This is a genomic window from Kribbella sp. NPDC058693 (assembly GCF_042715335.1).
In the GTDB taxonomy this organism is placed as follows: domain Bacteria; phylum Actinomycetota; class Actinomycetes; order Propionibacteriales; family Kribbellaceae; genus Kribbella; species Kribbella jiaozuonensis.
The window spans coordinates 1-55,954 of record NZ_JBHXSQ010000006.1 but is presented as its reverse complement, the minus strand read 5'-3'; the positions used below and the strand labels follow the sequence as shown (position 1 = coordinate 55,954).

Here is a 55,954-nt window from a genome sequence, read left to right as displayed (position 1 = left end):
TTGGCGGACCGCGCCTCCTCGACCTTCGCGGCGCGTTCGGCCTTGCGGCGTTCACGCTGCTGTGCGACGAGCGGGGTGAGCGCATCGAGCCGGGCGCGCAGGCCGTCGAGGTCGCCGACCGCCTGGGCCTCCTCGATCGAGCCGGTGACCTTCTTCACCGCGGCCCGGGCGTCGTCCGGTGACACTGTGCCCGCCTGGACCCGCTGCTCCAGCAGTTCGACCTCGAACGCGAGCGCGTCGTACCGGCGGGTGTAGAAAGCGAGCGCTTCCTCAGGGTTGGCGTCCGGCCACTGGCCGACTGCCCGTTCACCGTCCTTCGTCCGTACGAAGACCGTTCCGTCCTCGGCTACCCGGCCCCAGTTCTCTCCGGCCACAACTCGCCCCTTCCGGCGGTATGCACTGCGCTCGTGCCCATTCTGGTCGGCGCCTGGTCCAACCGCGCGAACAGGGCCCCGCCTGGGCGCGTCGAGCTGCCTTCTCGACGCTTATCCCTGAACAATCACAAACTCCCAGCTCAGGCGCAACGGTGTTGCGTCACAATCCGGTTCGTTCTCACCCGATCCGCACCGGTAGCCTTAGGTGTTCCCGAATCCGTTCCAGGAAGGTTTGTCGTGCTCATCGCCGGGTTCCCCGCGGGTGCGTGGGGTACGAACTGCTACGTCGTCGCCACCGGCCAGGGCGCGGAATGCATCGTTGTCGACCCGGGGATGGACGCGACCGAGGGCGTCGAGCAGGTCGTCAAAGAGAACGGCCTCAAACCTGTCGCGGTCCTGCTCACACACGGTCACATCGACCACATGTTCTCCGTACTCCCGGTCTGCGGGACGTACGACGCGACCGCCTGGATCCACCCGGACGACCGGCACCTGCTCGCCGACCCGATGGCCGGGATCAGCCCGGAGTCGGCCCGGATGCTGCTCGGCGGGAACCACGAGTTCGCCGAGCCGGACGACGTCGCCGAGCTCAAGGACGGTCTGAGCCTGGAGCTGGCCGGCCTCACCTTCACCGTCGACCACACCCCGGGCCACACCCGCGGGTCGGTCACGTTCACCACGCCGTACGACGGGCCGGAAGAGGTGCCCGCGGTGCTGTTCTCCGGTGACGTGTTGTTCGCCGGGTCGATCGGCCGGACGGATCTGCCTGGCGGCGACCATCCGACCATGCTGCATACGTTGGCCACCAAGATCCTGCCGATGCGCGACGAGATCGTCGTCCTGCCGGGTCATGGTGGCCAGACCACGATCGGCCGGGAGAAGGCGACCAACCCCTACTTGCAGGACCTGGAGATGCCGAAATCATGAGCAAGGTGACCCCACTCAGCGGGTTCCCCGAATTCCTACCGTCAGACCGAATTGTCGAGCTGCAGTTCCTCGACACCATCCGGGAGACGTTCGAGCTGCACGGTTTCGCGTCGATCGAGACCCGTGCGGTCGAGCCGGTCGAGCGCCTGTCCAACCAGGGCGAGGACGCCGACAAGGAGATCTACGGCGTACGACGGCTTGCCGCCGGCGCCGACGAGGACGCGGCCCTCGGGCTGCACTTCGACCTGACCGTCCCGTTCGCCCGGTACGTGCTGGAGAACAGCGGCAAGCTGACCTTCCCGTTCAGGCGCTACCAGATCCAGAAGGTGTGGCGCGGTGAACGTCCGCAGGAGGGCCGGTACCGCGAGTTCACCCAGGCGGACATCGACATCATCGACAGCGGAGAGCTGCCGTTCCACTACGAGGTCGAGCTGCCGCTGGTGATCGCGGACGCGTTCCGCAAGCTGCCGATCCCGGCGTTCCGGATCCAGGTGAACACCCGCCAGATCCCCGAGGGTTTCTACCGCGGGCTGGGCATCGAGGACATCACCGGCGCGCTGCGCATCGTCGACAAGCTGGACAAGATCGGCCCGGACAAGGTGACCGACCTGCTGACAACCGCGGGCCTGTCCGCGGAGACCGCCAAGCAGGTGTTGCGGCTGGCGGAGATCTCGAGCACGGATGCGTCATTCGCGGATCAGGTGCGCGCGCTCGGCGTACAGCACGAGATCCTCGACGAAGGGCTCGAGCGGCTGTCGCAGATCATGACGGCGGCCAACGAGCACGCGCCCGGTCTGCTGGTCGCCGACCTGAAGATCGCCCGCGGGCTGGACTACTACACCGGCACGGTCTACGAGACGCAGTTGATCGGCGACGAGGGATACGGATCGATCTGCTCCGGCGGGCGGTACGACTCGCTCGCCTCGGACGGCAAGACGACGTACCCGGGCGTGGGGATCTCGATCGGGGTGTCGCGGTTGGTGCACCGGCTGATCAGCAAGGGTTTGCTGAAGGCGAGCCGGAGTACGCCGACGGCCGTGCTGATCGCGCTGAACTCCGAAGAGGACCGGGCCGAGGCGATGCGTACGGCGATCCAGCTGCGCGGGCGCGGGATCCCGGTTGAAGTTGCGCCTGCCGCGGCGAAGTTCGGGAAGCAGATCCGGTTCGCGGACCGGCGGGGGATCCCGTTCGTGCTGTTCAGCACCGAGAACGGCCCAGAGATGAAGGACATCCGAAGTGGTGAGCAGGTGCCGGTCGACCCGGCGACGTGGGCGCCGCCGGCGGCCGACCTGAAACCTCAGATCGAAGAGCAAGAGGAGAACTCGTGATCCGTAACCGTTCCGCAGGTTCGCTGCGCGCATCCGACGCCGGCGAGACCGTGATCCTGGCGGGCTGGGTGGCGCGGCGGCGCGATCACGGCGGCGTGGCGTTCATCGACCTGCGCGACTCGTCCGGCACCGTCCAGGTCGTCATCCGGGACGAGGACGCCGCGCACGGCCTGCGTTCGGAGTACTGCCTGAAGATCGTCGGCGAGGTCTCGCCGCGCCCCGAGGGCAACACGAACCCGAACCTCCCGACCGGCGAGATCGAGATCATCGCCACCGAGGTCGAGGTGCTCAACGAGGCCGCTCCGCTGCCGTTCCCGGTCGAGGAGCACCACGCGACCCCGGTGAACGAGGAGATCCGCCTGAAGTACCGCTACCTCGACCTGCGCCGCCAGGGTCCCGGTGCGGCGATCCGCCTGCGTAGCAAGGTGAACCAGGCTGCCCGTGCGGTGCTGGCCGATCATGACTTCGTCGAGATCGAGACGCCGACGCTGACGAAGTCGACGCCGGAAGGCGCCCGCGACTTCCTGGTGCCGGCCCGCCTGCAGCCGGGCAGCTGGTACGCGCTGCCGCAGTCGCCGCAGCTGTTCAAGCAGCTGCTGATGGTGGCCGGTATGGAGCGGTACTTCCAGATCGCCCGCTGCTACCGCGACGAGGACTTCCGCGCCGACCGGCAGCCGGAGTTCACCCAGCTGGACATCGAGATGAGCTTCGTCGACCAGGACGACATCATCGCGCTGTCCGAGGAGATCCTGACCGCGCTCTGGAAGCTCGTCGGGTACGACGTGCAGACGCCGATCCCGCGGATGACGTACGGCGAGGCGATGGCCCGCTTCGGCTCCGACAAGCCGGATCTGCGGATGGGTCTCGAGCTCGTCGAGTGCACGGAGTACTTCAAGAACACGCCGTTCCGGGTCTTCCAGGCGCCGTACGTCGGTGCCGTCGTGATGCCCGGTGGCGCCGACCAGCCGCGGAAGCAGCTGGACGCGTGGCAGGAATGGGCGAAGCAGCGTGGCGCCCGCGGTCTGGCCTATGTACTCGTCGGCCAGGACGGTGAGCTCGGCGGACCGGTCGCGAAGAACCTGTCCGAGGAGGAGCGCGCGGGTATCGCCGATCACGTCGGCGCGAAGCCGGGCGACTGCATCTTCTTCGCTGCGGGTCCGATCAAGTCGTCCCGGGCGCTGCTCGGTGCGGCCCGGCTGGAGATCGGCCGTCGTGGCGGGCTGATCGACGAGTCCGCGTGGTCGTTCGTGTGGGTCGTCGACGCGCCGCTGTTCGAGCCGGCCGACGACGCGACGGCCGCTGGTGATGTCGCGGTCGGGTCGGGCGCGTGGACCGCCGTACACCACGCCTTCACGTCGCCGAAGCCGGACTCGATGGAGACGTTCGACACCGATCCGGGGTCGGCGCTGGCGTACGCGTACGACATCGTCTGCAACGGCAACGAGATCGGTGGTGGCTCGATCCGTATCCACCGCGAGGACGTGCAGAAACGCGTGTTCAAGGTGATGGGGCTGAGCGACGAGGAGGCGTCGGAGAAGTTCGGCTTCCTCCTGGATGCGTTCAAGTTCGGCGCGCCGCCGCACGGCGGGATCGCGTTCGGCTGGGACCGGATCACCGCGCTGCTGGCCGGTACGGAATCGATCCGCGACGTGATCGCGTTCCCGAAGTCCGGCGGCGGATTCGACCCGCTGACCGCCGCGCCGGCGCCGATCACTCCGGAGCAGCGCAAGGAAGCCGGCGTCGACGCCAAACCTGAGAAGGGTTGAGCTCGACCGGGTTTGGGAGGAAACTGGCGGTGCCGTGAAGATGCATAGTTAGGTTTTCACGGCATCCGCCCCCTCCTACCGCCCCGGGAGTTGCTCATGCGTCGTCTCCTCATTGCCCTTGTCGCCGGCTTGGGCCTCGCGTTCGCCGCGGTGGTCCCGGCGTACGCGACCGTCTTCCAGACCTACGGCAGCGGCGTGAACGTCCGCGCCGACGCCTATCTCTCGTCCGCTGTCGTCGGCACCCTGAGCGGACCGACGTCGATCGACGTCGACTGCCAGAAGCAGGGCGACCTGGTCAGCAACTCCGACGGGACCAGTTCGTGGTGGGCTCATGTGCCCGCGCTCGGCGGTTATGTGACCGTCGTGTACGTCGCGATCCCGCAGGACCAGTTGCCCGGCGTACCGATCTGCGGTGACGGTCCGCCGCCTGAGACCGGTGACATCACGCTGGCCGACGTACAGGCGATGTTCGGCAGCCGGATCGTGAACCCGTCGATCGTGCAGACCGGTCTCCCGTCGCTCAACCAGGCGATGCGGGACGCGAACATCAACACCCCGTACCGCAAGGCCGCCTTCCTCGCGACGCTGGTGCACGAGTCGCGGCTGGAGTACAACATCCGCGAGAGATCGGCGACACCAGGTTGTACGGCGGCCGCGGGTACATCCAGCTGACCGGCGACTTCAACTACGGCCCGGCCGGTCAGTACCTGGGCATCGATCTGCTCGGCAACCCGGATCTCGCGCTGTCGCTGCAGTGGAGCGCACCGATCGCCCGCTGGTACTGGACCGTTGCCCGTAACATCAATCCGTACGCCGACAACCTCGACATGGGCCGCGTCAACGCCGCCATCGGCTACCCGGCCGGCGCCGAGGACCAGCGCCGCTGCGACTCCTTCAAGAGCGCCCTGCAGTACCTGACCGGCTCGATCCCGGCCGGCGTCATCTGCACCCGCCCGGCGAAGCTCAAGGGTGACACCAGTCAGCTGACCCGCCCCCAGTTCGACGCCTTGGCGAAGAACGGAGGCGGCCTGGGCTGACGGCTATCAGCCGACGGTCTTCTCGAACAGCACCTTGCCGGTCGCGTCGAGCCCACGGATGTCCACCTGTGCCCAGCCGTGCTGTGCTCGCGCGTCCGGCAGGACTGCTGTCACGTACCCGCCCCGGTCGGCGACCGACACCACGGACCAGGGTGAGGCCCCTTCGGTGTCTCGGATCCGCAGCTCGACCTTGGTCACGATCGCCAGCGACCGGAACGAGAACGTTGCCCTGAGCATGCTTGGCGAGCCGACATTGGCCCAGGACCAGGACCCGACGACATCGTCGGCCGCGCCGTCGCCGACACCCTGGTACGACTGCGGCTGCCCGTCGACGCACAGGAACCAGACCGAGTTCGCGGTCATGAACGACTGCACCAGCTCCCGCGCGCGTCCGGGTGTCCCGAGCCCCTTGATCCACCGGGCGGACTTGAGCTGGATGGTGGCCGGATCCAGCGACCCTTCGGGGTACTCATTCGGCTTCGCGGCAGCGGCCTCCTTGGCCAGGCAGGCCACGGCCGCCACGCTCGCTTCGTTAGCCGACGCCGGACCGAGGTCGAGCGACTGCGTCGGTGATTTGCCGGCCGGCACCTGGACGATGGACGGCCGGTCGGCGGGGGACAGCAGGTTGTCCTTGCGCGTGATGAGGAGACCGCCGGCGATGATGATCGCGATGCCGCAGGCGGCTGCGAGGACTGGAGTCCACGCGGGGACGCGGTGCTGCTTGCGGGCTCGGCGTACGAGGTCGTGTTGTAGGTCGGTGGCGTAGTCCGGCGCGAGGGACTCGACCGGAGGGGGCGTGGTGAGGTTCATCGGTGCTCCTCCAGCAGGGCCGGTAGCCGGCGGCGGGCGCGGGACAGGCGGGCTTTGACGGTGCCTTCGGCGACGCCCAGTACGACGGCGGCGTCGGCGATCGACAGCTCGGCCCAGTAGACGAGCTCGACGGTTTCGCGCTCGTGCGCGGGCAGGGCGGACAGCGCCGCCCGTACGGCCTGGATGTGTTTCTCCGAGTCGACGCGCGCGGCGACCGTCTCGGCATGATCAGGATGCGAGAGCGGCGCCGGTTGACGGAGCAGGAACTGCGTCAGCCGTCGGCGTGCTCTCGCCGTGTTGCGCAGCTCGTTGCGGGCGATCGCGAGCAGCCAGGGGAGGGCAGTGTCGTACTTGAGCGGGCCAGGATCCGAGCGACCGAAGTGCCTCCAGGCGGTCATGAAGGCCGCCTGGACCGCGTCGTCGGCGTACGCGTAGGAGCCGGTGTGGCGTACGGCGTACGCATGCACGGCGGCGGCGTACCGGCTGAAGAGCTCGCCGAGCGCTTCCGGATCCTGGCGGCGCAATGCGTCCCACAGGTCCCCGTCGCGCGCGGTCGGAGGCTTCTCCGGCCGGCTCGAAGTCATGGTCATACCCTGCAGGGTCCGCAGGGCCGTGCGAGGTTGCCGCGCGTCAGACCGGTCGGGCGCGGACCCAGGTCAGATCCGGGGTGAGGTAGTCGGTGCGTTTGAGGCCGACCTGCGCCAGCTGGGTCGCGAGGTCGTCCTCGGAGAGGTTCTGGGTGAGGATGCGCTGCGACCACGACTTACCGTCGACGGTATAGGTCAGCGTCGCGGCCTGCCGGTTGCCGGGGAGCTCCTCGACGTCGGAGATCTCCATCCGGCGCTGCTCGTTCACCATCACGGCCGGACCGCGCAGCATGCCCGGAGTCTGCTGCTGGAGGATCACCGAGCCGCCGGGGCGGACGTGATGCGCGCAGGTTTGCAGCAGGCGCAGGCGTTCCGCGTCGTCGGCGACATTGATCAGGAACGACATCATCAGGACGAGGTCGAACTGCCTGTCCAGCCGCAGATCGCCGATCGTCGAGCAGATCGTCTCGGTCTCGGTGATCCTGGCGATCATGTCCGGCGACTCGTCGACGGCGACCACCTGATACCCGCGCGCGAGCAGCGGCCGGGTGACGCGGCCGGTGCCGCAACCGAGCTCGAGGATGCTGCTGCCCGGATCGATCGCCGCGTCGATCAACTCGTCCTCGCCGTGTACCTGCGTGTTCTCGTAGAGCTCGACCGCACTGCCGTCCGGCGTGAGCGGCCCCGGTCCGTTACCACCTTGTCCGACTCTCATGAGACCGAGCTTCACCCGCCCCGCCGGCGGTTGCGAAACCTTCGGCCCAGACCGAAAGACCGGTCCGGACACCCCGTTCGTATACGATGCACCGGGTGACTACGACCCCGATTATGGTCGGCGACGGCCATCGACCGCTGCGCGACGTGGTCGCGGCTGAGCTGCGGCGCCTCATTCTGGCCGGTTCACTGCCGCCCGGCGAGCGTCTGGTCGAGGACCGGCTCGCCCAGCAGTTGGGGGTGTCCCGCAACCCGATCCGGGAGGCGATGCGGGTCCTCGAGGCCGAGGGATTCCTCGACGTGACCGCGCGGCGCGGCGCCTTCGTGGCCAAGCTGTCGGCCCAGCAGGCCGAGGATCTGTTCCAGGTCCGGCTCGCCCTCGAGCCGCTCGGCGCCCGGCTGGCGGCGTCGGTCGAGAATCCCGAAACCGCCTTGATTACAAGGGCTTGGGCGATTCTCGAACTGGTCGGTGAGTCCGGCCCGGATCAGGACCTCGATGCGCTGTCGACCCTGCACACCGAGCTGCACTCGCTCATCTTCGAACTGACCAGGAACGACTACCTGATCGCCCTGGCGATCCCGATGGTGAAGCGTGGTCAGTGGTTGCTGCGGCAAAGCGCCCCGCTGCAGAACCCCGCCGCCTGGGCCGAGCACCACGGCCTGATCGCGGCGATCGCCGCGGGTGATCCCGACCTGGCCGAGGCGGCCGCCCGGCACCATGTGCTCAGCGTCCGCAACGCGCTCCGTCCCCAACTGGAGCCGGTCCGCCCGCACGACGCCACTGCGTGAGCTGACGGTTCTGTATACGAACCGGCACTTTTGAAACCGTCACGTCCTCCCTTGGAAACATGCGCGTAGCAGAAGCCGTATACAACATACGGGATAGCACCCCTCCTGCCTGCCCAAGGAGTACGTCGCATGAACCTCACGCTTCCAGGCCAGTTCTCCCGCCGCAGGCTGCTCGGCCTCGGCGGCGGGCTGGCCGCCGGGATCGGCCTCGCCCCGATGCTCACCGCCTGCGGCGACAGCACCTCGTCCGCGGCCACGTCCGCCGGCGGCGGCACGTTGACGATGGGGATCAACGCCACCCCCGACACCCTCGACCCCGGCGCCACCGGACTCGCGCTCACGCTGCTGATCTCATTCGCGCTGTTCGACCCGCTGGTCTACTGGCTGCCGGACGGGAAGGGCGGCAGTGCCTTCCATCCGGGCCTGGCGGAGTCGTGGACGATCTCGCCCGACGCCTCGGTCTACACCTTCAAGCTGCGCAAGGGCGTGACGTTCCACGACGGGACGCCGTTCGACGCGAAGGCGGTCAAGGCGACGTACGACCACGTGGTCGACCCGAAGACCAAGTCCAAGAGCGGTCTCGGTGCGCTCGGGCCGTACAAAGAGACCAGGATCCTCGACGACTACACCGTGCAGATCGTCTTCACGGCCCCGAACGCGTCGTTCCTGCACCAGCAGGCGGCCGGTAACTTCGGCATCTCGTCGCCGGCCGCGCTGGCGAAGTACGGGCCGACGGCGTACGGGAACAATCCGGTCGGGACCGGGCCGTTCACGTTCCAGAGCTACCAGGCCGGTAGCCAGCTGACGCTGCTGAAGAATCCGAAGTACACCTGGGGTCCGAAGGCGCTCGGCGACGGTCCGGCCAAGCTGGACAAGCTGGTGTTCCGGATCGTCACCGACGACAGCGGCCGCTACAACGCCTTGCAGAGCGGGCAGTTGCAGATCGCGATGAACCTGCCGCCCAACAACATCTCCGCCGCGCAGAAGTCCGGCAAGTTCCAGCAGCTGCTGGTGCCCTCCATCGGTACGCCGCTGGGGATGCCGATCAACGTGACCAAACCGCCGACCGACGACCCGCTGGTGCGGCAGGCGATCATGTACGCCGTCGACCAGGACGCGCTCGTGAAGGACGTCCTGTACGACGTCTACAAGCCCGCGCACAACGTGCTCACCCCGATCACGCCGGGGTACAGCTCGGCGGCGAGCAAGACCTATTCCTACGATCCGGACAAGGCCGGCCGGCTGCTCGACCAGGCCGGCTGGACGGTCGGCGACGGCGGGATCCGGACCAAGAACGGCAAGAAGCTCAGCCTCGAGATCATCCTGTTCAGCGGCGGCGGGCTGGAGTTGCCGACGCAGTTCGTCGTCTCGGAGCTGCAGAAGGCCGGGTTCAGCGCGAACACCGCCGTACAGCCGTTCGCGACGGCGCAAGCGAGCTTCAACTCCGGCGCGCACAACCTCGGTTCCTTCGGCTACTACGGCGCCGACCCCTACCTGCTGAACATCTGGGTCAACTCCAACGCGATCCAGTCCGGCTTCAACTGGTCGCACTACGCCAACCCCGCGGTGGACAAGCTGATCGCCAAGGCGAACGCGACCGCCGCCGACGCCACGCGCAACGGGCTGTACGAACAGGTCGGCGCGAAGCTCATGCAGGACTCGATGTACCTGCCGCTGTGGGACGTGGCCGGCGCGTTCACGTTGTCGCCGAAGGTGCAGAACCTGCACCAGACCCTGAACGGCTACCTGGCGTTCCACAGCGCCACGGTCGGCTGATGCTGCTGTTCGTGGTGCGACGGCTGGGCGCGGCGATCCCGGTCGTCATCGGCATCACCCTGATCGCCTTCGTCCTGGTACACGTCGTACCGGGCGACCCGGCCAAAGTGATCCTGTACGGCGCGAACGCGTCACCGGAGCAGATCGCGACGCTGCGGCAGCAACTCGGACTCGACGATCCGTTGTGGCGCCAGTACGCCGATTTCGCTGTCAACCTCGTGCACGGCAACCTCGGTACGTCGTTCCTGACCCAGACCCCGGTCAGCCACGAGTTGTTGTCCAGGGCACCGAGCACGCTGATCCTGACCGCCGCCTCGATGCTGGTGGCCGTGCTGGTCGGCGTACCGCTGGGACTGGTCGCGGGCATGCGGCCGGGTTCGGTCCTGGACACCGCGGCGCGGTGGATCTCGTTCGCGGGTGTCGCGGTGCCGTACTTCTTCCTGGCCCTGCTGCTCGTGCTGGTGTTCAGTGTCAAGCTGCACCTGCTGTCCGCGATCGACGACGGTACGGCCAAGAGCCTCCTGCTGCCGGCGGTCTCGCTGGGCTGGGGCTACGCGGCGATCCTGACCCGACTCGTCCGCGGCCGCGTGATCGACGAAATGCGCAGCGACTACGTGAAGTCCGCCCGGGCGCGCGGCAGCGGTGAGCTGCGGGTGCTGCTGCGGCAGGTACTGCGGAACTCCTCGGTTCCGGCGGTCACCACGATCGGCCTGCAGTTCGGCAATATCCTGACCGGCGCCGCGATCACCGAGGTGATCTTCGGCCGCGCCGGGCTGGGGAGCTTCCTGGCAACGTCGATCACCAGCAAGAACATCCCAGTCGTGCAGGGCGCCGTGGTCGTGATCGGGATCGCGTACGTCGTGATCAATCTCGGCGTGGACCTGATCGTCGGCGCGATCGACCCACGCACCAGACAGGAGGCTGCCGCATGAGCCGGCTCAAGTGGATGGCCCTGAGCCTCGCAGCACTCCTGGTGCTGCTACTGCTGCTCGCACCCGGCGTGCTGGCTCACGTCGACCCGGTAGCGACGAGTGACGCGCACCTGGAGGGGCCGAGCGGCAGCCATCTGTTCGGTACGGACCTGCTCGGCCGGGATGTCTACAGCCGCACCGTGTACGGCGCGCGCCCGGTCCTCGTCGCGACCTTCCTGGGGGTGCTTCTCGCCAGCGTTGCGGGTGTCGCGATCGGCGTACTGGGCGGTGTGGCGCCGCGGTGGCTCAACGCCGTGGTGATGCGCCTGGTGGACGTGTTCCTCGCCCTGCCGGTGCTGCTGATTGCGTTGATCCTGATCGCCACCGCCGGGTCGGGTGTCCGCAGCATCGTGCTGGCGATCGGGATCGCGTTCACCCCGGGCTTCGCGCGGGTGGTCGAGTCCTCGGTCCGCCGGCTCCGCAAGGCCGAGTACGTCGAGGCCGCCCGGGTGTTCGGCTCCACCACGCTGCGCACCTCGTGGCGGCACCTGCTGCCCAACCTGCTGACCGAGGTGGTCGTGCTCGGCAGCAGCGCCATCGGCTGGGGCATCCTGACCGCCACCACCCTGAGCTTCCTGGGTCTGGGCGTCCGGCTGCCGGCGCCGGACTGGGGGAGTGACCTGGCCGCCGGTGCGACCAATCTGGCCGACGCCTGGTGGCTGTCGACCTTTCCCGGACTCGCGATCATGGCGACCATCCTGCTCGCGAACTTCTCCGGCGATCACCTGATGCGGGTGCTGGATCCACGGGCCGGGATCAGGTTCGGCCGAAGCTACCGCCGGCTGGCGATCCGGCTGTCCCGTCACGGAGGTGACATCGCACATGAGTCTGCTTGAGGTGACCGGGCTGCGGACCGAGATCGACACCGCACAAGGCCGGATCCGTCCTGTTGACGGGGTGAGCTTCGCCGTCCGGGCCGGGGAAACCCTTGGTGTGGTGGGGGAATCCGGGTCCGGCAAGACGATGACCGGGATGTCGATCATGCGGCTGCTGCCGCCCGGTGGATCCATCACCGGCGGCTCGATCCGGCTGGACGGCCGCGAGCTGACCGAGCTCGACGAATCGGCCATGCGTACGGTGCGCGGCAGCGAACTGGCGATGATCTTCCAGGACCCGATGACCTCGCTGAACCCGGTCCGGACGATCGGCAGTCAGTTGCGGGAGGCGTACCGGATCCACGTCGACAGCAGCCGCGCCACGGCGACGGCCCGGGCGACCGAGGTGCTCGGACTGGTCGGGATGCCGCGACCGCGCGAGCGGCTCGACGACTACCCGCACCAGCTGTCCGGCGGGATGCGGCAACGGGTGATGATCGCGCTCGGCCTGATGTGCGATCCGAAGCTGCTGATCGCCGACGAGCCGACGACCGCGTTGGACGTCTCGATCCAGGCGCAGATCCTGACCCTGATCGACGACCTGAAGTCGCAGCTGTCCATGGGCGTGCTGCTGATCACCCACGACATGGGCGTGATCGCCGAGTACGCCGACCGGGTCGCCGTCATGTACGGCGGACAGGTGGTCGAGCAGAGCGGCGTACAGGAATTGTTCGAGCGGCCGCGGCATCGGTACACCCAGGCGTTGCTCGCCGCGATGCCGACACTGGAACTCGACCGGAACGCAGAGTTGGCCACGATTCCTGGCAGTCCGCCGAAGTTGCTCGATCTGGCACCGGGGTGCCGGTTCGCTCCACGGTGTGCGTTCGCGCAGGACGACTGCCGTAGCGCTGATCCGTCGCTGATCGGTGGGGATCACCTGCACGCCTGCTTCCATCCGGCCGATGGGCGCACCCAGGCCGCGGCCGCGGTTGCCGGCGTCCGGGAGGCGGCCGAGCCGCGCGGATCCGACTCGCTGGTGCAGCTTTTCGACGTACACAAGCGGTTCGGCGTGCGGTCGAAGCGGCCCTTCGCCCCGTCGCGGGCGGTGCAAGCGGTGTCGGGAGTGACGCTGACCATCGCGGCCGGGGAGACGCTGGGGATCGTCGGGGAGTCGGGCTGCGGTAAGACCACGCTCGGGCGAATGCTGGTCGGGCTGGAGCGGCCGACCAGCGGATCGGTCAGCTTCGACGGCCGGGACCTGTCGGCGCAGAGCCGGACCGGATTCCGGAGGCGCCGACGCGATCTGCAGATGATGTTCCAGGATTCGGCTGCCGCGCTCGATCCGCGGATGACGGTTGCCGCGCTGATCGCGGAACCGCTGGTGGCGCAGGGAATCGGGACCCGGCGCGAACGACGCCGTACCGTAGCTGAGCTGCTGGAGGCAGTCGGGTTGCCGCCCGAGGCGGCGGAGCGGTACCCGCACGAGTTCTCGGGTGGCCAGCGGCAGCGGATCGCGATGGCCCGCGCGCTGGCGCTCCGGCCCAAGGTGATCGTCGCGGACGAGCCGGTGTCCGCGCTCGATGTCTCGGTCCAGGCCCAGATCCTCAACCTGATGCGGTCCCTGCAGGACAGGTACGGCCAGACGTACGTCGTGATCTCGCACGACCTGTCGCTGCTGAAGTACCTGGCCGACCGGATCGGCGTGATGTACCTCGGCCGGCTCGTCGAGCTCGGAGCCGGTGAGGACGTCTACAGCGCACCGCGCCACCCGTACACGGCCGGGCTGATCAAGGCGATCCCGGTGCCGGAGTCGGCGAAGAACCGGGAGGCCGCGGCCCGGTCGACCGGTCTCGGCGGCGAGTTGCCGTCGGCCATCGATCCACCGAGCGGCTGCCACTTCCGCACCCGGTGCCCGCTCGCGACCGAGCGCTGTGCCACAGAGGTCCCGATACTGAAACCGTCCGACGGCCTGCACGCAGTCGCGTGCCACCATCCCCTGACGACCCACGTCCTGACGCCCGTGAGGTAGATGATGATCCACAAGCTGGACGCAACCCCCGAGACCACCGTCGACGTGTTCAGCGCCGAGCAGCCTCCGGTGCTGACGATCGATCCGGGCGACACGCTCACGGTCCATTCGCTGGATGCCTCGGGCTACCTGTCACCCCAGACCACACCCGGTGAGCAGCAGCCGAGGATGTTCGACCAGGCGCGCGGCCACTGCCTGACCGGGCCGATCGCCGTCCGCGGCGCACAGCCGGGTGATGTGCTCGCGATCCGGTTGGTGTCCCTCACCCCTGACCCTTGGGGCTGGACCGTCGCAGGCGCGCTGAAGTCCCCGATCACCGAGCGACTGGGCGTCACCGATCAACCCGCCTGGCTGCTCTGGGACCTCGATCCCGACGGTGGAACCGGTCGCTGCAACGGTGGCTTCACGCGTGACCTCGCACCGTTCCTCGGCGTGATCGGTGTGGCACCCGAGAGCAGCGGCGAGCACTCCACGATCCCGCCCCGAGCCGTCGGTGGCGGCAACATCGACTGCAAGTCGCTGGTCGCGGGGTCGACGCTCTATCTGCCGGTCGCGGTCGCGGACGCGATGCTGTGCCTCGGCGATGGCCACGCCGCCCAGGGCGACGGCGAAGTGGGCGGTACGGCGATCGAGTGCCCGATGACCACGACACTGACCGTCGACCTGGTCCGCGATCCGCGACCGATCGAGACGATCCACGCGGAGACCCCGGACGGCCGGATCACCTTCGGGTTCGACGCCGATCTGAATGTCGCGACCGGCGACGCGCTGGACGCGATGGTGCGCTGGATGCAGGCGCTCCTCGACGTGGGCAAGAGCACCGCCCTGGCACTTGCCAGCACCGCCGTCGATCTCCGCGTCACCCAGGTCGCGAACCAGACCTGGGGCGTCCACGCCCTGCTCCCGGCAGGTGTGCTCGCGTGATGACCGGCAGCTTCGAACTCGGCGACCTGAAGCTCGAGAACGGCGGCGTCATCCGGAACGCCAAGCTCTCCTGGAAGTCCTACGGCACGCTGTCGCCGGCGCGCGACAACGTGATCGTCTACCCGTGCAGCTACGGCGCGACGCACGAGACGCAGGAGTGGCTGATCGGGCGTGACGGCGTACTGGATCCCGAGCGGTGGTTCATCGTCATCCCGGATATGTTCAGCAACGGGCTCTCGTCGAGCGCGTCGACGGATCCGGAGTTTCCGTCGCTGGTCACGATGGCGGACAACGTGCATGCGCAGTACCGGCTGATCACCGAGCAGTTCGCGGTCGATCGGCTCGCCGCGGCGTACGGGTTCTCCATGGGCGCCGGCCAGGCGTACCACTGGGCAGCGCTCTATCCCGGCTTCGTCGAGCGCGCGATCGTCGTCTGTGGGAGCGCGCGGACCTCGCTCCACAACCGGGTCTTCCTGTTGGGCCTGTTGCGGATCCTCGAGGCAGCTCCCGAGTACGCCGGCAACGGGCAGTTCACGGCTGAACCGGTTGCCGCCAAGCGTGCGTTTGCGCACGTGTACGCCGGGTGGGGGCTGAGCCAGGACTTCTACCGGGCGCGGTTGTTCGAGTCCGTACTGGGAGCGCCGGATCTCGACTCGTTCCTGCAGACCGACTGGGTGGATCGCTTCGCCGAAGGCGCCGCGGCCGACCAGTACGCACAGGCGCTCACGTGGCTGGCCGCCGACATCAGCACGTCGTACGACGGCAACCTGGCCGCAGCGCTCGGAGCGATCACCGCCCGCGTGCTGTTGATGCCGTCGGCCACCGACCTCTACTTCCGGACCGCGGACAACGAGCTGGAGCTGACCTCGCTGCGGAACGCGGAACTGGTGGAGATCCCCAGCATCTGGGGGCATCGGGCGGGCTCACCTCGCGACATCCCCGCGGACCTCGACTTCCTCCGCCGGCAGGTACGCGACTGGCTGGATGTCTGAGTTCCTCCGCGAGGGCTAGGCTCGAAGCGTGTCGATCGTCGTGCCGGTGGAGTTGCTGCCGCATCTGCGGCGGGCTCGGGATGTTGCCGATCGCAACTATTCCGAGCCGCTCGATCTCGCTGCACTGGCGACCGCGGCGGGGGTCTCGAAGTACCACTTCCTGCGGTGTTTCGCGGCGGAGTACGGCGAGACGCCGATGCAGTACGTGACCCGGCGGCGGATCGAGCGGGCGACCGATCTGCTCCGGGCGACGAACCTGACGGTGACCGAGGTGTGCGGGCTGGTCGGGTACAGCAGTCTGGGGTCGTTCTCGCAGCGGTTCACCGAGTTGGTGGGGATGACACCGACGGCGTACCAGCGGACGCAGACCGGCGCGCGGATCCCGGGGTGCTTCGTGTTCATGCTCGGACTGAACTCCGCAATTCCGGAGAAGCCGGTGGGGGAGTCCGGGGCTTAGCGTCGTACACATGACCTTTGAGGAGGAACTGTGATCACGAACGTGAGCCTGGTGACGGTCTACGTCGACGACATCGACGCGGCGAAGGCGTTCTACACCGAGAAGCTCGGGTTCGAGCTCGGTGAGGACATCACGCTGAGCGAGGACTTTCGCTGGTGCACGGTGCATCAGGTCGACCACCCGGAGCTCGAGCTGGCCCTGATGCTGCCCGGGCCGCCCCTCGACGAGGAGTCCGCGGGCTGGATCCGGCGGATCATGGCGAAGGGGTCGATGCACGGGGTCGGGCTGGCGACTGACGACTGCCGGAAGACTTTCGCCGAGCTGACGGCTCGCGGCGTCGAGTACATCCAGGAGCCGGCGGACCGCCCGTACGGCGTGGAGGCGGTACTGCGGGACAACTCGGGCAACTGGCTCGTCCTGGTCGAGCAGAAGGCGTACACGGCGGCCGACTTCGCGTGACCCTCGGTTGACTTACGGTCTTTGTATCAATACATTTGATACAAAGATCTCGAGGGAGCGTGGTTCGCGGTGGACGTGCTGTGGCTGGTGGCCATGATGGTGGCGGTGTCGGTCGTCCTGTGGGTGCAGCGTCGGAAGGCGGCGCAGCGGGAGGTCGACCGGCGGGTCGTGCGAGGTGGGCTGCCGGGGGACCGTGACCTCGTCGAGGTGGCGCTTGAGTGGTACCGGCGGCGTCAGGAGATCCTGATCCTCGGCGTACTGGCCGGTGTGCTCGTCGCCGGGGCGGCCGTCGTACTGGTGCATCTGGGGATCGATCTCGGGTTCGTTCCGGGGACGGCGCTGGACGCCCGGCTGCTGACCTGGTTGCTGGCGGCAACGGCTGCTTTCGGCGGGTTTGCGACGTTGATCAACGGCTACCGGACCGTTCGGGCCTCTCGTGCGGACGGGCCTCGGCTGGCGGCGCTGCGGCCGCGGAAGCTGAGCGATTACCTGAGTCCGGTCGAGATCGCGATCTACGACGGGTGCGTCGTACTGCCGCTGGCCGGGGCCGCGCTGGGCGTGGTGGTACTTGGTACGAACGACCATCCGGCGCGGGGGTGGATCCTGATCGGGAGCGGTCTGGCGGCGGTAGTGGTGTGGGCGATCGGGCTGCTGCTGATGCGTACGGCGTTGCGGGTGAACCAGCCGTCCGGGCGCGAGGCCGAGCTGCGGTGGCAGGAGGCGTTCCGGGCGACGACGCTGCGGGACATCGGCTCGGCGGTGCTGACGGTGGCGTGGCTGCTCGGCGCGGCGATGCCGATGTCGTTCGAGTGGCCTTCCGACGTACCGGGCTATGTCTCGCCGCTCGCTACCGTGCTGTTCCTGGTGTCGGTGGCGATGTGGTGTACGGCGCTGATGGTCGCCGCCAGCCGCCGCGGGTTGCAGCGGGTGCAGCGGGTCGCCGGATGATCATCTCGGTTGATCCGGCGGGGGCGAAACCGCCGTACGAGCAGGTGAAGGACCAGATCGACGGTCTGATCCGGACCGGAGAGCTGGCGCAGGGGACTCGGCTGCCGACTGTTCGGCAGTTGGCGGGGGATCTGGGGTTGGCGGTGAACACGGTTGCTCGCGCCTACAAGGAGCTGGAGGCGGAGCGGCTGGTCGAGACGCGCGGGCGGAACGGGACGTTCGTCCTCGCGTCCCGCAGCCGGGTCGACGACGAGGAAACCCGAGCCGCAGCAACCGTCTTCGCCCGAGCCGCCCACCGCGCCAACCTCTCCCTCCCCGAAGCCACCGAACTCCTCCACCGCGCCTGGTAAACCAGCTTGTAAGCCCCCGCGCGCTCCGCAGCCGTCTCTCGTCGCTCCGCTCCTCGGCACGGCTGCTCCGCCCGCACCTGCCCGCCCCCCAGGGCATGTGCTGGCTGGCCGGCTGCGGGGTCGGCTGCTTGCGGGCTGTCACCTGGGCTGTCGCGCGGGCGAATCCCCGGCGCTCAGGGCTTGTTGTGCAAGCGCAGCAGTTCCGCGCGAGTGTGGATCACCCCGGGTGACTCCTCGCCGTTGGCTCGGGCGATCTCTTGGGCCAGGTCGCTTGCGGCCTCTAGGCGGTGGTTGGCTTTGCGGCGGCTGTGGAGGTGTTTGCGGTACTTCTTGCGGTCTTTGCGTAGGCCGCTGACGGCGTCCAGGAGGGGTGGGTCGATGGCGCCGGTGGCTAGTTCGGGGGTGAGGAGTTCGCGGATCCAGGTGCGTTCGTGTTTGGCGGCGTGGCGGAGTACGTAGAAGAGGGCTGTCAGTTCTACGGCTGCGATCAGGAACGGGAGGATGCCGGCCCAGGCGCCGCCGTTGCTGAGGCCTCCCATGTCGTCCCAGGCGAAGTGGAAGAACATTGCCATCAGCATGGTGAGGACGCCGCGTACGACGTTGCGCTCGCCGCGGGTGCGGCCCAGGACCCACATCAGGCCGGCGCAGAAGATCGCGCTGAACAGGGCGTGCGAGACGATCCCGGCGGCGCCACGGACGATGAAGACGCGGAGGGACGAGCCGAGCTGGTCGACGCCGTACTGCTGGGTGGCGCCGTTGTACACGTAAAGGATGTCCTCGAAGACCTGGAAACCCAGGCCGATGAACGCGCCGATGATGAAGCCGTCGTACGCGCTGCGGATGAGCCGCGGCGCCAGGCCGATCAACAGCACGAGCCCGATGCCCTTGGCGAACTCCTCGTTGATCGGTGCGGTCAGCCCGGCGCCCCAGTCCTGCGCGAAGTCCGTACCGCCGACCTTGGCCCAGATCCCCAGCAGCGCAGCGTTGGCAGGCAGCGCGATCCAGAACGTCGCCGCCACGCCACCCCAGACGAACCCGGTCGCCAGCAACCCAGCGGGTTGTGCGGTGAAGCGGTTGTGGTGCCGCAGGAGGAGCAGCCAGGGGATGAGGTAGAGGCCGAACAGTACGACGCCTCCCGCGAGTGCCGGTGTGTAGAACTGAGCTCCAGGCCCGAACACCCGCAGCATGGTCAGCGCACCGGCGCCGACGCCCAGCACATAGACCCAGAACGCGACGTTGTGCGGCTGCAGGAACCGGTACGGCTGACCCCAGCCGGACTCCTCGATCGCGTCGAGCTGCGCGGCCTTCTCCTGCGGTACGGCGGTCATCGCGCCGCTCCCGGGGTGATGCTGCGCAACATCGTGCCAACCTGTTCCTGATAGCGCTCGAACTGCCCGGACGCCGTACGCACCCGGACCAGCAGCGCCGGCGCATTGTCGACGGCGTCACCCGTACCCATCTTGAACGCCACATCGACACCATCGCCGCTCGGACCGCTCCCGCTCTCGACCACCCCGACCAGCCCCGAGTCGGTGGTCAGCGTGCCGCGCGCCGAGGTAACGCCCGGCGGACTGCCTTGCGACCGATGCACCTGGTCGAGGAACGCGTCCGCGCTGCCGTCGAACGCCGTACCGATCAACTCGATCGTCGCGCCGCCCTGTGCCAGCAGCACCTGCAGACTGGTCGCACTCGCCCCCGCACCGCCGACGAGCGTCCCTTGCTCGAGCTGCCACCCGACCGGCGGCACCGCCGTCGCACCATCGCCCAGGTCGAGCACCTGCCCGGCCCGGATCTCGTTGTGCCACGGAATCGCCGCGTTCAGCCCCTGCCAGCCGTAGATCAGCAGAAGAGCGATCCCGAGCGCCGAGAACCCAGCCTTGAACGTCCGCCGATCCAGCCCGAACCACCGATGCTCAACCGGCACCCATTCCCGCGTACTCACGACCATCACGCCCTCCTAAGCCGTAGCAGTCACTGTAAGACGCGGACTCCCGAAGATGCCGGACCCGAGGTCCCCTGACGGCAGATGACGTCGCCGCCTAGTTGGGAGAGGACGTGGAGGCCGGCGGATTCCAGTTCGGTGCGGAGCGCGGTGGGGCGTAGGTGGCGGCGGTGGGGAACGTACCAGATGCCGTCGAGCTGGATTGCGTCGTCGGCCGGATCGGCGGCCTGGTAGCAGATGCCGGTGGTGGCGTCGTACCGGAAGTTGTCTTCGTAGATGCGGTCCGGGTCGTACATCGCGGTGGAGAGGATGTAGTAGCCGCTGCTCTTCAGGCGGTCGCGTACGGCGGCGAGCAGGCTGGCGCGGTCGGTGTCCGTGACGATGGACTGGAGGCAGTAGCTGTCGAGGATGACGTCGTACTGCTTGCTGGCGGCACCCATTGCGCAGACGTCCTGCACGCTGAAGTTGACGTCCACGCCGCGCTGCCGGGCGAATCGTCGGGCCAGTGTGATCGCCTCGGGGATGAGGTCGATTGCGTCGACCCGGAAGCCTCGTGCGGCCAGGAAGCATGCCGCGGGGCCGGTGCCGCAGCCGTAGTCCAGTACGGCGGGCTCTGGCGGGAGATCCAGCTGCGGGAGCACGCGCTCGAGGAACGGGCGGTTCGGGAAGACGTCGTACTCGTCGGTCTCCCCGAAGAGGTCGCTCCACTGGGTCAGGCCCTGCTGCACGAGGCGCTGGTACGCCGCCTCGTGCTCGGCGTAGTAGTACCTCACGCGGACCTCCACCGTCGTCGAGCGCTTACTATGGCTCGCTGTCGTCCGCCTGACCACCCAATTCCGACGACGGCAGCGACCGACGGGAGGACGGCTGATGGACGAGGCGGAGCAGACCCACCGCGCGGACGCCGAGGCGGAAGCCGAACGCATCCAGCAGGAAGTCGAGGACGCCACCTCCGACCCGGCCTCCCAGGAGGAGTGGATCCGGCAGTCGAACCTGATCTACGGCGGACTGGCCGCGGCCGGCCTGGTCGTCGTACAACCGTTCCTGACCTCGTCCCCGCTCGACCTGCCGGCGAAGATCTGCGTGATCGCGTTTGCCGTCTCGATCCCGCTGCTCGCCGCGCTCCTCGTCCTGAACCGGCAGGAGGAGTTCCGCCGCCGGGTGACCAGGTCCCGCCTCGTCGCGGTCGCGAAGGCGATCGCCCAAGGCTCGGCCTTCGTGGGCATCGCGGCCGCCTTCTGGCACATCTCGATGGTCGCCGGGATCGTCTTCGTCCTCGTCGGCTTCTTCGCCGTCGGCGTCCATTCCTCGGGCTACATGCACCTCGAGTACGACGGCAAGTTCAGGTCCCGCTTCCGCCGCCGTACGTGACTTCAGCCGTGCAGGGTCGGGCGGTAGATGAGTTCTTGGGTGTGGCCGTCGAAGGTTCGGGTTTCGAGTAGGTCGAGGTCGAAGTCGGCTGCGCCGTGGAAGATCGGATCGATTCCGGTCCGGCCGCAGATCACGGGGAAGAGCGTCACCTGGATGCGGTCGACCAGGCCGGCTTTGAGCAGCGAGCGGTTGAGGGAGAGGCTGCCGTGGGAGCGCAGCGGTACGTCGGACTCCTGCTTGAGCCGGGCGACGATCTCGGCGGCGTCCCCGCTGGCGATAGTCCCGTCCGGCCAGTCGAGTGGCGCTTCCAGCGTGCTCGACACGATCGTCGCCGGCAGATTCATCATCCGGGTCACCCACTCGTCGTACGACTCAGATCCCGGCGGGCTTTCGGCGATGATCGCCGAGTGGGTCCGGTACATGTTCGCCCCGAACACCATCCGCGCGGGCTGCCGGTAGATCGCCGCCCGATGCTCGAGCAGCTCAGGCCCCTGCTTGCCCCAGTAGCCACCCCAGTCACCGTCGTGTGCGCCGAACCCGTCGAGGGTCGAAAACACGTCGAACGTGTAGGTCGCAGTCATGCTGTTCTCCTTCGTCGTTTACCCCTCCTACGAATCACCGGTTCCCGATCCGACACCCAGTTGACGTTTGAAGAACCGCGCGACCTCGTCGGCGACGTCGTACCAGACCTGCCCGTCGTACGGCGCGTCCGGATCTGGGAGGAGGTTGTGGTGGCCGCCTGCGATGGGGAGCAGCCGGCTGTCCGTTCCCACGGCACGCAGGGCGTGGCGGAGCAGTTCGGCTTGTTCGTAAGGGACTGTCTCGTCGGAGGTGCCGTGGATGATGAGGTACGGCGGCGCGCCGGCCCGAACGTGCGCGACCGGACTCGCCGCGCGTAACCGGCTCGTATCGCCGCCTACCAACGCAGTAACCGGCGATGGCCGATCGATCCGCATCTCACCACCCTGTCGCGTGAGATCGCTTGGTCCGCCGATCGTCACAACTGCCTGTACGCCGGCATCCGCCGAGCCGCAGAGCCCTGCCATAGCAGCCAGATGTCCACCGGCTGACTGTCCCCAGATCCCGATCCGCTCAGGATCGATCGGCAACCCGAGCGGGTTACGCCGCAGCCATCGCACAGCAGCCTGTACGTCGTCCAACTGCGCCGGAAACACCGCCTGCCCGCTGTCCCGCACCGAGATCCCAACCGCCACGAACCCCGCCCGGGCCATAGCCGGATTCACAAACGGCAACATCGCCGCCCGCCGATCCCCAGGCCCCCACCCAGGACACCCGTCAACCCGCACCACAACAGGCACTGCAGCAGACGGCAACGGCAAAACCACATCCAAACAAAGCTCAACCCCACCGGGCCGCGCATACGGCACATCCAGGAGGTAACTGAGATCCGACCCAAACTCACTCACAAACCGAACCGTCGCACCAGGCCCACAACCAGATCCAGAGCGAAAGGCGAGGTATGCAGGCCCGCCTGCAAGAGCCGGCTGCGAGCACGCTCTCCCATGGACGTCGAGGTGTCCGCCCGTGCGTGCCCGACCGAGCAGTTGCACACAGGGCGGGACACAGTCGCCACCAGCACGGTCCAGCCGCACGGCTGGGGCTCCCAGGGCTCCCGGCGCAACAGCTGCTGCGCACGCTCACGCCAGCCCGGGCAGTCGACCGCGGCGGCTATCCCACAGTCCGCCAGCCGAACAGCTGCTACGAACGACCGCGCCAGGCCGGGGTAGTCGACCGCGGGCGGCAGCCCGCAAACCCGGCGATAGCCGGAAAGGGATGCACGGCGATGAGCCGGGGGTGGGTGGGGGCGTGTGGAGCAGGTGCGCTGAGGAGCGGAGCGACGAAGAAAGCGTCTGCGTAGCACGCGGGGGCAGACCCAAGCCTCCAAATACCCCTCAGCCGGAAACGATTCCAATTTCTTCGCCTAAGCGTGTGACGAGCTATGTACACACCGTCCCGGCGTTGCTACTGTCCGGCCTGATTTGACATCGATGTCAACCTCAGGGAGTGGTCACGATGGTTTCGAGACGAGCGTTCCTGGCGGGCAGCGGTGCGGTGACGGTGGGGGGTCTTGGGCTCGTCCCGGGGCTGACTTCCTCAGCGCAGGCTGTGGTTTCATCGACGTCCGGCAGCCCTGCCCGGCTGCTGCCGGTGTTCAACCGCCCGAAACACCTGGATTACGGCGACGTCAGCAAACTCAGTGGGGGAGACCAGACCCTGCTGACAACGTTGCAAGGCATCGTCAACCGCAAAGAGCCGGAGTTGTACTTCATCTACGACACGGGAACGCAGAGCGTGCCGGACGCCAAGTGGCTGACCGACCTCCACCTGCCGACCAAGTTGTACAAGAACCCGTTGGACCTGGTCGCCAAGTACCGCAGTCACGTCCGCGGCGCGATCGTCCACGACCCCGCCGTACCCGACTCGCTCAACATCGCGACAACCCTCGCCGGCCTGGAGAACGCCGTCGTAGCGGACGCGGATCAGGCGAAGGCGCACGGGTTGAAGATCGTCAAGGATCTGCGCGGGATGTTCGACGACGACGTGGTGAAGACCTACCGGTGGCAGCTCGACAACCTGTTCCCACGCGTCACCAAGCAGCTGCTCGCCGGCCTGCCGCCGACGCGGGTGGTCGACGTCGAAGGCGTGGTCTGGCAGGAGATCGCCCGCGAGACCCAGCAGATCCGCGACTCGTCGAACCGCGGCACGTACAACCTGGACGTCTCGGCCAAGCTCGGCAAGGAGGCCGTGTATGTAAGGTTCGCGGACTCGTTCTCCGACGATGGCTGGGGCGCGTCGGTGCGCCACGTGGTGGTCACGGCGAACGGCACCGAGTTCGCCCGCTTCGAGCCGAACACGCCGGAAGAGGCGCCGTACCTGTTCGACGGCTCGCACTCGTCGATCGGTGGCGAGGCCAACCGGTTCGCGGACGGCGGCAACTACTGGATCTACCGCTTCGAACCACCGGCGGGTACGACGTCCCTCGTCGTCACCGTGGAGATGTGGAACCAGTACCTCGTCAGCGCCACGGACACGTCGCCCACCCGCGTCGAGCCGTTCCCGTACTTCCGCGACTACGTGGTTGCCACCAAGGCCCTGGTGAGCTGGCTACCACCCGGCGGCGCGACGGGCGACCTGCTCATCGAGCACTACGCCAAGTGGCCCACGCTCGCGCCGTACATGGGCTGGTTCGCGAACGACGTCTCCGGCGAATGGGACGGCGTCGACCTGGCGAGCAAGGGCGGCTCCCCGGTCGTCGCGGCCGACTTCTACATGAACGGCACCGTCCACGCCGGCACAGCCGCACCGATCTCGAGCAAGCCCCGGCCGGTACGGCGGATCAGCAAGGCGAAGAACAAGGTCTATCTGACGCTGACGTTCGGCGAAGGCGACAACATCCAGTACTGCCAGCGCCGGCTGCGCGACATCTGGGACGACCCGAAGCGCGGCGAAGTGCCGACCAACTGGACGATCAGCCCGCTGCTCGCCGAGGCCGGTCCGAACATCTACAGCCACTACCAGCGCACCGCGACCGCCAACGACTACCTGGTCTGCGGCCCGTCCGGCGGCGGATACACGTATCCAGCCTCGTGGACCTCGGCCGAGCTCACGAAGTACCTCAAGATGACCGGTGACTTCATGCGCCGAACCGCGCTGGAGGTCGTGTACGCGTACAGCGGCCGGCAGGACGGCACGTGGGTGCAGCTCTCGGAGGAGATCGCCAAGGGGTACGCCGATTACACGCCGACCAAGGGGATCATGCAGACCTGGGACGGCGACACGCTGACCGTCCGCCACGGTGGCATCCCGATCACGGGCGGCTGGGGCGCACCCGGCAAGGCGGCCGAGTTCAAAGCCGCGCTGGACCAGCGGATCTCGAGCTGGGACGGTGCGAGCCCGCTGTTCATCTCGGGCCTCATCGGCGCGTGGTCGTGGACGCCGTCCGACATGGCCGAACTCGGACCGCTACTGACCGATCCGTACGAACTGCTGCTCGGCAACTCCTTCTACGACCTGCTCAACCGGACGCTGTAGAGGATCGCACGCCGTAGAACGCGTAAGCGGTCGCCCGGGGTGAGGAACCGGGCGACCGCGGGGCGGGGCTTACCAGTGATGCGCGACGTCGATCACCAAGCGGGTGTTCGATCCCGGCCCGGCCAGCGTGTAGACCCGGAACGGAAGCCGCGCGCGGACGCCCAGCCCGATCGTCGTCTGTCCCTCGAACGTGCCTGCGTACGCGACCTGGCGGAACGTGCTGTAACCGGCCACATTCGTCAGCTCCTTCGCGTTCTTCGGCGAGTACGTCGCCGCGCCGGTCGAGCTGTACGCCGGAGCGCGGACGACGACCTGTAGCTTCGCCCCACCGCGCAGCGGGACGAGATGGCCGGCGCCGTCGGTGAAGACGTTCTTCACGTACCGAACGTCGTACCCCGGGGCGCGACCGCGGATGTCGACGACGATCCGGTCGAAGCAGGCATGCCGTCCGGTGCGGACAGCGGTCACCGGCGCCTGCGTCATCCGGCTGTTTGCCTCGGGCAACGATCCCCAGCCGCCCGGGCAGGACGCGATGGCGACGGCGGTGGTCGAGGTGGTTCGGGGGGCGGAAGATCCGGTCAGGGTCGGTGCGGCGAACGCGGCCGCGGGGACTGCCATCACCGCGAGTGCGGCGAAGATCGTCTTGGGTGTGATGTGGTGGATGTTCATGATGTGTTCCCCCCTTGTGAGGACACTTACTTGGACGACACCAGTTGCGAACTGGTTTGCTTTTTATCCCGGTGATTTCAGGTAGCCGTTCGGGCACGATGTGCAGATGACCCCTGACGAGCTGCTCGACGTGTTCCACCGCCGGATCCGGTTGCCGGACGCGGACGCGATCCCCGGATGGAAACAGGAGCACGAGGGGCTGGTGCATCGCTCGTACGTCGAAGGTCCCGAGGGAGCCGGCTTCGTCGAGACGCCGCGCGGACTCGGGGATGACCCGGACGCGGTGATCGAGCAGGAGGTGGCGTTCTTCCGGGAGCGCGGGCTGCCGTTCGAGTGGAAGACCTACGCGTACGACGAGCCGGCCGATCTGGGCGAGCGCCTGGTCAGAGCCGGCTTCAGCAAGGAGGAGCCGGAGACGCTGATCCTCGGCGAGGTGGACCGGATCCTCGAGCGGCCGTCGGCGCTGCCGTCGAAGGTGCGGCTGCGGGAGGCCGACGGACCGGACGACTTCCACCGGATCGCCGTACTGACCGACACGCTCTGGGACAGCGGGCTGGCGCGGATCGTGGAGCAGCTGCAGGGCGAGGCGCGGATGTTCCCGGACCGGTTGTCTGTCTTCCTGGTCGAGGACGTGCTGAAGCAGGGTCCGGCCGTGTCGGCGGCGTGGATCCGATTCCATCCCGGCACCGGGTTCGCCAGTCTGTGGGGCGGCGGCACGCTGCCGGAGTGGCGCCGGCAAGGGCTCTACAGTGCGCTGCTCGTCCACCGCGCCCGGCTGGCCAAGGACCGCGGGTACGAGTTCCTCCGCGTCGACGCCTCCGAGGACTCCCGCCCGATCCTGCAGAAGCTCGGACTCCACGCTGTTACAACCACGACACCGTACGAGTGGACACCCTGACCTGACCTGCGGAACGACCGCCGGACGCTGTACGTTGCCTGCATCATGGCCCTGAAAATCGCTTCTCGCTTCCGCCGGCTGCTGCAGCGCCCCGGCTCGATCGATCTCGGCCCGTACGAGCGGCTCACCCAGCTGGTCGGCGAGGCGGAGGAGTCGGTCGTTTCCCTGACCGATGAAGAGCTCACCGAGGCGGCCACGGAGCTGCGGACGACCGGTGGACTGCACGAGGACGAGCAGATCGAGTTCCTTGCGCTGGCCCGGGACGCGGGTCAGCGGGCGCTGGGGGAGCGGGCGTTCGACGGCCAGGTCGTCGGCGCGCTGGCGATGCTGCAGGGCCGGGTCGTCGAGATGGCGACCGGTGAGGGCAAGACGCTGGCCGGTGCGATCGCCGCCGCTGGGTATGCGATCGGCGGCCGCAAGGTGCATGTGCTGGCGGTGAACGACTACCTGGCCAAGCGCGACGCCGAGTGGATGGGGCCGGTGTACGAGCTGCTGGGTGTCACTGTGTCGCATGTCGGGCAGGTGTCTACGCCGGAGGAGCGCCGGGAGGCGTACCAGGCGGAGGTCTGCTATGTGCCGGTGAACGAGATCGGGTTCGACGTACTGCGGGATCGTCTCGTCACCAAGGTCGACGACCGGGTCACGGTCGACGCGGATGTGGCGCTGGTGGACGAGGCGGACTCGGTGCTGATCGACGAGGCCCGGGTGCCGATGGTGCTGGCCGGTGCGACCCGGTCCGAGGCGCTGGACGACGACGTGGTCCAGCTGGTGCGGACGCTGCGCGCAGGCGTGGACTACGAGATCGACGGCGACGGCCGGACGGTCGCGCTGACGGACCGCGGCACCGACAAGGTCGAGAAGGCCCTCGGCGCCAGGGCCGAGGAACTGGCGGCCGAGGAGCTGGCGGCCGAGGAGCTGGCGGCCGAGGCGGAGACCGACGAGGCTGGGACCGAGCCGGAAACCGAGGAGGCGACCGGCGAGGCGACTGACGAGGCGGAGACGGTCGACGCTGCGGACGAGAGCGATGACGCGGAGGTTGAGGAGCCGGCGCCGGTCAAGGAGTTCAACCTCTACGCGGACGAGAACCTGGATCGGTTGACCCAGATCAACGTCGCGCTGCACGCCGAAGTACTGCTGCGGAGAGACGTCGACTACCTGGTCCGCGACGGCAAGGTCAGTCTGATCAACAACAACCGTGGCCGGGTCGCGAAGCTGCAGCGCTGGCCCGACGGTCTGCAGGCTGCGGTCGAGGCGAAGGAGGCCGTGCCGGTCAGCGACTCCGGTGAGGTGCTCGACAGCATCACCGTGCAGGCGCTGGTCAAGCGGTACAAGACCCTCTGCGGCATGACCGGTACGGCGGTCGTCGTCGGCGAGTCCCTACAGGAGTTCTACGAGGTAGACGTCGCCGTCGTACCGCCGAACACCCCGAACATCCGCAAGGACGACTCCGACCGCCTGTACCTGACCGTCGAGCAGAAGAACGAAGCGCTGGTCAAGCACATCGGTGTCGTCCACGAGTCCGGTCGGCCGATCCTGATCGGCACGCACAGTGTCGAGGAGTCCGAGCAGCTCAGCGACAAGCTCGAGGCGGCCGAGATCGAGCACGTCGTACTGAACGCGAAGAACGACGCCGAAGAGGCCGCGATCATCGCCGAGGCCGGTGTGCCAGGGACGGTCACGGTCTCGACGCAGATGGCCGGCCGCGGTACGGACATCCGGCTGGGCGGCCGGGACGAGTCGCACGACAAGGAGAAGGCCATCGAGCTCGGTGGCCTGTACGTGATCGGCACCGGTCTGCACGCCTCGCGTCGGCTCGACGACCAGTTGCGTGGTCGCGCCGGCCGTCAGGGCGACCCGGGCGGGACGCTGTTCTTCGCCTCGCTCGCCGACGAGCTCGTCACGCGGTACTCCGTTTCGTCCGGTCTGCGGCCGCACCCGGACGACACCGGGCGGCTGACCGACCGCAAGTCGATCGCGATGCTCGAGCACGCGCAGCGCGTCGCCGACGGCGCGAACGCCGAGCTGCACCGGACCACCTGGCAGTACAACCGGCTCACCGGGCAGCAGCGGGCGATCCTGCTCGAGACGCGCGAGAAGGTGCTGACCGAGGACCTGGCCTCGACCGAGCTCGCCGAGCGGGCCAAGGAGCGGTACGACGAACTGGTCGACGCGGTCGGCGAGGACGTGGTGAAGGCCGCCGCGCGGCGGATCGCGCTGGGTCATCTGGACCGGCGCTGGACCGATCACCTGGCGTACCTGGCCGACCTGCGCGAGGGCATCCACCTGCGGTCGCTGGCCGGCGGCATCGTGCACCTGAAGCCGATCGACGAGTTCAACAAGTCGGCGATCGCGTCGTTCGACACGCTGATCGAGGACGCCTGGAAGGACGCGGCCGAGACGTTCGGTACGGCGGAGATCACGTCCGACGGGCTCGACGAGGAGGCCAGCGGGATTCCGCGGCCGACCGCGACCTGGACGTACCTGGTCAACGACAACCCGTTCGGCACCGAGGCGGACCGGATCCTCGGCCGCCTCCGCAACGCGATCAAGCCCGAGTCGGCCGTGGAGGCGGAGGAGATCCTGCCCGAGGAGTTCGACGAGGAGGACCTCCCGGAGGAACTGCGGGACGTCGACGGCGAGCTGCCGGAGGAGCTCCGCGAGACGGCTGCGGAGGACGAGCTCTCCGAGGAGCTCGGCCCCGATGACGAGAAGTCCCGGAAGAAGGACTAAGACTTTGGTCTAGGCGCGTACAGCCGTCGGCTCGATGCCGGCCGACGGCTGCAAGGCTGATCCTCGGTGCATGCCCAGCACGCGCAACCGACCGTGGCTCCTCGTCGTCGACATCGCGATCCCGCTCGCCCTCTACTACGGCCTGAAGGCACTCGGTGCCAATGACCTGATCGCACTGCTCGCCGGCGTCATCCCAGGACTCATCAGCTCGGCAGTGTCCTTGGTGCGCAACCGGCATACGGACCTGGTCGGGATGGCTGTCGTGGTGAGCATGGTGGCGAGCACGGTGGTCGCAGTAGTCGGTGGAGACGCCCGCCTGCTGCTCGTCCGGAACGCCTGGATCAGCCTCCCGTTCGCCGGCATCACACTATGGTCGCTGCGCCATCCGCGGCCCCTCACCTACACCGTCACGCAGGCGCTCATGCCGCGCCGGGCGGCGGTGATGGACGAGCTCTGGGAGACGAACCCGAAGTTCCGCCACGCCTGGAAGTGGATCACCGTGTTCTGGGGGATCGCGTCGATCGTCGACGCGATCGTCCGCGTCGCCCTCTCGTACACGCTGCCGATCTCCGTCGTACCGGCGCTCGACCCGATCATCACAGTCGTCACGATCGTCGTACTGCAGATCCCGACCATCGTGCTGCTCCGGCGGAGCGGCACATACCAGCTCGTGTTCGCCCCTCGGCGTCCTACAGTCGTTTGAGTGACCGACGACAACATTTCGCAAGACCGCATGCGTGAGTTGCTCGACTCCGGTGCGGCGACGCCGATGCTCGCCGGGACGGAGGTCGGTCCGACCTGGTACGCAGGGCGGTGGTGGTACGTCGCGGTCGACGCCGCGGACGATGCCGACTACCAGCCGGCCGGCCCGGAGCAGGCCGAGCGGTTCGACAGTCTCCGGCGCCGGGCCGAGGCCGTCGAGCGAGTCCAGGCGGAGCTGGACGGCCGGCAATGACGCCGCGGGCGGAGCGTCGCGAGCCGAGCCGGGACGAGCTTGCCGCTGCGCAGCAAGTGGTGGACATGTTCGCCACCGAGGCGCTGCTAGCGCTCGATCGGTACGAGCGGTCGCTCCCGGCGGCTGCGACGGACCGGGAGCGGCAGGTCGCGGACAGGCTGGCGCACTGGTGGCGCCGGCTCGAGCTGGACGGCGTACGCCTGGATCCGGAGGGCACGGACGCCGAACAGATCCTGGTGGCTGCGGCCGATCTGTCCCTCGACCCCAGCAATCAGTGGGGTCTGAGCCTCGAGGAGGCGTCGGCGCAGGCGGTCAACCGGGCCGCGCTGGAGGGCCGGCCGATGCCGGCGACGAGTGTCGCCTACCTCCGGAAGAGCTTCGAGGATGCGTACGGCGACCGCGTGGTCCTGCCGGAGCGGGACGACGACTGGCTCGCGCAGTCCCTGACCCGGCTGGCACGCGCGAGTGTGTTGCGGGACGTGATCGCTGAGGGCGCGCAGGTCCGGGTGGGGGCGCCGCTGCGCCAGGTTGCGGACGAGATGGTCCGGCAGGGACGGCAGTTGATGGACGACCGCCTCGATCTGGCTCGGAGGCAGGAGGCGCCGGTCAGCCGACGTGCGGCGTTGATGCAGCAGGCGAGGCTGACTTCGACGTACGCGCTGTACAGCCTGGGCGTGGATCTGACCGGGGCGCCGCACTGGGCCGATGTGGCGCTGAAGGTGCCGGCGTTCGCGCTGTACCTGAAGGAGAGCCGGGACGCGTGGCGGGACCACGGTGACGCTGTCGCAACCAGGCTCGACCCAGCCCAGGCCCAGCTCCGGTCGATCCGCAACGACCTCCTCGGCACCCTAGCCACAGACCCACCCACCACCCGCCGCGACACCCGCGCCCTCCGCAACGCCACCAACCGCCGCCCCACCCAGAACCGCTAACCGGCCAGTCGGGCGGGGGCGCCGGGCGGGAGCCGCGTGGGGGAGGAAGCGAGGCAGCCGGCCGGGCCGCGGGGGCGCCCTGGGTGGGACGGGGCGCGGAGGTCGGCTGGTAGGGCGGGGCGCGGAGGTCGGCTGGTAGGGCGGGGCGCGGAGGTCGGCTGGTAGGGCGGGGCGCGGAGGTCGGCTGGTAGGGCGGGGGGATGGGGATGTCGGTGGGGCTGGTTAGGCTGCTGGGGTGAGTGAAGGGTTGTTCGATCTTCCGGGGGCTCCTGCGCCGGCGCGTGGTGGTGGGAGTTTGGCGGATGCGGACCATACGGCGGCTCCGTTGGCGGTGCGGATGCGGCCGCGGAGTCTGGACGAGTTGGTCGGGCAGCAGCATCTGCTCGCGCCGGGCTCGCCGCTGCGACGGCTGGTGGAGGGCGACCAGCCGATGTCGCTGTTGCTGTGGGGTCCTCCGGGGACGGGCAAGACCACGATCGCGGCGGTGGTGTCGCACCAGACCAATCGGAAGTTCGTGGAGCTGTCCGCGGTCACGGCCGGTGTGAAGGACGTGCGGCAGGTGATCGACGGCGCCCGCCGCGACCTGTCCCGCGCGACCGGCACGGTCGAGACCGTCCTGTTCATCGACGAGGTGCACCGCTTCACGAAGGCGCAGCAAGACGCGCTGCTGCCGGGTGTGGAGAACCGCTGGGTGACGCTGGTCGCCGCCACCACGGAGAACCCGTTCTTCTCGGTGATCTCCCCACTCCTGTCCCGCAGCTTGCTGCTCACGCTGGAGTCGCTCACCGACGACGACATCTCGGTCCTGCTCGATCGCGCGCTCGTCGACGAGCGCGGACTGAACGACGAATTCGAGCTGGCGCAGGACGCACGAGACCACCTACTACGGATGGCCGGCGGAGACGCCCGCCGCGCACTCACCTACCTGGAAGCCGCCGCAGGCGGAGCCCGAGCCAAGCACGAGCAGGCCCTCAAGTACTCGCAGGCGACCAAGCCCTCTGATGCGGGCGGGGCAGACGGGGCCCCGGCCGACGCCGACGCGGCTAGCGCAGCTGGCGGCGATGCGGCTGGCGCGGCTGGCGGGGATGCGGCCGACGCCGTTGGGGCCGACGCCGTTGCGGCTGGCGGCGGCCTGGCTGGCGGGGCGCGGGCGTTGATTGATCTGGTGACGTTGGAGACGGCGGTTGATCGCGCGGCCGTGCGGTACGACCGGGCCGGGGATCAGCACTACGACGTTGCTTCGGCGCTGATCAAGTCCATCCGGGGTTCAGACGTCGACGCCTCCATGCATTACCTCGCCCGGATGATCGAGGCGGGGGAGGACCCCCGGTTCATCGCCAGACGGTTGGTGATCTCCGCGAGCGAGGACATCGGCATGGGCGACCCGACCGCGCTCGGTGTCGCAGTCGCCGCCGCCGAGGCGGTGCAGCTGATCGGTATGCCGGAAGCGCGCATCAACCTCGCGCAAGCCGTCGTCGCGCTCGCGCTGGCGCCGAAGTCCAACGCGGTGATCATGGCCGTCGACGCCGCGATCGCGGACGTGAAGGCGGGCAAGGTCGGCCCGGTCCCGCCGCATCTGCGGGACGCGCACTACGCGGGCGCCAAGAAGATCGGTCACGGCTCGTCGTACGAGTATTCGCACAACGACCCGCGCGGCGTCGTACCGCAGCAGTACGCGCCGGACGTGATCGACGGCACCGACTACTACAACCCCACCCGCCGCGGCGGCGAGGCGGCGTACGCCGATCGGGTCACGGCCATCCGCAAGATCCTCCGGGACCGCAAACCGGACCGTAAGCGCGACAGCAAATGAGCCGGACCGCCGACCACGTCGAAGCCTTCAACCGAGCGGTCACGACCGGGGACTGGGACACGTTCGCCGAGCGGTTCGCCCCGGACGCGACGATGCGGTTCGTCGCCATTCCGGTCGGCCCGTTCGAAGGTCGGACGGCGATCGCCGCGGCGTACCGGGAAAACCCGCCGGCCGAGACCATGACGCTGATCGACGACGGCGACGAGCGGGCGCGTTTTCGCTGGTCGGGCGGCGGAACCGGCTCGATGGAGCTGGAATGGGCACCGGACGGGGCCGTTCAGGCACTCACGGTGAGCTTCGATTGAAGCGTTCGAGTCGGTAGGCTCCGTTTCGGCCTGGGGGCGAAAGGTTTTCCGTTGTGAGGCAGTCCAGACCGCGGCATAGCCGTCGGCGTGTACCCGTTCTGAAGTTGACCATCGGGGCAGCAGCCCTGGTTCTGATAGCAAGCGCTCTGTACCTGATCCCGTTCCGGTCGCACGAGACCGCGAGCACCCAGGCGCCGCCCGCGTCCCAACCCGCACCGACCATCGAGCGGACGCAAGGTACGTCGAGGTCGAATCCGAGACCGAAGCTCCCGGTCGGCAAGCCGTTGGTGCCGCTGAGCCCGTCGGCATCGCCGAGCAAGCCCGCTCCGCCCTGGGTGGCACCGGAGCCTGAGGCAACGCGATCCCAGCAGCCGACCACGACAGCACCGACCACGACCGCACCCACCCCGAGCACAACCCGGCCGACGTCACCACCGACCAGCCCGATCAGCAGCCCCAAGCCGACGAGCCCGACCCCGACGTCACCGCCGACCCCGACCACGCCGACCACCCCGACCACGCCGACCACCCCGACCACGCCGACAACCCCGGTCCCGACCAGCCCGACCCCCACAAGCCCAACGACGCCGAGCCAAACACCCTCAGCAACCCCGTCGACGCCGACAACGCCGACCCCCGCCGAACCGACCGTCACGGAGACGTCCCCGACCCCGTGAGCCGGTTTGGTGGGCGACTGTGATGTGAGGGATGGTGTCCTGGAGCGGAGTGCGCTATGGCCGCGCGATAAGGTCGGGCGTCCAGAACTCACATGAGGTCACAACGGGCTCGCTACGGGAAGGTGGATCGTTTCCATGAGCGTCGGTGAAGTCGCGGGGCTGATAGCTGCCTGCGCGCTGCTCATCCTGGTAGGCCTGCTGGCTTATCCGATCCTGAAGCTGGGCAAGGTGTTCGACGAGACCCGGATCATGGTCAAGGGCGTCTCCGACTCCAGCGTCCCGCTGCTCGGTGAGGTGACCACCACGGTGGCGACCACGAACGCCCAACTGGCGAAGGTGGACACGATCACCGACAACGCCACCACGGTGACCACCAACGCGGCCGCGCTGATGTCGCTGTTCTCGGCCACCGCCGGCGGCCCGCTGGTGAAGGCGGCCGCCTTCACGTACGGCGTCCGCCGCGCGCTCGGCGAGCAGCAGCGCAAGGACGTGAGCCGCCGGGTCAAGGAAGAGATGAAGGCCGAGCGGAAGGCGCGGAAGCGGTGAAGCGGATCATCTGGCTGATCATCGGGATCGCCGTCGGCGTGTACGCCGTCACCCGGCTGAAGAAACGAGCACAGCTCCTCGCTCCGGAGAGTGTCCAGGAGTCCGCGGCGAAGCTGTCCGCCGCGGTCCGGCACTTCGGCGACCAGGTCCGCGAGGGCATGGCCGAGCGGGAGACCGAGCTGCGCGACGCGCTGGGTATCGAGACCACAAACGATCGTGAGGACTACCGGTAACACCCATGGAAACCAGTGAGATCAGGCGACGGTTCCTGCAGTACTTCGAGGACCGGGGCCACACCGTGGTGCCGAGTGCCCCGCTACCGTCGCCGGACCCGAACCTGCTGTTCAACGTCGCCGGCATGGCGCAGTTCGTCCCGTACTTCGTCGGCCAGCAGACCCCGCCGTACGACCGGGCCACCAGCGTGCAGAAGTGTGTCCGGACGCTCGACATCGAAGAGGTCGGCAAGACCACCCGGCACGGCACGTTCTTCCAGATGAACGGCAACTTCTCCTTCGGCGACTACTTCAAGGAGAAGGCCATCGAGTACGCCTGGGAGCTGGTCACCAAGCCCCAGAACGAAGGCGGCTACGGCTTCGACGAGTCGGTCCTCTACGCCTCGGTGTACTACGACGACGACGAGGCCATCGCCCTCTGGAAGCGGATCGCCGGCCTGCCCGACGACCGGATCGTCCGGCTGGGGATGAAGGACAACTTCTGGTCGATGGGCATCCCGGGTCCGTGCGGCCCGTGCTCGGAGATCCTGATCGACCGCGGCCCCGAGTTCGGCGCGGACCGGGACTGGGAGGCGGGCGACCGCTACCTGGAGTTCTGGAACCTGGTCTTCATGCAGAACATCCGCGGTGAGGGTGGCGGCAAGGAGGGCTACCCGATCCTCGGCGAGCTGCCGAAGAAGAACATCGACACCGGTCTCGGCCTGGAGCGGGTCGCGTACCTGCTGCAGGGCGTCGACAACATGTACGAGATCGACGAGATCTACCCGGTGATCGAGCGGGCGTCCGAGCTCAGCGGCCGCAAGTACGGCGTCGAGCACGTCGACGACGTCCGGTTCCGCGTGGTCGCCGACCACGTCCGCAGCGCGCTGATGCTGATCGGCGACGGCGTCACCCCGGGCAACGAGCAGGGCGGCTACGTACTGCGTCGCCTGCTCCGCCGCGCGATCCGTTCGATGCGGCTGCTCGGCTACGAGGACCCGAGCCTGGTCGAGCTGCTGCCGACGAGCCTCGAGCAGATGAAGAAGTCGTACCCGGAGCTGGAGGCCGACTTCGGCCGGATCAGCCAGGTCGCGTACGCCGAGGAGGAGGCGTTCCGCCGTACTCTCACGGCCGGGACGAGCATCTTCGACGTGGCGGTCAAGGAGACCAAGGCGGGCGGCGCGCACCAACTCGAGGGCGCGAAGGCGTTCCAGCTGCACGACACGTACGGCTTCCCGATCGACCTGACCATCGAGATGGCGGCCGAGCAGGGCCTGAACGTCGACACCGAGGGCTTCCGGTCCTTGATGAAGGAGCAGCGCGAGCGGGCCAAGGCAGACGCCCGGGCGAAGAAGGCCGGTCACGCCGACACCTCCGGTTACCGTGAGCTGCGCGAGAAGGGCGTCACGGAATTCACCGGGTACCAGGAGCTCTCCAGCGACTCGCAGGTGCGCGGTCTGCTCCGGGAGGGTGCGATCGCGCCGTTCGCCGAGCAGGGCGAGACCGTCGAGGTCGTGCTGGAGAAGACCCCGTTCTACGCCGAGTCCGGTGGCCAGATCGCGGACGAGGGCCTGATCCTCGGCGACGGCCTGAAGCTGAAGGTCCTCGACGTGCAGCGCCCGGTCAAGGGCCTGATCGTGCACAAGGTCGAGATCCTCGAAGGCGTACTGCGTCCGGGCGAGGACGTGCACGCCGCGGTCGACCACGAGTGGCGGGTCTCGGCCTGCCAGGCGCACTCCGGTACGCACGTCGTGCACGCCGCGCTGCGCCAGGTGCTCGGCCCGAACGCGTTGCAGAGCGGTTCGTACAACAAGCCCGGTTACCTGCGGCTCGACTTCGCCTGGTCGTCGGCGCTGGACCCGTCGACCCGCTCGGAGATCGAGGAGGTCGCGAACCTCGCCGTACGGCAGGACCTCCCGGTGTCGGCGCAGTACATGACGCTGCCGGAGGCGCGGGAGTGGGGTGCGCTGGCGCTGTTCGGCGAGACGTACGACGAGCAGGTCCGCGTGGTCGAGATCGGCGGCCCGTGGTCGCGTGAGCTCTGTGGTGGCACGCACGTGAAGCACTCGTCGCAGGTCGGCGCGGTGACGGTGACGGGCGAGTCCTCGGTCGGCGCCGGCGTACGGCGGATCGAGGCGTTCGTCGGCATGGAGGCGCTGCACTACCTCGGCCGCGAGCGCGCGCTGGTCCGGCTGCTCAGCGAGAACCTGAAGACCCGGCCGGAGGAGCTGCCGGCCAAGGTCGCCGACCTGGCCGAGCGGCTGCGCACGGCCGAGAAGGAGCTCGAGCGGGTCCGGGCCGCCCAGGTCCTCGAGGCTGCGGGCGAGCTGGCGAAGAACCCGCGCGACGTCTTCGGCGTCCAGTACGTCGGACACCGTGCACCCGACGGCGTCAACGGCGGCGACCTGCGCAAGCTGGCGCTGGACATCCGCGGCCGGATGGCGAGCGACAAGCCCGCCGTGGTCGCCGTACTGAGTGTGAACGACGGCAAGCCCGGTGTGGTGATCGCGCTCAACGACCTCGCCCGCGAGTGGCGGCTCAAGGCGGGTGACCTGGTCCGGGTCGCGGCCGAGAAGCTCGGCGGTCGCGGCGGTGGCAAGGACGATGTCGCGCAGGGTGGCGGCACCGACCCGGCCGGCGCCGACGAGGCGCTGGCGGCGGTCGAGCACACCGTCGGCCACCTCGTCACCGGCTGATCGAGGACAGTTGCAGATGAGACGTGGCGTGCGGATCGCGCTCGATATCGGCGATGCCCGGATCGGCGTCGCCAGCAGCGATCCGCACGGAATCCTGGCCACGCCTGTGGAAACCGTCCGGCGTGGGCCCGGTGATCTGGATAGGATCGCCGCACTCGCCGCCGAACTGGAGGCGGTCGAGATCGTGGTCGGGTTGCCGCGCTCCCTGTCCGGGGGCGAGGGACCGGCCGCGGTGAAGATCCGGGAGACGGCGGCACAGGTGCTGGACAAGGTGCGTGAGGGGACGACGATGCGGCTGGTGGACGAGCGGTTCACCACCGTCACCGCCGAACGCATGCTGCGGGAACGGGGAAAGAAGGGCTCCAAGCGGCGCGCCGTGGTCGACCAGGCCGCGGCGGTCGTGATTCTGCAACATGCGCTCGACCTCGAGCGCGAGACCGGCAACCCACCCGGGAGGCCCCTGTGAACGGACCATCGGTGGACCAAGACGTGAACGAGGGTGAGGAGCAGGCCGACGATCTCGGCAGCGGTCTCGGCCTACGCGCCGAGACCCGCGTCGAGCGGCGCGCCAACCGGCGCCGGGCCCGCAGCCGCCGGGCGTTCGGCTGCTTCGCCGGTCTGATCTCGCTGATCGTCGTCGGTGCGATCGTGGCCGGCGCCGTCGTCGGCTTCGGCAAGGGCAAGGACGCGCTCGAGGGCGTGTTCTCCGCGCCCGACTACACCGGCGAGGGCACGGGATCCGTGCAGGTCGAGATCTCCAAGGGGCAGTCGAGCTCGTCGATCGCCGACACCCTGGAGAAGAAGGAGGTCGTCAAGAGCGCCCGCGCGTTCGAGCGTGCGGCCCGCGACGACCCGCGGTCGCTGCAGATCCAGGCCGCGACCTACACCCTGCGCAAGCACATGTCGGCCAAGGCCGCCCTGGCGCTGATGATGAACACGGCCGAGTCGATCAAGGTGATGCGGGTCAGCGTCCCGTCCGGGGAGACCAAGGGCGAGGTCGCGGTGATCCTGCAGACCAAGCTCAAGCTTCCCGCCGGCCAGGCCGCGAACGCGATCAACCACCCGGCCTCGCTCGGCCTGCCGGCGTACGCGAACGGCAACCCCGAAGGCTTCCTCTACCCGGCGACGTACGACGTGCCGAAGAACGCGAACGCGACCGTCATGCTCAAGCTGATGACCGCGAAGTACGCGTCGATCGCCAAGGATCTGAACCTGGTCCAGGCCGCGCAGCACAAGAAGCTGGACCCGTACCAGGCGGTCATCGTCGCCAGCATCATCGGCGCCGAGACCAACAAGCAGGCCGACTACGCCAAGGTCGCGCGGGTGATCTACAACCGGCTGTCCGCCGGGATGTACCTGGGAATGGACTCGACGGTGCACTACGTGGTCGGCAAGGACGGCGGCGTGTACACGACGCCTGAGCAGCGCAAGAACCCCTCGCCGTACAACACGTACAACCACAAGGGACTGCCGCCGAGCCCGATCAACTCGCCGACCCGGGACCAGCTGAGCGCCGCGCTCAACCCGGCAGTGGGCTCATGGAAGTACTTCACGCTGGTCAACCTGGACACCGGCGAGACCGCGTTCGCCACCACGTTCGCGGAACACCAGGTCAACGTGGCGAAGCTGCAGACCTGGTGCCAGGCGCACAAGGGCCGGTGCTGAGTTGACCCGTTGTGCCGTGCTCGGTTCGCCGATTGCGCATTCGCTGTCGCCGGCCATGCACCGGGCCGCGTACGCCGCACTCGGGCTGGACTGGCGGTACGACGCCTTCGAGGTCGAAGAGGATGAGCTCCGGGCCTTCGTGGCGTCGCTTGGTGAGGACGTCCGCGGGCTGTCGTTGACGATGCCGCTGAAGCGCGTCGCGCTCGATCTCGTCGACACGGTCGACCCGGTCGCGCAGCTCATCGGCGCAGCGAACACGATGCTGTTCGAGCCCGACGGATCGCGGTCCGCGCACAACACCGACGTACCCGGGCTGGTGAACGCGTTCGCCGAGCAGGGCATCACAGCGGCCGAGACAGCCGTCGTGATCGGTGGCGGTGCGACGGCCGCGTCGACCTTGGCGGCCTTGCGTGGCATGAAGGTCAGCGAGGTGACCGTCGTCGTCCGGGACGTTTCGAAGGCCGAGCGGTTGCTGGATCTGGCCGCGGAGCTCGGCCTCCGGACGTCGGTCGCGGACTTCACGCAGGTGGAGCAGATCGGCGGCTTCGACCTGTGCGTGTCGACGCTGCCCGGCGGCGCGGTCGACCCGTGGGCCGAGCACTTCGCCGCGGTGGCGCCGGTGGTGTTCGACGTCGCGTACCACCCCTGGCCGACCAAGCTCGCGATCGCGGCGCACCGGATCGGTACAGAGCTGTTGAACGGACTTGATCTACTCGTGCATCAGGCGACCCTCCAGGTGGAGATGATGACGGGTAGGTCGCCGGCTCCTCTGGCGGCCATGAGGTCGGCCGCGCGTGAGGAGTTGGGGGATCGTGAGCCTGCTTGACCGCCGTACCGTACTGAAGGCCGGTAGTGCCGCAGCAGCTGTCGCACTGACTGGGTGCGGCGACACGAAGGACAACGCCGGCGGTACGACGAGTCCGTCGCAGACGCCGACCACGTCCGCGCCGAGCACCACCGCTCCCACCACAACAGCTCCGAGTAGCTCGGCTGCGTCGACGACCGCGACCCCGAGCAGCACCCCGACCAGCTCAGCGCCGACCGGCCCCTCGACCGCGCCGAACTGGAACGCCTTCTCCCGTTCGCTGACCGGCAAGGTCTACCTGGCCTCGACCTCCGGGTACGCCGCCGCGCACCAGCTGTTCAACCCGCGCTGGGACAGCGTCCGCCCGACCGCCGTGGTGAAAGCAGCGAACCCGGCCGATGTGCAGAAGGCGATCAACTTCGCCCGCACCAACAAGCTCGTACTCGTGCCGAAGAGCGGCGGCCACTCGTACGTCGGCGCGTCCACGATCGCGAACGGGATGCAGCTCGACGTCGGCGGGCTGAAGACTATGAGCTACTCGAACGGCATCCTGACCGTCGGCGCCGGAGCCCGCCTGTACGACGTCCACGCGTTCCTCGACCGGTACGGGCGCTCGCTGCCGACCGGGACCTGTCCGACCGTCGGCGTCGCCGGTCTCACGCTCGGCGGCGGGATGGGGATCCACACCCGCACGTACGGGCTGACCTGCGACCGGGTCGTGTCGATGGGCGTGTTCACCGCGGACGGCAAGTCGCACAACGTCAGCGCGACCGTCGAGCCGGACCTGTTCTGGGCGTTGCGCGGCAGCGGTGGCGGGAACCTCGGCGTGGTCACGTCGTTCCGGTTCTCCACGATCCCGGCGACCAAGCTCGGGTTCTTCCGGCTGACCTGGCCCGAGTCGCAAGCGGCGGCCGTCGTCCGCGGCTGGCAGAAGTTCGCCCAGACCGCGCCGACGACGGCGTGGGGCAACCTGCACATTGATGCCCAGAGCAACGGAACGCTGTCGATCCACGTGCTCGGCGTCTCCACCACCGGCAACGCCAACGCGGCGGCCGCGCAGCTGGAGTCGTTCGTCGGAGCGAAGGCTTCGGCGCGGACCATCAGCGTCAAGACGCACATGGAAGCGGTGAAGTACCTCGGCGGCGGTACGACGAGTCCGCGGCAGGGCTTCCTCGCGGGTTCCGACGTACTCAAGGGCGCGATGGACGCGGCGACGATCACCGCGCTGCTCGGTGCGGTGAAGGCGGCCGCGCGGGCGAAGACACCTGCGTCGGCGATCCTCGACCCGCTCGGCGGACAGGCCGCGAAGCAGCCGGCCGGCGGGGCCTCGTGGCCGTGGCGCAGCGCGCTCGGCGTGATCCAGTGGTACTCGTCCGCGCAGGGCACGACCGCGCAGACCTTCATCACGAACGGTCACCGCGCCGTGCGGACGGCCTCGGCCGGTGCCTACGTCAACTACCTCGAGGCCGGCCGGGCAGTGAGCTCGTACTACGGCGGCAGCTCGGCCAAGCTGCAGGCCGCGAAGAAGAAGTTCGACCCGTCCAACTTCTTCCACACGCCGTACACCCTCGTCTAGCTAGTGTTCCGCCAGTGAAGCTTTGGCGGGTGGTGGCTGGTGTCCTGGCGGTCGGATTCATCGCGGCCGGGGTGACACCTGCCTGGGCGTGCGCATGCGGTGGCTACCTCCCGGACGCGCAGTCGCGGGCCCGCGCGTACGGCGAGAACGCGCTGGTGCAGCACGCCGGCGGCACCGAGAAGATCACGCTCTCGATGGCGATCAACGGCTTGTCGAAGAAGGCGGCCTGGATCATGCCGGTCCCGGCGGCCGCGAAGGTCGAGCTCGGCGACGACCAGCTCTTCTACCGGCTCGACCAATTGACACGGCCGAAGATCGTCTACAAGAAGACGTACTGGCCGTTCCGCGACCTCGGGATCATGGGCAACGCCCGCGACTCCGCGGGGGCGGCGGCGCCGGCATCCGGGGTGAACGTCCGACAGCAGATGGTCCTCGGCCCGTTCGCGGTCACGCGGCTCACCGGCTCGACCGGTACGGCGGTCACGGACTGGCTGCGGACGAACGGGTATGTCGTACCGGCCACGCTGGCCGCGAACCTCACGCCGTACCTGACCGAGAAGTGGGAGATCGTGGCGGTGAAGCTCGCGCCGAAGCGGGACGGCGAGAGCCTCACCGGAGCGACCCCGCCGCTACGGCTCACGTTCGCGTCGGAGCGGATCGTTTACCCGATGCGGCTGAGCAAGGGCGCGACGACGTCCCAGACCGTCACGGTGTACGTCGCGGCCGAGCACCGGGTCGACGCGACGAAGCTGCCGGATGCCGCGGTGAAGCCCGAGTTGCTGTTCGCCGGCCGGGTCGAGGACGATGCGCTGACGACGCCGGCCACCTTCCTGACCGCGTACACGGCGACGTACAGGGAGCCGAGCCGGATCACCGACGACTTCACGTTCGCGCCGGCCGCGACCGACGCGGAGTACCAGCGCGTCGAGGTCGTCACCGAGAACGACGGCTTCTGGAGCACGCTCGGCGTGATCTTCGGCGGTCTGCTCCTGATCGGCACCGGCGCGGCCGTCATCGCCCGCGTGCTGGTTCGCAGGTCTAGCTGACGAAGTCGAGCTTGTGCTCGTGGCCGGCGAACGTGAACGTGTCGCCGGCGTGCAAGCCCTCGATGGCCGCGTAGATCGGGGCGTCGGCCGCGATCCCCTCGTACGTCGCGCCGTCGCACTCGAAGGCCGCCGCCACCACGCCCACGACGTACCGATCGCCGTCGAACCCGATGATCGCTCCCGGCGCGACCTCGCTGCGCGGGCCGAAATCGAGCTTCTCGATCTGGCTGCGGATGCCCGCCTGCCGCTGCTCCCTGCCCTCGAACAGCCCGCCGAGGTCACCGGCCTGGGAGGCCTGCGACTGGTCGTCGACCGAGAACGACGAGTCCTGGTCCAGCTTCGCGGCCGAATCCTCCCGCGCCACGTCACCCTGGGCCGCCCGGAGATCCGCCTCGACCTGCCGCAGCAACGCGTCCTTGACCCGGCCCTTGTCCACGGCGTTCATCGGCAGTCCTTCCAGAGATGACCTTTCCATCACACTGCCACACTCTTGTCCACAGGGCTCCCGAAGTCGGGCCGCGGAATCGTCTAGGCTCCTGGATCGTGCCGGCTGACAACGCAGTGCTCGCCGCGGGGATCGGTGTGATCCTCTGCGGCCCCGCTGCGGCCGTCCTCGGCCCCTGGCTGATGCGCACCATCCCCGAGCCGGTGCTGGAAGAGGGCGAGACCAAGGTCCCGTACGCATCGGTGGCCGGACGGCGGGCGGCGTACTGGTGCGGTGGGCTGGCGGCGGTCGCCGGGGGACTGCTGGGCTGGATGCTCGGGCTGGACGCCGTACTGCCCGCATGGCTGGTGCTCGCGGTCGCCGGCGCGGTGCTCGGGTACATCGACGCGCGGACGCGGTTCCTGCCCTCGGTCATCATCTGGCCGACGTACGCCGTGGTCGCGGCGGGATTGCTGGCCGCTGCGGTGGCGACGGGGGAGTGGGGATCGTTGCGCCGGGCAGTGATCGCCGGTGCGATCGGGTTCGCGGTGTTCTACGTGCTGTGGTTCGCGTTCCCGCGCGGCGTCGGCTTCGGCGACGTACGGCTGTCGGGGCTGCTCGGGCTCGCGCTCGGCTGGTTGGGCTGGGGACAGTTCGCCTCGGGGTTGTACGGCGGGTTCTTCCTCGGCGCGATCGTCGGGATCGTGCTGATCGCCGCGCGGGTGATGACGCGCAAGCAGATGGTCCCGTTCGGGCCGTTCATGCTGGTCGGCGCGCTGGCCGGCGTACTGCTCGGGGCGCCACTGGAGCGGTTGTACGCCGGATAGGTGATCCCCGCACTCCACCAGATGGTTGATGTGCGGACACAGCCCGCCTTCCTAGGGTCGAAGCATTCGAACTCTCGGGAGGGAATCAATGCCAGTCAGTCGTCGTGGTCTTCTGGCCGGGACCGCAGTTGCGGGTGCGGCTCTTGCCGTCCCCGGTACTGCGTCCGCCGCCGTGGCCACCACCGCCCTCAGCGACAAGATCGGCCCGAACGACGCGCGGTACCAGGACCTGGTCCAGCGCGGGCAGAACCGCCGGTTCATCGGCAAACCGCAGTACGCACGAGTGATCCGATCGACCGAGGACGCCGTCGCGGCTGTTCAGGAGGCGGTCCGCAGCGGCAAGCGGATCGCGGTCCGCGGCGGTGGACACTGCTTCGAGGACTTCGTCGACAGCAGCGATATCGAGGTCGTGCTGGACATGTCGACGAACAACGACATCGGTTGGGATCCGAAGTACCGCGCGTTCTCGGTCGGCTCCGGCGCGATCCTGGAGAACCTCTACAAGGAGCTGTTCTTCGGCTGGGGCCTGACCGTGCCGGCCGGCGGCTGCCTCGGCGTCGGTGTCGGCGGCCACTTCGCCGGTGGCGGGTACGGTCCGCTCTCGCGCAAGTACGGCTCGGTCGTCGACCACCTGTACGGCATGGAGGTCGTGGTCGTCGACGCCCGCGGCCGGGCCCGCACCGTGGTCGCGACCCGCGACAACGAGCACCGGGACCTGTGGTGGGCGCACGCCGGTGGCGGCGGCGGGAACTTCGGCGTCGTGGTCCGGTACCTGCTGCGCAGCAGCGGCGCGACCGGCCGGACGCCGGCGGAATCGTTGCCCAAGGCACCGGCCGCGCTGCGCTCCACGGTGCTGGTGTACGACTGGTCGAAGACCACCCAGGCCGACTTCGTCCGCACGATGCGGAACTGGTTCACGTTCTTCGAACAGCACAACACGCCGGACTCGCCGTACGCGACGCTCTACGCGCCGTTCGTGATCACCCAGAAGCAGGCGGGACAGTTCCTGCTCTCGACCCAGATCGACGCCGCCGCGCCGAATTCGGAACAGTTGATGAACGCGTTCAACGCCGCGATCACGGCCGGCGTACAGGCCGAGCCGCAGACGGTCGACCTGGGCGTCGGCCCGTTCCTGCACCTGACGATGCAGCGCTCGATCGGCGAGACGGCGACGCCGTCCCGCGGCAAGTACAAGGCGGCGTACCTGAAGAAGGGTTACACCGACGAGCAGATCGTTGCGATGTACAACGGGCTCACCGACCCGGACTACAACGGGCCGGAGTCGTCGATCCTGCTCGTCCCGTACGGCGGCAAGGTGAACACCGTCCCGTCGAACGCCACCGCCGCCGCGCAGCGGGACGTGGTCTGCAAGATGGTGCTCACCGCGTCCTGGGAGTCCGCCGCCGACGACGCGATGCACCTCGCCTGGGCACGCAAGGTGTACGGCGACATCTACCGCGAGACCGGCGGCGCCCCGGTGCCGAACGCGACCAACGCCGGCTCGTACATCAACTACCCGGACGTGGATCTGGCCGACCCGGCGTACAACAAGTCCGGCGTGCCGTGGCACGAGCTGTACTACCTGGGCAACTACCCGCGGCTGCAGCAGATCAAGACGAAGTGGGACCCGCGCAACGTGTTCCACCACAAGCTCTCGATCGAGCCGCTGTAGTCACCAGCCCGGGTAGCGGGTGGTCCAGGTCGTGTGCGGGCCGTAGTCGCCGTGCAGGCGCTTGCCCTGGATGAACTCCAGGGCGAAGTCGTCAGCGAGCTGAAGGATGACCGGGCGGCCCTCGACGGTGAAGACGAGCTCTGCGGGGAGAGCCGTCTCGCCGTGGAGGGCGCCGAGGATGTTGCCGCAGATCGCGCCGGTGGAGTCGCTGTCGCCGGAGTGGGTGACGGCGAGTGCGAGCGCGTCGAGGAACTGCTCGGGTTCGGGGTAGGCGAGGGCCGCGAAGACCGCGATCGCGAGCGCCTCCTCGGCGACCCACCCGCCGCCGAGGCGCTCGACCGTGACCGGTCCGGCCGGTGCGGTCGCGGCCAGGAGTCGCGCGAACGTGAGCGCCGTACTGGTCTCCTCGTGGCCGTCGTGCTGCTTGAGCAGGTCGGTCGCGCGTGAGAGTGCATCGTCGAGGCCGGCGCCGTTGCACAGCTCGTGGATGATCGCGGCAAGAGTGCCGGAGGCAAGCTTGCCGGTCGGATGCCCGTGCGTGTATCCGGCGGCAGCCGCGGCCGAGTCGAAGATCCAGTCGGTCGGGAAGTACTCCGGCAGCAGCCCCAGCGGCGCGACCCGCATCACCCCGCCGCACCCCTTCGAGTCGTTCACCGCCTCCGCGCCGAACTGCGGGATCCGCGCCTCGCCCTTGCGGGCCTCGGTCAGCGCGGACAGGCAGGTGTTGCCCGGCGCACGACGCGCGTACAGCCACTGCTCACCCTGCAACCAGCCATCCCGCTCACCACTCGGCGCGGCCATCGTCTGCGTGTCCAGCCACCGGTCGTACGCGTGCTGTACGACGGCCACCGTGAACCCGAGCCCGCGATCCGTCCGTACGCCGGCCCGGATCAGTCCCTCGACCGTGAACAGCGTCATCTGGGTGTCATCGGTGATCGTCCCCGCCGGCCACCCGTCGCCTCCAGGGAGGAACGCCCGTACGCCGTCCGGGTGCTTCGCGACGATCGACCGACCGTCCTCGAACTCCACCGGACCGCCCAGCGCATCCCCGATCGCACCGCCCAGCAAGCACCCGCGCACCCGCGCCCGCCACGTCTCCGCACCCTGCCGACTCATGCCAGGACCCTATCGGGGGTGGTGTTTCCGCTACCCCAAGACGGGTTCCAGGGCCAGTTCACCCGGCGTTCCCAACTTCTACGGTCGTTGATATAAGGAACCACCGTTCAAGGGAGCATCTGATGACCCCCGCATTCCGTCGTACCGCCGGGCGCCTGGCCGTGGCGGCGCTCGCCACCACCGCGCTGGCCGGCGCCGCGATCGCCGGCGGTCAAGCAGCCGGCGCGTCCACCAGCTGCGACGAGTCCCCGATCATCAAGACCTTCGACGTGGTCCTCTCCGTCCGCGACGGCCTCACCCAGGACACCCAGACCTGCCGCTGAGTCTGAGACCACTGTCTGACTGTTGGGACCGGCGTGAAAGAATCCTGGCATGCTGCGCTGGCTTACCGCCGGCGAGTCGCACGGACAAGCGCTCGTCGCCGTACTTGAAGGTCTTCCCGCCGGGGTCGAGGTCACGACTGATGACGTGGCCGACGCCCTCGCTCGTCGGCGGCTCGGCTACGGCCGGGGTGCCCGGATGAAGTTCGAGCGGGACGAGGTGACGTTCCTCGGCGGTTTCCGGCACGGGCTGACGCTCGGGAGCCCGGTCGCGATCCAGGTCGGCAACACCGAGTGGCCGAAGTGGGAGCAGGTGATGAGCGCGGATCCGGTCGACGCGGAGACGCTCGCCGGGCTCGCGCGGAACGCCCCGCTGACGCGCCCGCGGCCCGGCCACGCCGACCTGGCCGGCATGCAGAAGTACGGGTTCGACGAGGCCCGCCCGGTGCTCGAGCGCGCCAGCGCCCGCGAGACCGCGGCCCGCGTCGCCCTCGGCGAGGTGGCGGCCCGCTTCCTCCGCCAGTCGTACGGCGTGACGATCGTCAGCCACGTCGTCGAGCTCGGCACCGTCAAGGCGCCGTACGGCGTGATCCCGTCGTACGCCGATGTCGCGAAGCTGGACGCCGATCCGGTCCGCTGCCTCGACCCGGACGCGAGCAAGCAGATGGTCGCGGAGATCGACGCCGCGCAGAAGGCCGGTGACACGCTCGGCGGTGTGGTCGAGGTCGTCGTCGACGGTCTTCCGCCGGGACTCGGCAGCTACGTGCACTGGGACCGGCGGCTCGACTCCAAGCTGGCCGGTGCGCTGATGGGCATCCAGGCGATCAAGGGCGTCGAGCTCGGCGACGGGTTCGAGCTCGCGCGGACGCCAGGTTCGAAGGCGCACGACGAGATCGTCGCCGAGGACGGTGCGGTACGCCGTACCAGCGGCCGCTCGGGTGGCACCGAGGGTGGCATGAGCACGGGCGAGACGCTCCGGGTCCGCGCCGCGATGAAGCCGATCGCGACCGTCCCGCGGGCACTGCGGACGATCGACACGTCAACCGGCGAGGCCGCGTCCGCGCATCACCAGCGGTCGGACGTCTGCGCCGTACCGGCCGCGGGGATAGTCGCCGAGGCGATGGTCGCGCTGGTGCTGGCCGAGGTCTCGCTGGAGAAGTTCGGCGGCGACTCGGTGACCGAGACCGCGCGCAACCACCAGTCGTACCTGGCGAACCTGCCGACCACGATCGCCCCGCGGGAGTGGGAGTGAGCCCGGTCGTCGTTCTGGTCGGGCCGCCGGGATCGGGTAAGTCCACGATCGCGGCGCTGCTGGCCGAGCGGCTGAAGGCGACCCACCGCGACACCGACACCGATATCGAAGCCGTTGCCGGCAAGCCGATCTCCGAGATCTTCGTCGACGAGGGCGAACCGCACTTCCGCGAACTGGAGCGGGCCGCGATCGTCGCAGCGCTGAAGGACGACGGCGAGGTGCTGTCGCTCGGCGGCGGCGCGATCCTGGATCCGGCGACGCGCGCGGATCTGGCCGGCCACACCGTCGTCTATCTCGACGTGAGCCTCGGCGAGGCCTCCAAGCGGGTCGGCATGAGCGTCGCCCGGCCGCTGCTGCTCGGCAACGTCCGCACCCAGCTCCGCAACCTGATGGAAGCGCGTCGCCCTTTGTACGCCGAGGTCGCCAAGCTGACCGTCATGACCGACGACAAGACCCCCGACGAGATCGCCGAGCAAATCCTGGAGCACCTCGCATGACCGACGGCCCGACCAGGATCCGGGTTGCCGCGGCCGCGCCGTACGACGTTGTCATCGGCAACAACTTGCTCGGCGAACTGCCGGTGCTGCTGGGCGACGGGGTGCAGCGGGTTGCCGTCATCCACCCGCGGGCGCTGCGCGAGACCGGCGACGCGATCCGCGACGACCTGACCGCCTCCGGGTTCACCGCGCACGCGATCGAGATCCCGGACGCGGAGGAGGCCAAGACCGCCGAGGTGCTGGCGTACTGCTGGTCCGTGCTCGGTCAGGCCGGCTTCACCCGCTCGGACGCGATCGTGAGCGTCGGCGGCGGTACGACGACCGACCTCGCCGGCTTCGTCGCGGCGACCTGGTTGCGCGGCGTCAAGGTCGTGCACATCCCGACCACCCTGCTCGGCATGGTCGACGCGGCCGTCGGCGGCAAGACCGGCATCAACACCGCCGAAGGCAAGAATCTGGTCGGCGCGTTCTGGGAGCCGGCCGGTGTCCTCTGCGACCTGGCCGCTCTCGAGACCCTGCCGCCGAACGATTACGTCAGCGGCCTCGCCGAGGTCGTGAAGTGCGGGTTCATCGCCGATCCGGTGATCCTGGACCTCGTCGAGAAGGACCCGGCCGCGGCGAAGAGCCCGTCGTACGGCGCGACCGAGGAGCTGATCGCCCGCTCGATCCAGGTGAAGGCCGACACGGTCGGCGCCGACCTGCGGGAGCGGACCACGACCGTCGGCGGGCAGATCGGCCGCGAGGCGCTGAACTACGGGCACACGCTCGGGCACGCCATCGAGCGCGTCGAGCGGTACAAGTGGCGCCACGGTGCCGCGATCAGCATCGGCATGGTGTTCGTCGCCGAACTCGCCCGCGCTGCCGGCCGCCTCGACGACGCGACCGCCGACCGGCACCGCGCCGTACTCGAGTCGCTCGGCCTTCCGGTCAGCTATCGCGCGGACGCGTGGCCGCACCTGCAGGACGCGATGAAGCTCGACAAGAAGACCCGCGCGGACCGGCTCCGCTTCGTCATCCTCGACGGCCTCGCCAAGCCGACGATCCTCGAGGCGCCGGACCCGAGTCTGCTCATCGCGGCGTACGGCGAGCTCAGCTAGCCGACACCCGTCGCCTTGTGGCGACGCCGGTGCGATGTGAGGATGGAAAGCCCCTCGGAAAGGGCTTTCCATATGACCAAGCAGAGGATAGCGATCGTCGGTACGGGCGGGATTGCCGGCTCGCACGCCCGGGCGGTGACCGCGCTGGCGGAGCGGGCCGAGCTGGTTGCGGCGGTCGACGTCGACCTGGATCGAGCCAAGGAATTCGCCGCCAAGTGGAACATCCCGGCGACGTACCCGAGCCTGACCGACCTCCTCGCGGCGGACCGGGTCGACCTCGTCCACCTGTGTACGCCGCCGAACTCGCACGTCCCGCTCGCCGTCGAGTGCCTGGCGTCGGACGTCGACGTGTACATGGAGAAGCCGCCGACGCTGTCGCTGGATGAGTTCGACAAGCTGGTCGCGGCGGAGGAGAAGTCGTCGGCGCAGGTCGCCTGCGTGTTCCAGCACCGCTTCGGATCGGGTGCCGTCCGGCTGCGCCAGTTGCTCGAAGACGGCGTACTCGGCCGGCCGTTGGTTGCCCTGTGCAACACCGTGTGGTACCGCGACGACGCGTACTTCGATGTGCCGTGGCGCGGGACCTTCGACGTCGAGGGCGGTGGGCCGACGATGGGACACGGCATCCATCAATATGACCTGCTGCTGTCGATCCTCGGGCCGTGGGAGAAGGTGACCGCGCTCGCGGCCCGTCAGGCGCGTCCGACGCAGACCGAGGACGTCTCGCTGGCGCTGGTGACGTTCGAGAACGGCGCCGTCGCATCGGTCGTCAACTCGCTGGTGTCCGCCCGCCAGACCTCCCAGCTCCGCTTCGACTGCCAGAACGCGACCGTCGAGCTGGAACACCTGTACGGCTACAAGAGCCCTGACTGGAGGATCACGCCGGCGCCCGGCCACGAGGAGATCGCCGACGCCTGGTCCGCGGACCTCCCCGACGTACCGAGCGGCCACACCGCCCAACTCGCCGCGATCCTGGACGCCAAGGCTGCTGGTGCGCCGACCCCGGTCACGCTCGCCGAGGCCCGCAACACGCTCGAACTAGCTGCGGCGATCTACGCCTCAGCGTTCACCGACAAGCCGATCCGCCGCGGTGAACTCGCCCACGGCACGCCGTACGCCGAACGCATGGGCGGCCCTGGTGCGCCCTGGAGTGCCTAGGTCGCCGCTAGGGTGAGGTGCGTGACGGATGTGAGCAGGCGGGTGCTGGTGCTGAACGGTCCGAACCTCGGGCGCCTGGGCTCCCGCGAGCCGGAGAAGTACGGGACCACGACGTTCGCCGAGCTGGTCGGGGTGTGCGAGAAGACCGGCGCCGAGCTCGGCTTCGAGGTCGAGGTACGGCAGACCGACGACGAGGCGGAGCTGGTCGGCTGGCTGCACGAGGCGGCCGACGACCGGACTCCCGTCGTACTGAACCCCGCCGCGTTCACGCACTACTCGTACGCCCTGCGCGATGCGATCGCCCAGCGGACGGCTCCGTTGATCGAGATCCACCTCACCAACCCCGCCACCCGCGAGGAGTTCCGGCACACCAGCGTCGTCGCGGGCGTGGCGACCGGGACCATCGCCGGCTTCGGCCTCGACTCCTACCGGCTCGCGCTCCGGGCACTCACCAGCCTCGATTCCTGAATCACTCACAACCAACCTGCCCTTTCGGGCATCAAGTGGTTGTGGGCAGATTTCGACCCGCCGACCGGGCACAGTTCGCAAGCCGACGGCCAAGAGATCCGGGTGAGACGCCGGTGAAACGCCGGTGCGTCACCCTAGGCGTTGGGTCGTGACACCGGCTGTCACCGGTCCGAAAGGCCGGCCGGCCGGACGCACGATCGGGAGGAAATCGACGACTTGGGGGTTCGTGTGACTACGGATTCGATCCGTTCCGTTCAACAACGCTCTGGGGGAGTGGCAGGTATGACGAGTACGAATGGGCAGAACCACCGTATTCCGGTCTGGGTGAAGGCCCTGGACCCGTTGTCGCAGTTCGGGCTGGTGCACGCGCTCCGGCAGCGGCCCGAGATCAGCTTGATCAACGACACCGACCTGGCGGCCCTGCTGCCCGGCGTGTCCGGGGACCAGCGCACCGCCCCGCCAGTGGTTGCGTTGATCGCCGTCGACTCGCTGGACGCCGGCGCGGTTCAGGTACTGCGGGCCGCAACCCAGCGCGGTTGCCGCCGGACCGTGCTGATCGGCAGCACGATCGACGACGACGCGCTGATGACCGCGGTCGAACTGGGGGTGTCCGGCGTACTGCGCCGTACCGAGGCGACCGCTGACCGGATCGTGCACCTGGTGCAGGCTGCCGCTGCCGGGGACGGCAGCCTGCCACCAGATCTCTTGGGCCGGTTGCTGGGACAGGTGTCACGCATGCAGCGGCAGGTGCTGGCACCACGGGGGCTGTCCCACACCGGTCTGTCCGACCGCGAGACGCAGGTACTGCGGCTGGTGGCCGACGGCAAGGACACGCAAGAGATCGCCCGTGAGCTGTCCTACTCGGAGCGGACGGTGAAGAACGTCCTGCACGACGTGACGAGCCGGCTCCAGCTGAAGAACCGCTCACACGCCGTCGCGTACGCACTGCGCGAGGGCCTCATCTGAAACACCTCTAGACAGCCGGTCCCTCGCTCAGCAGCGAGGGACCGGCTGTCTAGTACCCGACGGTGAAGCGCTGCCGGACATGCTCCGCACGCTCGGCTTCGTCGACCAGGGCGATCGCGAAGTCCTCCATCGAGATCGTCGAGCCGCCCTCCGCATCGGTCACCAGATGGTCATAGCCCTTCCGATAGCTTCCGGTCCGGTCGCCAGGCTCGAGTAGCGCGGGCGGGCTCACGTACGTCCAATCCAAGCCGTCAGCGGCCCGCACAACGTCCTACTGCTCGTTGCAGGCCAGGGCGATCGGGCGCAGGTCCACCGGGAAGCCCGGCGAGTCGACCAACTGCACCTCTGTACCCGGAACGATCAGACTCGCTGCACCGCCGACCAGGATCAGCCGTACGCCGCTGCCGCGCAGACCGATCAACAATCCCTTGGCTGCAGCGACGAGTTCAGCTTCTTGACCTTCGCGGGGCCGGGTCGCGCTGATCACCACGTCGTGGCCGGCACTCAGGCGAGCGACGTCGTCCGGGTCCGCAGCGTCGCCACGCACCGGACCCGAGCGGCCGACACTCGTGACTTGGTGGCCGCGGGCAACTGCTTCCCGGGTGACTCGACTGCCGACGGCGCCGGCTGCACCCCAGATCAGGATTCGCATGTCACCGCTCCCCAGCTGCGACGAGGACAGGAGCTTCCGCTGCAGGCGTTGGCCGCACCTTCCGACGTACCTGGGCGGTGACGAGGGCACCGAGGACGATCAGACCGCCGATGGCCTGCCAGACCGACAGGTGCTGGTCCAGCACCAGCCAGCCGAGTGTCGTCGCCGTCACCGGGCTGAGCAGCCCCAGGAACGTCACCTCGGTCGGAGCGAGCTCACGGAGTCCGCGGAACCACAGTGCATACGCGACTGCCGACCCGAAGAGCGCCAGGTAGGAGTAGCCGGCGAGGTTCCGCAGGGTGAAGTCAGGGAGCGCGCCTTCGACCAGGAAGGCCACCGGCAGCAGCACGAGTCCACCAGCAACCAGTTGCCACCCGGTGGTCGCCAGCAGGGGAGCGGGGGACGTCCAGCGCTTGCTGAGTACGACGCCGAACGCCATGACGATCGCACCGCCGACAGCCGCGAGTACACCCAACATGTCGAGTTGCGCGGTCGCCCGCAGTACCAGCAGGCCGACGCCGAACACGCCCGCGATGGCCGTGAGGACAGTGCGCAGAGACAGCCGCTGCCGGAGCAGACCGGCCGACAGTACTGCGACCAGCAGCGGCTGGATCGCGCCGACTGTCGCGGCCACGCCACCGGGGAGCCGGTACGCGCCGACGAAGAGCAGAGCGTTGAAGGAACCGATGTTGAGTGTGCCGAGGACCAGCGAGCGCCACCACCAGCTGCCGCTCGGCAGCACCCGGGTGATGGCGACCAGCAGAAGACCGGCCGGCAGCGACCGGAGCAGCGCGGCCAGCAGCGGTCGATGAGGTGGGAGGAACTCGGTCGTGACCAGATAGGTCGTGCCCCAGAGCAGCGGCGTGATCGCCGTGACCAGAAGAAGAGAGACTCGATTGCTTAGCACTAAGATAAAGTATCTCAGCGCTAAGCTACTTGCAATCCCTCAGCGCTAAGCAATTCGGCAGTAGGCTGGGTGGATGGCAGATCACGTCGACCTGGTGCTCGAGCAGTGGCGGGCGCGGCGGCCGGATATCGATGCGTCGCCGATGGGGGTCATCGGCCGGCTGAGCCGGCTCAGTGCGCTGTTCGACGCCGAGCTGCGGCGGAACTTCGCCAAGTACGAGCTGGACCGCGCGTCGTTCGACGTACTGGCGACGCTGCGGCGCAGCAACGCCGAGCACAGCCTGACGCCGGCCGGGCTGATGCACTCGTCGATGGTGACGTCAGGGGCGATCAGTCAGCGGCTGGATCGGCTGGAGTCTCGCGGACTGGTGACGCGCGCGCCCAGCGAGACCGACGGCCGCGGCGTACAGGTGACGCTGACGGCCAAGGGGCTGAAGCTGATCGACAAGGTGCTGCCGACGCACGTCGACACCGAGGCGCAGCTCCTCGCCGGCCTGTCGACCGCGGAACGCGATCAGCTGGCCGGTCTGCTCCGGACCTTGCTGGAATCCCTTGGAGACAAGCGGGACTAGCTAGGCGTCGTCCCCGGGCGTGGTGCGTTGCGGACGGTCTGCCAGAGCTCGTCGATGTCGGACCGGTCCTCCGGCTCGGGCTTGTCGACCCAGCCGCTGGCCCACTCGTTCTCCTCGCGGTCGTCGAGGTTGAAGATCGACTCGGCGAAGGCGGCGGAGCCGACGTACCGGTTGTCGTCCTCGTCCGGCTCGTCCTCGTCCGTGCTGCGGGGCGCCGTCTTCGGGGCGACCAGCGAGCGGGCGTACTGCTGCGCCTCGAGGATGCCCAGCTCGCGCTGCTCGCCGAGCAGCCGGATCGCGCCGACCTCGTTGTTCGCGCCCATCAGCTTCCGGACCTGGGCGTCCAGGTCCTGGTTCGACGTCGGCAGGTGGCTCTGCTGCGGACGATGCGCCGGCGGCTGGTACGCGTTCGGGGCGTACTGCGGGGGCTGGAACTGAGCGGGCGGCTGGTACATCCCGGTCGTCGGGTACTGCGCGGACCCGCCGGGCAACTGTGCCGCCTGGCCCGGGGAGGTCCGCTCGCCCAGGTGACGCGGCTGCCGGCCGTTCTGCATCAGCTGCTCCAGCGCGGCCGCGACCTGCTGGCTGCCCGGCGCGCTCCCGGTCTGCACCGGGAAGGTGGACTGCTGGCCCTGAACAGGTGCCGGCGGACCGCCCTGGGCCGCCTGGGTGTACTGGCCCTGGAACTGCGTCGGCTGGTTGCCGCCCTGCTGGGCCTGGATCCGCTCGACCAGCGCCTGGACGCGCGGACTCACCTTCGCGTTGCCGCGGTCGGACTTCTGCTTGGCCTTGTTGATCAGGCTCACGACGATCATCACCACGATGAAGATGACGAATCCGGTCATCGCAGGCCTCCTCCCGTGGACGGTCTGGCTCCAGCGTAGTGCGCCCCGGGTGCGCGAGTCGGAGGAAACCGGCAGTGACCGCTACAATCGCTTGCGAGAGTGCGCCCGAGGCCCCAGCGCCTACTGCGCGGCACTCGGCCCGGCACCTCGCCGCACGGGTGCAAAGGCCACGATGCTCCGCATCGAGACCTTCGCCCCCGCGCGCCGATGCACCGCACCGAGCACCTGCTCGCTACGGCGC

59 protein-coding genes (1 of these 59 cut by a window edge) are annotated in these 55,954 nt (G+C 68.7%); 43 read left to right on the top strand and 16 right to left on the bottom strand.

Features of this window, described 5'->3' with window-relative positions; translation table 11 throughout:
- A protein-coding gene (locus ACFWUU_RS37430; protein WP_137257556.1) for a DUF349 domain-containing protein crosses the window boundary here: on the bottom strand, positions 1-374 show its 5' portion. The gene continues 853 nt to the left of window position 1, outside the view; the window shows 374 of its 1,227 coding nt (coding positions 1-374); it begins with the start codon at positions 372-374; its stop codon lies beyond the left edge, outside the window.
- Between the two features lie 237 nt (positions 375-611).
- Between ACFWUU_RS37430 and ACFWUU_RS37425 the strand changes: the two genes are divergently transcribed.
- From ACFWUU_RS37425 to ACFWUU_RS37405, 5 genes are all read left to right on the top strand, one after another.
- Positions 612-1,301 (top strand): MBL fold metallo-hydrolase, encoded by a 690-nt coding sequence (locus ACFWUU_RS37425; protein ID WP_137257555.1) that lies wholly within the window; start codon positions 612-614, stop codon positions 1,299-1,301.
- On the top strand, positions 1,298-2,629 hold the full coding sequence (gene hisS, locus ACFWUU_RS37420) for a histidine--tRNA ligase (RefSeq protein ID WP_137257554.1): 1,332 nt from the start codon (positions 1,298-1,300) through the stop codon (positions 2,627-2,629). Before ACFWUU_RS37425 ends, hisS begins: the two co-directional genes overlap by 4 nt.
- Entirely contained in the window at positions 2,626-4,395 is a 1,770-nt protein-coding gene (aspS, locus tag ACFWUU_RS37415) for an aspartate--tRNA ligase (protein WP_137257553.1), read from the top strand. Before hisS ends, aspS begins: the two co-directional genes overlap by 4 nt.
- Before the next feature lie 96 nt (positions 4,396-4,491).
- Positions 4,492-5,067, top strand: coding sequence for a hypothetical protein (locus ACFWUU_RS37410; RefSeq protein WP_380182997.1), 576 nt, complete (start codon positions 4,492-4,494; stop codon positions 5,065-5,067).
- A complete protein-coding gene (locus ACFWUU_RS37405; RefSeq protein ID WP_380182995.1) occupies positions 5,037-5,432 on the top strand; it encodes a glycoside hydrolase family 19 protein in 396 nt (131 codons plus the stop codon). The genes ACFWUU_RS37410 and ACFWUU_RS37405 overlap by 31 nt, the downstream gene beginning before the upstream one ends.
- Positions 5,433-5,438: 6 nt before the next feature.
- Here ACFWUU_RS37405 and ACFWUU_RS37400 read toward each other — a convergent pair whose 3' ends face one another.
- From ACFWUU_RS37400 to ACFWUU_RS37390, 3 genes are read right to left on the bottom strand one after another with little or no spacing between them, the layout of a single operon-like run.
- Positions 5,439-6,242: a hypothetical protein gene (locus ACFWUU_RS37400; RefSeq protein ID WP_380182993.1), complete on the bottom strand. Its 804-nt coding sequence runs from the start codon at positions 6,240-6,242 to the stop codon at positions 5,439-5,441.
- The gene (locus tag ACFWUU_RS37395; RefSeq protein ID WP_233715012.1) at positions 6,239-6,832 is read right to left on the bottom strand and encodes an RNA polymerase sigma factor; all 594 of its coding nucleotides are present in this window, start codon (positions 6,830-6,832) and stop codon (positions 6,239-6,241) included. Before ACFWUU_RS37395 ends, ACFWUU_RS37400 begins: the two co-directional genes overlap by 4 nt.
- A 40-nt stretch (positions 6,833-6,872) precedes the next feature.
- Positions 6,873-7,544 carry a class I SAM-dependent methyltransferase gene (locus ACFWUU_RS37390; RefSeq protein WP_380182991.1) on the bottom strand — a complete coding sequence of 224 codons (672 nt, stop codon included), beginning with the start codon at positions 7,542-7,544 and terminating at the stop codon, positions 6,873-6,875.
- Positions 7,545-7,639: 95 nt separating this feature from the next.
- On the opposite strand from ACFWUU_RS37390, the gene ACFWUU_RS37385 reads away from it, so the two are divergent.
- The 11 genes from ACFWUU_RS37385 (at position 7,640) to ACFWUU_RS37335 (ending at position 18,053) form a co-directional block, all read left to right on the top strand.
- A complete protein-coding gene (locus tag ACFWUU_RS37385) occupies positions 7,640-8,332 on the top strand; it encodes a GntR family transcriptional regulator (RefSeq protein WP_380182989.1) in 693 nt (230 codons plus the stop codon).
- Positions 8,333-8,461: 129 nt separating this feature from the next.
- Positions 8,462-10,108, top strand: a complete 1,647-nt coding sequence (locus ACFWUU_RS37380) for an ABC transporter substrate-binding protein (RefSeq protein WP_380182987.1) — start codon at positions 8,462-8,464, stop codon at positions 10,106-10,108.
- A complete protein-coding gene (locus tag ACFWUU_RS37375) occupies positions 10,108-11,040 on the top strand; it encodes an ABC transporter permease (protein WP_380182986.1) in 933 nt (310 codons plus the stop codon). Before ACFWUU_RS37380 ends, ACFWUU_RS37375 begins: the two co-directional genes overlap by 1 nt.
- On the top strand, positions 11,037-11,915 hold the full coding sequence (locus ACFWUU_RS37370) for an ABC transporter permease (protein ID WP_380182984.1): 879 nt from the start codon (positions 11,037-11,039) through the stop codon (positions 11,913-11,915). The genes ACFWUU_RS37375 and ACFWUU_RS37370 overlap by 4 nt, the downstream gene beginning before the upstream one ends.
- Positions 11,902-13,923: a dipeptide ABC transporter ATP-binding protein gene (locus ACFWUU_RS37365; protein ID WP_380182982.1), complete on the top strand. Its 2,022-nt coding sequence runs from the start codon at positions 11,902-11,904 to the stop codon at positions 13,921-13,923. Before ACFWUU_RS37370 ends, ACFWUU_RS37365 begins: the two co-directional genes overlap by 14 nt.
- A 3-nt stretch (positions 13,924-13,926) precedes the next feature.
- The gene (locus ACFWUU_RS37360) at positions 13,927-14,847 is read left to right on the top strand and encodes an acetamidase/formamidase family protein (RefSeq protein ID WP_380182980.1); all 921 of its coding nucleotides are present in this window, start codon (positions 13,927-13,929) and stop codon (positions 14,845-14,847) included.
- The gene (locus ACFWUU_RS37355) at positions 14,847-15,839 is read left to right on the top strand and encodes an alpha/beta fold hydrolase (protein ID WP_380182978.1); all 993 of its coding nucleotides are present in this window, start codon (positions 14,847-14,849) and stop codon (positions 15,837-15,839) included. Before ACFWUU_RS37360 ends, ACFWUU_RS37355 begins: the two co-directional genes overlap by 1 nt.
- A gap of 28 nt (positions 15,840-15,867) precedes the next feature.
- Positions 15,868-16,296 (top strand): helix-turn-helix transcriptional regulator, encoded by a 429-nt coding sequence (locus ACFWUU_RS37350; protein WP_380182976.1) that lies wholly within the window; start codon positions 15,868-15,870, stop codon positions 16,294-16,296.
- Between the two features lie 30 nt (positions 16,297-16,326).
- A complete protein-coding gene (locus ACFWUU_RS37345) occupies positions 16,327-16,755 on the top strand; it encodes a VOC family protein (protein WP_380182974.1) in 429 nt (142 codons plus the stop codon).
- 69 nt (positions 16,756-16,824) lie between these two features.
- On the top strand, positions 16,825-17,703 hold the full coding sequence (locus tag ACFWUU_RS37340) for a hypothetical protein (protein WP_380182972.1): 879 nt from the start codon (positions 16,825-16,827) through the stop codon (positions 17,701-17,703).
- Entirely contained in the window at positions 17,700-18,053 is a 354-nt protein-coding gene (locus tag ACFWUU_RS37335) for a GntR family transcriptional regulator (protein WP_137257539.1), read from the top strand. The genes ACFWUU_RS37340 and ACFWUU_RS37335 overlap by 4 nt, the downstream gene beginning before the upstream one ends.
- A 173-nt stretch (positions 18,054-18,226) precedes the next feature.
- Here ACFWUU_RS37335 and ACFWUU_RS37330 read toward each other — a convergent pair whose 3' ends face one another.
- The 3 genes from ACFWUU_RS37330 to ACFWUU_RS37320 are packed head-to-tail and all read right to left on the bottom strand — an operon-like array spanning position 18,227 to position 20,768.
- Positions 18,227-19,381: a PrsW family glutamic-type intramembrane protease gene (locus ACFWUU_RS37330; protein WP_380182970.1), complete on the bottom strand. Its 1,155-nt coding sequence runs from the start codon at positions 19,379-19,381 to the stop codon at positions 18,227-18,229.
- Positions 19,378-20,001, bottom strand: coding sequence for a hypothetical protein (locus tag ACFWUU_RS37325; protein WP_380182968.1), 624 nt, complete (start codon positions 19,999-20,001; stop codon positions 19,378-19,380). The genes ACFWUU_RS37330 and ACFWUU_RS37325 overlap by 4 nt, the downstream gene beginning before the upstream one ends.
- A 23-nt stretch (positions 20,002-20,024) precedes the next feature.
- Complete coding sequence (locus tag ACFWUU_RS37320; RefSeq protein ID WP_380182966.1) at positions 20,025-20,768, bottom strand: class I SAM-dependent methyltransferase; 744 nt, start codon at positions 20,766-20,768, stop codon at positions 20,025-20,027.
- Between the two features lie 97 nt (positions 20,769-20,865).
- Between ACFWUU_RS37320 and ACFWUU_RS37315 the strand changes: the two genes are divergently transcribed.
- A complete protein-coding gene (locus ACFWUU_RS37315; protein ID WP_380182964.1) occupies positions 20,866-21,366 on the top strand; it encodes a hypothetical protein in 501 nt (166 codons plus the stop codon).
- A gap of 2 nt (positions 21,367-21,368) precedes the next feature.
- On the opposite strand, the gene ACFWUU_RS37310 is transcribed toward ACFWUU_RS37315, so the two are convergent.
- Entirely contained in the window at positions 21,369-21,947 is a 579-nt protein-coding gene (locus ACFWUU_RS37310; protein ID WP_380182962.1) for a dihydrofolate reductase family protein, read from the bottom strand.
- A 27-nt stretch (positions 21,948-21,974) separates the two neighbouring features.
- The gene (locus ACFWUU_RS37305; RefSeq protein WP_380183537.1) at positions 21,975-22,754 is read right to left on the bottom strand and encodes a prolyl oligopeptidase family serine peptidase; all 780 of its coding nucleotides are present in this window, start codon (positions 22,752-22,754) and stop codon (positions 21,975-21,977) included.
- A gap of 646 nt (positions 22,755-23,400) precedes the next feature.
- On the opposite strand from ACFWUU_RS37305, the gene ACFWUU_RS37300 reads away from it, so the two are divergent.
- A complete protein-coding gene (locus tag ACFWUU_RS37300) occupies positions 23,401-25,419 on the top strand; it encodes a GxGYxYP domain-containing protein (RefSeq protein WP_380182960.1) in 2,019 nt (672 codons plus the stop codon).
- A gap of 69 nt (positions 25,420-25,488) precedes the next feature.
- Here the strand turns inward: ACFWUU_RS37300 and ACFWUU_RS37295 are convergent, their stop codons facing one another.
- A complete protein-coding gene (locus ACFWUU_RS37295) occupies positions 25,489-26,088 on the bottom strand; it encodes a hypothetical protein (protein WP_380182957.1) in 600 nt (199 codons plus the stop codon).
- A 106-nt stretch (positions 26,089-26,194) separates the two neighbouring features.
- Here ACFWUU_RS37295 and ACFWUU_RS37290 point away from each other — a divergent pair, with 106 nt between their 5' ends.
- The 7 genes from ACFWUU_RS37290 (at position 26,195) to ACFWUU_RS37260 (ending at position 33,721) form a co-directional block, all read left to right on the top strand.
- The gene (locus ACFWUU_RS37290; RefSeq protein WP_380182954.1) at positions 26,195-26,986 is read left to right on the top strand and encodes a GNAT family N-acetyltransferase; all 792 of its coding nucleotides are present in this window, start codon (positions 26,195-26,197) and stop codon (positions 26,984-26,986) included.
- 45 nt (positions 26,987-27,031) lie between these two features.
- The gene (locus ACFWUU_RS37285; RefSeq protein ID WP_380182952.1) at positions 27,032-29,716 is read left to right on the top strand and encodes an accessory Sec system translocase SecA2; all 2,685 of its coding nucleotides are present in this window, start codon (positions 27,032-27,034) and stop codon (positions 29,714-29,716) included.
- Between the two features lie 70 nt (positions 29,717-29,786).
- Complete coding sequence (locus ACFWUU_RS37280; protein ID WP_380182950.1) at positions 29,787-30,419, top strand: VC0807 family protein; 633 nt, start codon at positions 29,787-29,789, stop codon at positions 30,417-30,419.
- Positions 30,420-30,671: a hypothetical protein gene (locus ACFWUU_RS37275; RefSeq protein ID WP_380182948.1), complete on the top strand. Its 252-nt coding sequence runs from the start codon at positions 30,420-30,422 to the stop codon at positions 30,669-30,671.
- Positions 30,668-31,603, top strand: coding sequence for a hypothetical protein (locus ACFWUU_RS37270; RefSeq protein ID WP_380182946.1), 936 nt, complete (start codon positions 30,668-30,670; stop codon positions 31,601-31,603). Before ACFWUU_RS37275 ends, ACFWUU_RS37270 begins: the two co-directional genes overlap by 4 nt.
- Before the next feature lie 235 nt (positions 31,604-31,838).
- Entirely contained in the window at positions 31,839-33,416 is a 1,578-nt protein-coding gene (locus ACFWUU_RS37265; RefSeq protein ID WP_380182944.1) for a replication-associated recombination protein A, read from the top strand.
- A complete protein-coding gene (locus tag ACFWUU_RS37260; protein WP_380182942.1) occupies positions 33,413-33,721 on the top strand; it encodes a nuclear transport factor 2 family protein in 309 nt (102 codons plus the stop codon). The genes ACFWUU_RS37265 and ACFWUU_RS37260 overlap by 4 nt, the downstream gene beginning before the upstream one ends.
- On the opposite strand, the gene ACFWUU_RS37255 is transcribed toward ACFWUU_RS37260, so the two are convergent.
- Positions 33,702-34,376 carry a hypothetical protein gene (locus tag ACFWUU_RS37255; RefSeq protein ID WP_380182940.1) on the bottom strand — a complete coding sequence of 225 codons (675 nt, stop codon included), beginning with the start codon at positions 34,374-34,376 and terminating at the stop codon, positions 33,702-33,704. The two genes, ACFWUU_RS37260 and ACFWUU_RS37255, sit on opposite strands and share 20 nt — an antisense overlap.
- 157 nt (positions 34,377-34,533) lie before the next feature.
- On the opposite strand from ACFWUU_RS37255, the gene ACFWUU_RS37250 reads away from it, so the two are divergent.
- Genes ACFWUU_RS37250 through ACFWUU_RS37215 form a run of 8 tightly spaced genes read left to right on the top strand, consistent with a single transcriptional unit; the run spans position 34,534 to position 42,944 of the window.
- Positions 34,534-34,944: a DUF948 domain-containing protein gene (locus ACFWUU_RS37250; RefSeq protein ID WP_130388436.1), complete on the top strand. Its 411-nt coding sequence runs from the start codon at positions 34,534-34,536 to the stop codon at positions 34,942-34,944.
- Positions 34,941-35,177 carry a DUF6167 family protein gene (locus tag ACFWUU_RS37245; protein ID WP_137257521.1) on the top strand — a complete coding sequence of 79 codons (237 nt, stop codon included), beginning with the start codon at positions 34,941-34,943 and terminating at the stop codon, positions 35,175-35,177. Before ACFWUU_RS37250 ends, ACFWUU_RS37245 begins: the two co-directional genes overlap by 4 nt.
- 5 nt (positions 35,178-35,182) lie before the next feature.
- Entirely contained in the window at positions 35,183-37,852 is a 2,670-nt protein-coding gene (gene alaS, locus ACFWUU_RS37240; protein ID WP_380182938.1) for an alanine--tRNA ligase, read from the top strand.
- Positions 37,853-37,868: 16 nt separating this feature from the next.
- On the top strand, positions 37,869-38,318 hold the full coding sequence (gene ruvX / locus ACFWUU_RS37235) for a Holliday junction resolvase RuvX (RefSeq protein ID WP_380182936.1): 450 nt from the start codon (positions 37,869-37,871) through the stop codon (positions 38,316-38,318).
- A gap of 11 nt (positions 38,319-38,329) precedes the next feature.
- On the top strand, positions 38,330-39,517 hold the full coding sequence (gene mltG / locus ACFWUU_RS37230; RefSeq protein WP_380182934.1) for an endolytic transglycosylase MltG: 1,188 nt from the start codon (positions 38,330-38,332) through the stop codon (positions 39,515-39,517).
- Between the two features lies 1 nt (position 39,518).
- Positions 39,519-40,343, top strand: a complete 825-nt coding sequence (locus ACFWUU_RS37225) for a shikimate dehydrogenase (RefSeq protein WP_380182932.1) — start codon at positions 39,519-39,521, stop codon at positions 40,341-40,343.
- Complete coding sequence (locus tag ACFWUU_RS37220) at positions 40,330-41,898, top strand: FAD-binding protein (RefSeq protein WP_380182930.1); 1,569 nt, start codon at positions 40,330-40,332, stop codon at positions 41,896-41,898. Before ACFWUU_RS37225 ends, ACFWUU_RS37220 begins: the two co-directional genes overlap by 14 nt.
- Positions 41,899-41,912: 14 nt before the next feature.
- Positions 41,913-42,944, top strand: a complete 1,032-nt coding sequence (locus tag ACFWUU_RS37215; protein WP_380182928.1) for a DUF2330 domain-containing protein — start codon at positions 41,913-41,915, stop codon at positions 42,942-42,944.
- Here ACFWUU_RS37215 and ACFWUU_RS37210 read toward each other — a convergent pair.
- Positions 42,937-43,389: a hypothetical protein gene (locus ACFWUU_RS37210; RefSeq protein WP_380182926.1), complete on the bottom strand. Its 453-nt coding sequence runs from the start codon at positions 43,387-43,389 to the stop codon at positions 42,937-42,939. The two genes, ACFWUU_RS37215 and ACFWUU_RS37210, sit on opposite strands and share 8 nt — an antisense overlap.
- Positions 43,390-43,487: 98 nt before the next feature.
- Here ACFWUU_RS37210 and ACFWUU_RS37205 point away from each other — a divergent pair, with 98 nt between their 5' ends.
- Complete coding sequence (locus ACFWUU_RS37205; protein WP_380182924.1) at positions 43,488-44,195, top strand: prepilin peptidase; 708 nt, start codon at positions 43,488-43,490, stop codon at positions 44,193-44,195.
- 88 nt (positions 44,196-44,283) lie between these two features.
- Positions 44,284-45,867 carry an FAD-dependent oxidoreductase gene (locus tag ACFWUU_RS37200; RefSeq protein WP_380182922.1) on the top strand — a complete coding sequence of 528 codons (1,584 nt, stop codon included), beginning with the start codon at positions 44,284-44,286 and terminating at the stop codon, positions 45,865-45,867.
- Here ACFWUU_RS37200 and ACFWUU_RS37195 read toward each other — a convergent pair whose 3' ends face one another.
- Positions 45,868-46,983, bottom strand: coding sequence for an ADP-ribosylglycohydrolase family protein (locus tag ACFWUU_RS37195; protein WP_137257512.1), 1,116 nt, complete (start codon positions 46,981-46,983; stop codon positions 45,868-45,870).
- A 122-nt stretch (positions 46,984-47,105) separates the two neighbouring features.
- Between ACFWUU_RS37195 and ACFWUU_RS37190 the strand changes: the two genes are divergently transcribed.
- The 7 genes from ACFWUU_RS37190 (at position 47,106) to ACFWUU_RS37160 (ending at position 52,738) form a co-directional block, all read left to right on the top strand.
- Positions 47,106-47,306, top strand: a complete 201-nt coding sequence (locus ACFWUU_RS37190; RefSeq protein ID WP_137257511.1) for a hypothetical protein — start codon at positions 47,106-47,108, stop codon at positions 47,304-47,306.
- Positions 47,307-47,355: 49 nt separating this feature from the next.
- Positions 47,356-48,555 (top strand): chorismate synthase, encoded by a 1,200-nt coding sequence (aroC, locus tag ACFWUU_RS37185; RefSeq protein WP_137257510.1) that lies wholly within the window; start codon positions 47,356-47,358, stop codon positions 48,553-48,555.
- Positions 48,552-49,052, top strand: a complete 501-nt coding sequence (locus ACFWUU_RS37180; RefSeq protein ID WP_137257509.1) for a shikimate kinase — start codon at positions 48,552-48,554, stop codon at positions 49,050-49,052. Before aroC ends, ACFWUU_RS37180 begins: the two co-directional genes overlap by 4 nt.
- Positions 49,049-50,149, top strand: coding sequence for a 3-dehydroquinate synthase (gene aroB / locus ACFWUU_RS37175; protein ID WP_137257508.1), 1,101 nt, complete (start codon positions 49,049-49,051; stop codon positions 50,147-50,149). Before ACFWUU_RS37180 ends, aroB begins: the two co-directional genes overlap by 4 nt.
- A 72-nt stretch (positions 50,150-50,221) precedes the next feature.
- The gene (locus tag ACFWUU_RS37170) at positions 50,222-51,304 is read left to right on the top strand and encodes a Gfo/Idh/MocA family protein (RefSeq protein ID WP_137257507.1); all 1,083 of its coding nucleotides are present in this window, start codon (positions 50,222-50,224) and stop codon (positions 51,302-51,304) included.
- A gap of 30 nt (positions 51,305-51,334) precedes the next feature.
- Positions 51,335-51,772, top strand: coding sequence for a type II 3-dehydroquinate dehydratase (gene aroQ, locus ACFWUU_RS37165; protein ID WP_137257902.1), 438 nt, complete (start codon positions 51,335-51,337; stop codon positions 51,770-51,772).
- Positions 51,773-52,054: 282 nt separating this feature from the next.
- Complete coding sequence (locus ACFWUU_RS37160; RefSeq protein ID WP_137257506.1) at positions 52,055-52,738, top strand: response regulator transcription factor; 684 nt, start codon at positions 52,055-52,057, stop codon at positions 52,736-52,738.
- Between the two features lie 271 nt (positions 52,739-53,009).
- On the opposite strand, the gene ACFWUU_RS37155 is transcribed toward ACFWUU_RS37160, so the two are convergent.
- Together ACFWUU_RS37155 and ACFWUU_RS37150 are read right to left on the bottom strand one after the other, a co-directional pair.
- The gene (locus ACFWUU_RS37155) at positions 53,010-53,390 is read right to left on the bottom strand and encodes an NAD(P)-dependent oxidoreductase (RefSeq protein WP_233715008.1); all 381 of its coding nucleotides are present in this window, start codon (positions 53,388-53,390) and stop codon (positions 53,010-53,012) included.
- A gap of 1 nt (position 53,391) precedes the next feature.
- Positions 53,392-54,297 carry an EamA family transporter gene (locus ACFWUU_RS37150; RefSeq protein WP_137257505.1) on the bottom strand — a complete coding sequence of 302 codons (906 nt, stop codon included), beginning with the start codon at positions 54,295-54,297 and terminating at the stop codon, positions 53,392-53,394.
- A 73-nt stretch (positions 54,298-54,370) separates the two neighbouring features.
- Between ACFWUU_RS37150 and ACFWUU_RS37145 the strand changes: the two genes are divergently transcribed.
- Positions 54,371-54,868, top strand: coding sequence for a MarR family winged helix-turn-helix transcriptional regulator (locus tag ACFWUU_RS37145; protein WP_137257504.1), 498 nt, complete (start codon positions 54,371-54,373; stop codon positions 54,866-54,868).
- Here ACFWUU_RS37145 and ACFWUU_RS37140 read toward each other — a convergent pair.
- The gene (locus ACFWUU_RS37140; RefSeq protein ID WP_380182920.1) at positions 54,865-55,713 is read right to left on the bottom strand and encodes a hypothetical protein; all 849 of its coding nucleotides are present in this window, start codon (positions 55,711-55,713) and stop codon (positions 54,865-54,867) included. The two genes, ACFWUU_RS37145 and ACFWUU_RS37140, sit on opposite strands and share 4 nt — an antisense overlap.
- Positions 55,714-55,954 lie beyond the last annotated feature (241 nt).

Bases quoted from the DNA above. Each gene is read 5' to 3' on its own strand.
- ACFWUU_RS37390 (WP_380182991.1), bottom strand. From the start codon at position 7,544: ATGAGAGTCGGACAAGGTGGTAACGGACCGGGGCCGCTCACGCCGGAC.
- ACFWUU_RS37295 (WP_380182957.1), bottom strand. From the start codon at position 26,088: ATGAACATCCACCACATCACACCCAAGACGATCTTCGCCGCACTCGCG.
- ACFWUU_RS37310 (WP_380182962.1), bottom strand. From the start codon at position 21,947: ATGACTGCGACCTACACGTTCGACGTGTTTTCGACCCTCGACGGGTTC.
- ACFWUU_RS37325 (WP_380182968.1), bottom strand. From the start codon at position 20,001: ATGGTCGTGAGTACGCGGGAATGGGTGCCGGTTGAGCATCGGTGGTTC.
- ACFWUU_RS37380 (WP_380182987.1), top strand. From the start codon at position 8,462: ATGAACCTCACGCTTCCAGGCCAGTTCTCCCGCCGCAGGCTGCTCGGC.
- ACFWUU_RS37170 (WP_137257507.1), top strand. From the start codon at position 50,222: ATGACCAAGCAGAGGATAGCGATCGTCGGTACGGGCGGGATTGCCGGC.
- ACFWUU_RS37285 (WP_380182952.1), top strand. From the start codon at position 27,032: ATGGCCCTGAAAATCGCTTCTCGCTTCCGCCGGCTGCTGCAGCGCCCC.
- alaS (WP_380182938.1), top strand. From the start codon at position 35,183: ATGGAAACCAGTGAGATCAGGCGACGGTTCCTGCAGTACTTCGAGGAC.
- hisS (WP_137257554.1), top strand. From the start codon at position 1,298: ATGAGCAAGGTGACCCCACTCAGCGGGTTCCCCGAATTCCTACCGTCA.
- ACFWUU_RS37360 (WP_380182980.1), top strand. From the start codon at position 13,927: ATGATCCACAAGCTGGACGCAACCCCCGAGACCACCGTCGACGTGTTC.
- ACFWUU_RS37290 (WP_380182954.1), top strand. From the start codon at position 26,195: ATGACCCCTGACGAGCTGCTCGACGTGTTCCACCGCCGGATCCGGTTG.
- aroC (WP_137257510.1), top strand. From the start codon at position 47,356: ATGCTGCGCTGGCTTACCGCCGGCGAGTCGCACGGACAAGCGCTCGTC.
- ACFWUU_RS37210 (WP_380182926.1), bottom strand. From the start codon at position 43,389: ATGAACGCCGTGGACAAGGGCCGGGTCAAGGACGCGTTGCTGCGGCAG.
- ACFWUU_RS37280 (WP_380182950.1), top strand. From the start codon at position 29,787: ATGCCCAGCACGCGCAACCGACCGTGGCTCCTCGTCGTCGACATCGCG.
- ACFWUU_RS37140 (WP_380182920.1), bottom strand. From the start codon at position 55,713: ATGACCGGATTCGTCATCTTCATCGTGGTGATGATCGTCGTGAGCCTG.
- ruvX (WP_380182936.1), top strand. From the start codon at position 37,869: ATGAGACGTGGCGTGCGGATCGCGCTCGATATCGGCGATGCCCGGATC.
- ACFWUU_RS37335 (WP_137257539.1), top strand. From the start codon at position 17,700: ATGATCATCTCGGTTGATCCGGCGGGGGCGAAACCGCCGTACGAGCAG.
- ACFWUU_RS37250 (WP_130388436.1), top strand. From the start codon at position 34,534: ATGAGCGTCGGTGAAGTCGCGGGGCTGATAGCTGCCTGCGCGCTGCTC.
- ACFWUU_RS37365 (WP_380182982.1), top strand. From the start codon at position 11,902: ATGAGTCTGCTTGAGGTGACCGGGCTGCGGACCGAGATCGACACCGCA.
- ACFWUU_RS37155 (WP_233715008.1), bottom strand. From the start codon at position 53,390: ATGCGAATCCTGATCTGGGGTGCAGCCGGCGCCGTCGGCAGTCGAGTC.
- ACFWUU_RS37315 (WP_380182964.1), top strand. From the start codon at position 20,866: ATGGACGAGGCGGAGCAGACCCACCGCGCGGACGCCGAGGCGGAAGCC.
- ACFWUU_RS37330 (WP_380182970.1), bottom strand. From the start codon at position 19,381: ATGACCGCCGTACCGCAGGAGAAGGCCGCGCAGCTCGACGCGATCGAG.
- ACFWUU_RS37300 (WP_380182960.1), top strand. From the start codon at position 23,401: ATGGTTTCGAGACGAGCGTTCCTGGCGGGCAGCGGTGCGGTGACGGTG.
- ACFWUU_RS37375 (WP_380182986.1), top strand. From the start codon at position 10,108: ATGCTGCTGTTCGTGGTGCGACGGCTGGGCGCGGCGATCCCGGTCGTC.
- aroB (WP_137257508.1), top strand. From the start codon at position 49,049: ATGACCGACGGCCCGACCAGGATCCGGGTTGCCGCGGCCGCGCCGTAC.
- ACFWUU_RS37270 (WP_380182946.1), top strand. From the start codon at position 30,668: ATGACGCCGCGGGCGGAGCGTCGCGAGCCGAGCCGGGACGAGCTTGCC.
- ACFWUU_RS37195 (WP_137257512.1), bottom strand. From the start codon at position 46,983: ATGAGTCGGCAGGGTGCGGAGACGTGGCGGGCGCGGGTGCGCGGGTGC.
- ACFWUU_RS37160 (WP_137257506.1), top strand. From the start codon at position 52,055: ATGACGAGTACGAATGGGCAGAACCACCGTATTCCGGTCTGGGTGAAG.
- ACFWUU_RS37200 (WP_380182922.1), top strand. From the start codon at position 44,284: ATGCCAGTCAGTCGTCGTGGTCTTCTGGCCGGGACCGCAGTTGCGGGT.
- ACFWUU_RS37400 (WP_380182993.1), bottom strand. From the start codon at position 6,242: ATGAACCTCACCACGCCCCCTCCGGTCGAGTCCCTCGCGCCGGACTAC.
- ACFWUU_RS37370 (WP_380182984.1), top strand. From the start codon at position 11,037: ATGAGCCGGCTCAAGTGGATGGCCCTGAGCCTCGCAGCACTCCTGGTG.
- ACFWUU_RS37190 (WP_137257511.1), top strand. From the start codon at position 47,106: ATGACCCCCGCATTCCGTCGTACCGCCGGGCGCCTGGCCGTGGCGGCG.
- ACFWUU_RS37145 (WP_137257504.1), top strand. From the start codon at position 54,371: ATGGCAGATCACGTCGACCTGGTGCTCGAGCAGTGGCGGGCGCGGCGG.
- ACFWUU_RS37410 (WP_380182997.1), top strand. From the start codon at position 4,492: ATGCGTCGTCTCCTCATTGCCCTTGTCGCCGGCTTGGGCCTCGCGTTC.
- ACFWUU_RS37355 (WP_380182978.1), top strand. From the start codon at position 14,847: ATGACCGGCAGCTTCGAACTCGGCGACCTGAAGCTCGAGAACGGCGGC.
- ACFWUU_RS37260 (WP_380182942.1), top strand. From the start codon at position 33,413: ATGAGCCGGACCGCCGACCACGTCGAAGCCTTCAACCGAGCGGTCACG.
- ACFWUU_RS37395 (WP_233715012.1), bottom strand. From the start codon at position 6,832: ATGACCATGACTTCGAGCCGGCCGGAGAAGCCTCCGACCGCGCGCGAC.